Source organism: Actinoplanes sp. NBRC 103695 (genome assembly GCF_030269485.1).
Lineage (GTDB): Bacteria > Actinomycetota > Actinomycetes > Mycobacteriales > Micromonosporaceae > Actinoplanes.
In genome coordinates, this window is sequence record NZ_BSTL01000040.1 from 1 (window position 1) to 57,671 (window position 57,671).

General features: G+C 70.8%; 47 protein-coding genes, 1 pseudogene and 2 riboswitches (1 of these 50 running past the window's edge). Of the genes and pseudogenes, 31 read left to right on the plus strand and 17 right to left on the minus strand.

The window, feature by feature from the left end:
* Positions 1 to 256, minus strand: a 256-nt coding sequence (locus QSK31_RS42950; RefSeq protein ID WP_285690742.1) for a sigma factor, incomplete at its 3' end; no start/stop codon positions are given.
* 254 nt (positions 257 to 510) lie between these two features.
* Positions 511 to 1,086, minus strand: coding sequence for a copper resistance CopC family protein (locus tag QSK31_RS42955; RefSeq protein ID WP_285690743.1), 576 nt, complete (start codon positions 1,084 to 1,086; stop codon positions 511 to 513).
* Between the two features lie 126 nt (positions 1,087 to 1,212).
* On the opposite strand from QSK31_RS42955, the gene nhaA reads away from it, so the two are divergent.
* The 6 genes from nhaA (at position 1,213) to QSK31_RS42985 (ending at position 9,002) form a co-directional block, all read left to right on the plus strand.
* Complete coding sequence (gene nhaA, locus QSK31_RS42960) at positions 1,213 to 2,436, plus strand: Na+/H+ antiporter NhaA (RefSeq protein WP_285690744.1); 1,224 nt, start codon at positions 1,213 to 1,215, stop codon at positions 2,434 to 2,436.
* A 9-nt stretch (positions 2,437 to 2,445) separates the two neighbouring features.
* Positions 2,446 to 3,507 carry an aldo/keto reductase gene (locus QSK31_RS42965; RefSeq protein WP_285690745.1) on the plus strand — a complete coding sequence of 354 codons (1,062 nt, stop codon included), beginning with the start codon at positions 2,446 to 2,448 and terminating at the stop codon, positions 3,505 to 3,507.
* 24 nt (positions 3,508 to 3,531) lie between these two features.
* Entirely contained in the window at positions 3,532 to 4,716 is a 1,185-nt protein-coding gene (locus QSK31_RS42970; RefSeq protein ID WP_285690747.1) for a glycoside hydrolase family 3 N-terminal domain-containing protein, read from the plus strand.
* Positions 4,717 to 4,724: 8 nt separating this feature from the next.
* Positions 4,725 to 5,597 carry an alpha/beta fold hydrolase gene (locus tag QSK31_RS42975; protein ID WP_285690748.1) on the plus strand — a complete coding sequence of 291 codons (873 nt, stop codon included), beginning with the start codon at positions 4,725 to 4,727 and terminating at the stop codon, positions 5,595 to 5,597.
* On the plus strand, positions 5,594 to 5,722 hold the full coding sequence (locus QSK31_RS42980; protein ID WP_285690749.1) for a hypothetical protein: 129 nt from the start codon (positions 5,594 to 5,596) through the stop codon (positions 5,720 to 5,722). Before QSK31_RS42975 ends, QSK31_RS42980 begins: the two co-directional genes overlap by 4 nt.
* 223 nt (positions 5,723 to 5,945) lie before the next feature.
* Entirely contained in the window at positions 5,946 to 9,002 is a 3,057-nt protein-coding gene (locus tag QSK31_RS42985; RefSeq protein ID WP_285690750.1) for a discoidin domain-containing protein, read from the plus strand.
* A 1,134-nt stretch (positions 9,003 to 10,136) separates the two neighbouring features.
* On the opposite strand, the pseudogene QSK31_RS42990 reads toward QSK31_RS42985, so the two are convergent.
* A pseudogene (locus QSK31_RS42990) lies at positions 10,137 to 10,256 on the minus strand (ErmE/ErmH/ErmO/ErmR family 23S rRNA (adenine(2058)-N(6))-methyltransferase); the annotation flags it as partial.
* Between the two features lie 19 nt (positions 10,257 to 10,275).
* Positions 10,276 to 11,751, minus strand: coding sequence for a cation:proton antiporter (locus QSK31_RS42995; protein WP_285690751.1), 1,476 nt, complete (start codon positions 11,749 to 11,751; stop codon positions 10,276 to 10,278).
* A 31-nt stretch (positions 11,752 to 11,782) separates the two neighbouring features.
* Positions 11,783 to 11,873, plus strand: a riboswitch (ZMP/ZTP riboswitch).
* 20 nt (positions 11,874 to 11,893) lie between these two features.
* On the opposite strand from QSK31_RS42995, the gene QSK31_RS43000 reads away from it, so the two are divergent.
* Positions 11,894 to 13,309, plus strand: coding sequence for a glycine hydroxymethyltransferase (locus tag QSK31_RS43000; protein ID WP_285690752.1), 1,416 nt, complete (start codon positions 11,894 to 11,896; stop codon positions 13,307 to 13,309).
* 158 nt (positions 13,310 to 13,467) lie between these two features.
* Here QSK31_RS43000 and QSK31_RS43005 read toward each other — a convergent pair whose 3' ends face one another.
* The 3 genes from QSK31_RS43005 to QSK31_RS43015 are packed head-to-tail and all read right to left on the minus strand — an operon-like array spanning position 13,468 to position 15,309.
* Complete coding sequence (locus QSK31_RS43005; protein ID WP_285690753.1) at positions 13,468 to 13,770, minus strand: hypothetical protein; 303 nt, start codon at positions 13,768 to 13,770, stop codon at positions 13,468 to 13,470.
* A gap of 43 nt (positions 13,771 to 13,813) precedes the next feature.
* Entirely contained in the window at positions 13,814 to 14,296 is a 483-nt protein-coding gene (locus QSK31_RS43010; protein ID WP_285690754.1) for a metallophosphoesterase family protein, read from the minus strand.
* 20 nt (positions 14,297 to 14,316) lie between these two features.
* Complete coding sequence (locus QSK31_RS43015; protein ID WP_285690755.1) at positions 14,317 to 15,309, minus strand: LacI family DNA-binding transcriptional regulator; 993 nt, start codon at positions 15,307 to 15,309, stop codon at positions 14,317 to 14,319.
* A 132-nt stretch (positions 15,310 to 15,441) separates the two neighbouring features.
* On the opposite strand from QSK31_RS43015, the gene QSK31_RS43020 reads away from it, so the two are divergent.
* The 7 genes from QSK31_RS43020 to QSK31_RS43050 all read left to right on the plus strand — a co-directional run bounded on the left by QSK31_RS43020 (position 15,442) and on the right by QSK31_RS43050 (position 24,446).
* Positions 15,442 to 16,488: a substrate-binding domain-containing protein gene (locus QSK31_RS43020; RefSeq protein WP_285690756.1), complete on the plus strand. Its 1,047-nt coding sequence runs from the start codon at positions 15,442 to 15,444 to the stop codon at positions 16,486 to 16,488.
* A gap of 2 nt (positions 16,489 to 16,490) precedes the next feature.
* The gene (locus QSK31_RS43025) at positions 16,491 to 17,513 is read left to right on the plus strand and encodes an ABC transporter permease (RefSeq protein WP_285690757.1); all 1,023 of its coding nucleotides are present in this window, start codon (positions 16,491 to 16,493) and stop codon (positions 17,511 to 17,513) included.
* 119 nt (positions 17,514 to 17,632) lie between these two features.
* The gene (locus QSK31_RS43030; protein ID WP_285690758.1) at positions 17,633 to 18,406 is read left to right on the plus strand and encodes an ATP-binding cassette domain-containing protein; all 774 of its coding nucleotides are present in this window, start codon (positions 17,633 to 17,635) and stop codon (positions 18,404 to 18,406) included.
* A 256-nt stretch (positions 18,407 to 18,662) separates the two neighbouring features.
* Positions 18,663 to 21,524: an FxSxx-COOH system tetratricopeptide repeat protein gene (gene fxsT, locus QSK31_RS43035; protein ID WP_285690760.1), complete on the plus strand. Its 2,862-nt coding sequence runs from the start codon at positions 18,663 to 18,665 to the stop codon at positions 21,522 to 21,524.
* A gap of 152 nt (positions 21,525 to 21,676) precedes the next feature.
* Positions 21,677 to 21,865: an FxSxx-COOH-like cyclophane-containing RiPP peptide gene (locus QSK31_RS43040; protein WP_285690761.1), complete on the plus strand. Its 189-nt coding sequence runs from the start codon at positions 21,677 to 21,679 to the stop codon at positions 21,863 to 21,865.
* Positions 21,862 to 23,130, plus strand: a complete 1,269-nt coding sequence (locus tag QSK31_RS43045) for an FxsB family cyclophane-forming radical SAM/SPASM peptide maturase (RefSeq protein WP_285690762.1) — start codon at positions 21,862 to 21,864, stop codon at positions 23,128 to 23,130. Before QSK31_RS43040 ends, QSK31_RS43045 begins: the two co-directional genes overlap by 4 nt.
* Positions 23,127 to 24,446, plus strand: coding sequence for an HEXXH motif domain-containing protein (locus QSK31_RS43050; protein ID WP_285690763.1), 1,320 nt, complete (start codon positions 23,127 to 23,129; stop codon positions 24,444 to 24,446). Before QSK31_RS43045 ends, QSK31_RS43050 begins: the two co-directional genes overlap by 4 nt.
* 1,018 nt (positions 24,447 to 25,464) lie before the next feature.
* Here QSK31_RS43050 and fxsT (QSK31_RS43055) read toward each other — a convergent pair.
* Positions 25,465 to 28,317 (minus strand): FxSxx-COOH system tetratricopeptide repeat protein, encoded by a 2,853-nt coding sequence (gene fxsT / locus QSK31_RS43055; RefSeq protein ID WP_285690764.1) that lies wholly within the window; start codon positions 28,315 to 28,317, stop codon positions 25,465 to 25,467.
* Positions 28,318 to 28,583: 266 nt separating this feature from the next.
* On the opposite strand from fxsT (QSK31_RS43055), the gene QSK31_RS43060 reads away from it, so the two are divergent.
* Genes QSK31_RS43060 through QSK31_RS43070 form a run of 3 tightly spaced genes read left to right on the plus strand, consistent with a single transcriptional unit; the run spans position 28,584 to position 31,694 of the window.
* Entirely contained in the window at positions 28,584 to 29,216 is a 633-nt protein-coding gene (locus tag QSK31_RS43060) for a helix-turn-helix domain-containing protein (protein WP_285690765.1), read from the plus strand.
* Positions 29,213 to 30,106: an ABC transporter ATP-binding protein gene (locus tag QSK31_RS43065; RefSeq protein WP_285690767.1), complete on the plus strand. Its 894-nt coding sequence runs from the start codon at positions 29,213 to 29,215 to the stop codon at positions 30,104 to 30,106. The genes QSK31_RS43060 and QSK31_RS43065 overlap by 4 nt, the downstream gene beginning before the upstream one ends.
* Before the next feature lies 1 nt (position 30,107).
* Positions 30,108 to 31,694: an ABC transporter permease gene (locus tag QSK31_RS43070; protein ID WP_285690768.1), complete on the plus strand. Its 1,587-nt coding sequence runs from the start codon at positions 30,108 to 30,110 to the stop codon at positions 31,692 to 31,694.
* 68 nt (positions 31,695 to 31,762) lie between these two features.
* Here QSK31_RS43070 and QSK31_RS43075 read toward each other — a convergent pair whose 3' ends face one another.
* Both QSK31_RS43075 and QSK31_RS43080 read right to left on the minus strand, forming a co-directional pair.
* Complete coding sequence (locus tag QSK31_RS43075; protein ID WP_285690769.1) at positions 31,763 to 32,182, minus strand: YciI family protein; 420 nt, start codon at positions 32,180 to 32,182, stop codon at positions 31,763 to 31,765.
* 103 nt (positions 32,183 to 32,285) lie between these two features.
* On the minus strand, positions 32,286 to 33,938 hold the full coding sequence (locus tag QSK31_RS43080; protein ID WP_285690770.1) for a Na+/H+ antiporter: 1,653 nt from the start codon (positions 33,936 to 33,938) through the stop codon (positions 32,286 to 32,288).
* Positions 33,939 to 34,004: 66 nt separating this feature from the next.
* On the opposite strand from QSK31_RS43080, the gene QSK31_RS43085 reads away from it, so the two are divergent.
* Together QSK31_RS43085 and QSK31_RS43090 are read left to right on the plus strand one after the other, a co-directional pair.
* Positions 34,005 to 34,490, plus strand: a complete 486-nt coding sequence (locus tag QSK31_RS43085) for a MarR family winged helix-turn-helix transcriptional regulator (protein ID WP_352244556.1) — start codon at positions 34,005 to 34,007, stop codon at positions 34,488 to 34,490.
* Positions 34,490 to 35,245 carry an alpha/beta fold hydrolase gene (locus QSK31_RS43090; protein ID WP_285690772.1) on the plus strand — a complete coding sequence of 252 codons (756 nt, stop codon included), beginning with the start codon at positions 34,490 to 34,492 and terminating at the stop codon, positions 35,243 to 35,245. The genes QSK31_RS43085 and QSK31_RS43090 overlap by 1 nt, the downstream gene beginning before the upstream one ends.
* Here the strand turns inward: QSK31_RS43090 and ahcY are convergent.
* Both ahcY and QSK31_RS43100 read right to left on the minus strand, forming a co-directional pair.
* A complete protein-coding gene (gene ahcY, locus QSK31_RS43095) occupies positions 35,233 to 36,690 on the minus strand; it encodes an adenosylhomocysteinase (protein ID WP_285690774.1) in 1,458 nt (485 codons plus the stop codon). The two genes, QSK31_RS43090 and ahcY, sit on opposite strands and share 13 nt — an antisense overlap.
* Before the next feature lie 18 nt (positions 36,691 to 36,708).
* Positions 36,709 to 36,787: riboswitch (S-adenosyl-L-homocysteine riboswitch) on the minus strand.
* Between the two features lie 226 nt (positions 36,788 to 37,013).
* Positions 37,014 to 38,129 (minus strand): phytanoyl-CoA dioxygenase family protein, encoded by a 1,116-nt coding sequence (locus QSK31_RS43100; protein WP_285690775.1) that lies wholly within the window; start codon positions 38,127 to 38,129, stop codon positions 37,014 to 37,016.
* Positions 38,130 to 38,202: 73 nt separating this feature from the next.
* On the opposite strand from QSK31_RS43100, the gene QSK31_RS43105 reads away from it, so the two are divergent.
* The 4 genes from QSK31_RS43105 (at position 38,203) to QSK31_RS43120 (ending at position 41,322) form a co-directional block, all read left to right on the plus strand.
* A complete protein-coding gene (locus QSK31_RS43105) occupies positions 38,203 to 39,234 on the plus strand; it encodes a LacI family DNA-binding transcriptional regulator (protein WP_285690776.1) in 1,032 nt (343 codons plus the stop codon).
* Between the two features lie 73 nt (positions 39,235 to 39,307).
* Entirely contained in the window at positions 39,308 to 39,643 is a 336-nt protein-coding gene (locus QSK31_RS43110; protein ID WP_285690778.1) for a YciI family protein, read from the plus strand.
* On the plus strand, positions 39,643 to 40,818 hold the full coding sequence (locus QSK31_RS43115; protein WP_285690779.1) for an RNA polymerase sigma factor: 1,176 nt from the start codon (positions 39,643 to 39,645) through the stop codon (positions 40,816 to 40,818). Before QSK31_RS43110 ends, QSK31_RS43115 begins: the two co-directional genes overlap by 1 nt.
* A 9-nt stretch (positions 40,819 to 40,827) precedes the next feature.
* Positions 40,828 to 41,322 (plus strand): pyridoxamine 5'-phosphate oxidase family protein, encoded by a 495-nt coding sequence (locus tag QSK31_RS43120; protein ID WP_285690781.1) that lies wholly within the window; start codon positions 40,828 to 40,830, stop codon positions 41,320 to 41,322.
* On the opposite strand, the gene QSK31_RS43125 is transcribed toward QSK31_RS43120, so the two are convergent.
* The gene (locus QSK31_RS43125) at positions 41,310 to 42,143 is read right to left on the minus strand and encodes a TIM barrel protein (protein ID WP_285690782.1); all 834 of its coding nucleotides are present in this window, start codon (positions 42,141 to 42,143) and stop codon (positions 41,310 to 41,312) included. The genes QSK31_RS43120 and QSK31_RS43125 overlap by 13 nt on opposite strands.
* 210 nt (positions 42,144 to 42,353) lie before the next feature.
* A complete protein-coding gene (locus QSK31_RS43130) occupies positions 42,354 to 42,569 on the minus strand; it encodes a hypothetical protein (protein WP_285690783.1) in 216 nt (71 codons plus the stop codon).
* 102 nt (positions 42,570 to 42,671) lie between these two features.
* On the opposite strand from QSK31_RS43130, the gene QSK31_RS43135 reads away from it, so the two are divergent.
* From QSK31_RS43135 to QSK31_RS43145, 3 genes are read left to right on the plus strand one after another with little or no spacing between them, the layout of a single operon-like run.
* Positions 42,672 to 44,174: a serine/threonine-protein kinase gene (locus tag QSK31_RS43135; RefSeq protein WP_285690784.1), complete on the plus strand. Its 1,503-nt coding sequence runs from the start codon at positions 42,672 to 42,674 to the stop codon at positions 44,172 to 44,174.
* Between the two features lie 30 nt (positions 44,175 to 44,204).
* Positions 44,205 to 44,441 (plus strand): CGNR zinc finger domain-containing protein, encoded by a 237-nt coding sequence (locus tag QSK31_RS43140; protein WP_285690811.1) that lies wholly within the window; start codon positions 44,205 to 44,207, stop codon positions 44,439 to 44,441.
* Between the two features lie 33 nt (positions 44,442 to 44,474).
* Complete coding sequence (locus QSK31_RS43145; RefSeq protein ID WP_285690785.1) at positions 44,475 to 46,484, plus strand: DUF8189 domain-containing protein; 2,010 nt, start codon at positions 44,475 to 44,477, stop codon at positions 46,482 to 46,484.
* A gap of 86 nt (positions 46,485 to 46,570) precedes the next feature.
* Here the strand turns inward: QSK31_RS43145 and QSK31_RS43150 are convergent, their stop codons facing one another.
* A complete protein-coding gene (locus QSK31_RS43150) occupies positions 46,571 to 47,761 on the minus strand; it encodes an MFS transporter (RefSeq protein WP_285690787.1) in 1,191 nt (396 codons plus the stop codon).
* 57 nt (positions 47,762 to 47,818) lie between these two features.
* Positions 47,819 to 49,006 (minus strand): EAL and HDOD domain-containing protein, encoded by a 1,188-nt coding sequence (locus QSK31_RS43155; RefSeq protein WP_285690788.1) that lies wholly within the window; start codon positions 49,004 to 49,006, stop codon positions 47,819 to 47,821.
* A gap of 80 nt (positions 49,007 to 49,086) precedes the next feature.
* Between QSK31_RS43155 and QSK31_RS43160 the strand changes: the two genes are divergently transcribed.
* The 4 genes from QSK31_RS43160 (at position 49,087) to QSK31_RS43175 (ending at position 55,040) form a co-directional block, all read left to right on the plus strand.
* On the plus strand, positions 49,087 to 49,857 hold the full coding sequence (locus tag QSK31_RS43160; protein ID WP_285690790.1) for a SigB/SigF/SigG family RNA polymerase sigma factor: 771 nt from the start codon (positions 49,087 to 49,089) through the stop codon (positions 49,855 to 49,857).
* Between the two features lie 74 nt (positions 49,858 to 49,931).
* A complete protein-coding gene (locus QSK31_RS43165) occupies positions 49,932 to 51,887 on the plus strand; it encodes a glycosyl hydrolase family 28-related protein (protein WP_285690792.1) in 1,956 nt (651 codons plus the stop codon).
* Positions 51,888 to 51,935: 48 nt separating this feature from the next.
* Positions 51,936 to 53,096 carry a Gfo/Idh/MocA family protein gene (locus QSK31_RS43170; RefSeq protein ID WP_285690793.1) on the plus strand — a complete coding sequence of 387 codons (1,161 nt, stop codon included), beginning with the start codon at positions 51,936 to 51,938 and terminating at the stop codon, positions 53,094 to 53,096.
* 12 nt (positions 53,097 to 53,108) lie between these two features.
* Positions 53,109 to 55,040: a zinc metalloprotease gene (locus QSK31_RS43175; protein WP_285690795.1), complete on the plus strand. Its 1,932-nt coding sequence runs from the start codon at positions 53,109 to 53,111 to the stop codon at positions 55,038 to 55,040.
* A 152-nt stretch (positions 55,041 to 55,192) separates the two neighbouring features.
* On the opposite strand, the gene QSK31_RS43180 is transcribed toward QSK31_RS43175, so the two are convergent.
* Positions 55,193 to 57,061 (minus strand): ABC transporter ATP-binding protein, encoded by a 1,869-nt coding sequence (locus QSK31_RS43180; protein ID WP_285690796.1) that lies wholly within the window; start codon positions 57,059 to 57,061, stop codon positions 55,193 to 55,195.
* 140 nt (positions 57,062 to 57,201) lie between these two features.
* Here QSK31_RS43180 and QSK31_RS43185 point away from each other — a divergent pair, with 140 nt between their 5' ends.
* On the plus strand, positions 57,202 to 57,671 hold the start of the coding sequence (locus tag QSK31_RS43185; RefSeq protein ID WP_285690798.1) for a uroporphyrinogen-III synthase. 649 nt of this gene lie beyond the right edge of the window; 470 of the gene's 1,119 nt are visible here — the first part of the coding sequence; the start codon lies at positions 57,202 to 57,204; its stop codon lies beyond the right edge, outside the window.

Genomic DNA, 57,671 nt, shown 5'->3' on the forward strand with positions numbered 1-57,671 from the left:
CGGGGTCGAACTTGTCGACCGCTTTGATCAGGCCGACGTTCGCGGTCTGGATCAGGTCGTCGGTGGGCTCGCCGCGGCCGGAGTAGCGGTGGGCGAGGTGACGGGCCAGAGGCAACCACGCCTCGATGGCCCGGTCGCGCAGCGCGGCCCGTGACGGGTGCCCGGCCGGCATGGCGGCCATGGCGTTGAGCAGGTCGGCAGCGCTCTCCGCGGGGGCGAGCGTCACATCTTCACTGGTCTGCGTCGTGACGGTCATGCTGGTTTCCTCCCTGTCACCTGTCCGGAGAGCCCGGCCTCCGGCGAATCGCCGGGGCCCGGTAGGCCAGGTTTTCTTCTTCAGCTTTGGGGCATGCATCTACCCGTTCAGTGGTGATGACCCTAGCCGAGAGGGCTAGCCGTGACTAGCCGAAAGTATGAGTGACTTTGAGTAGCTGAGCGATCACAGTGGAGGATTGCCCTGCTCGGGCGCTCGGGACTCGGCCATTGCGGTTGGTTTGCCCGAGACGCGTACTATTCGGTTGTTTTGCGGCGACGAGCGACAAAGATGGCGCCCGCCGCAATCACCGCGACCGCCGCGACGATCGCGATGATCAAGCCCGCGCCGGGGCCGTCGTCGTCGGACGTGCCGGCGGCAGCGACGGTCTCGGGCGACGCGGCAGGCGCGGCCGGAGTCTCGAGCGTGGGAGTCGCCGACGGCGGGGCGGACGGCGCGGCCGGAGAGTCCACAGTGAACTTGTACGAGCCCTTGACCGGGTGCCCGTCCTCCGACACGACGCTGTACGCCACCGAGTAGGTCCCGTTGGCCAGCGTGCCGGTCAGCGTCAGCACACCCTTCTTGCCATCCGCCTCGGGCCTGTCCGACGGCACCTTCTGCCCCTGCGCGTCGGTGACCTCGATGGTCAGCTTGGTCGCGTCGACCTTCTGCAGGAACGACAGCTCGACCTTCGCCGGTGACTCGGCGACCGTCGCGTTCTTGGCCGGCACCGCCTTGGTCAGCGAGTTGTGGGCGAGCGCGGGGCTGCCGGTGCTGATCACGGCGACGGCCGCCGCGACGACGGCGGCGGTGACGAGACGGGCGATGCGCATGTGAAATGTCCCTTATCTGGTCGGCGGCTCTGCCGATCCAACCATCCACCAGCCGGTAGGGTCGACGTCAGGTGTGCCGGGAAGTCTGGTCGGCGATGTCACAGCCGTGCCCTTAAGGAGCTTCCCGTGTCAGGACCGAGTCTCTTCAGCCGCGGCACCTGGCCCGAGGCGCGCCGGATCGCCGAGGTGCTGCGTGCCGAGACGGTCGGCGGCCTGCTGCTCGTCGGCGCCGCGGCCATCGCGCTGATCTGGGCGAACTCTCCCTGGGCCGACGGCTACCGCGTGCTCTCGGAGACCAGGCTCGGGCCGTTGACCCTGGCGGCGTGGGCGGCGGACGGGCTGCTGGCGATCTTCTTCTTCGTGGCGGGGCTGGAGCTCAAACGCGAGTTCGTGGCCGGTGACCTGCGGGATCCGCGGCGGGCGGCCCTGCCGGTGGTCGCGGCGGTGGGTGGCATGGCCGTACCCGCGCTGGTCTTCGTCCTGATCAATGCCGGCACCCCGCACCTGCGCGGGTGGGCGATCCCCACCGCGACCGACATCGCGTTCGCGGTGGCCGTGCTCGGGCTGATCAGCACGCATCTGCCCGCCCCGATGCGCATCTTCCTGCTCACCCTGGCGGTGGTCGACGACCTGCTGGCCATCGCGATCATCGCGATCTTCTACACGTCGTCGCTGCATCTGCTGCCGCTCCTGGCCGTGCTGCCGTGCGTGGCGCTCTTCGGACTCGCGTGGCGATTCCGGAGAACGAGACTGCTGCTCCCCCCGCTGGCCCTCCTGACCTGGTATCTGATGCACGAGTCGGGGGTGCATCCGACCGTCGCCGGCGTGCTGCTGGCGTTCACCGTGCCGGTACGCACGGGGGAGACCCTCGAACATCACCTGCGGCCGCTGTCGGCCGGGCTGGCCGTACCCGTCTTCGCGTTCTTCTCGGCCGGGGTGGCGATCGCCGGCGCCGGGCTCAGCACCATCACGGTCGGCGTGGCGGCCGGGCTGGTCGCCGGCAAGGCGATCGGCATCACCGGTGCGACCTGGCTGGTGCAGCGGTTCACCCGGGCCCGGCTCGCCGACGAGCTGAGCTGGTGGGACGTGCTCGGGCTGGGCCTGCTCGGCGGGATCGGCTTCACCGTGTCGCTACTCATCGGCGAGCTCGCCTTCGGGACGGGCACCGCACGCGACGACCAGGCCAAGATCGGCGTGCTGGCCGGGTCGCTGGTCGCCGCGCTGCTGGCCGCGGTGCTGCTGCGCATCCGGAACAGGCACTACCGGCGGATCGCCGAACAGGAGAGCGTCGACGCGGACGCCGACGGGATCCCGGACGTCTACCAGGAGAACCGGCAAGATCCGGCATAGGTTCGAGGCATGGAATATCGCAGCCTCGGACGTACCGGAATGCACGTCAGTCCGCTCTGCCTCGGCGCCATGATGTTCGGCGCCTGGGGCGAGCCCGACCATGACGAGTCCGTCAGGATCATCCACGCCGCGCTGGACGCCGGGATCAACTTCATCGACACCGCGGACGTCTACTCGCAGGGCGAGTCGGAGGTGATCGTCGGCAAGGCGCTCGCCAACGGCAAGCGCGACGACGTCATCCTGGCCACCAAGGTGCACGGCCAGATGGGCGTGCCGGTGGACGCGCAGGTCGGGACCAAAGGTGACCCCAACCGGCAGGGCAACTCGCGCCGCTGGATCGTCCGCGGCGTCGAGGACAGCCTGCGCCGCCTGAACACCGACTACATCGACCTCTACCAGATCCACCGGCCGGACGAGGACACCGACGACGAGGAGACCCTGTCCGCGCTGACCGACCTGCAGCGGCAGGGCAAGATCCGCGCGTTCGGCTCGTCCACCTATCCGGCGTACCGGGTGGTGGAGGCCCAGTGGACGGCCGAGCGGCGCGGGCTGGGCCGGTTCCGCACCGAGCAGCCGCCGTACTCGATGCTGGTCCGCGGCATCGAGGCCGACCTGCTGCCGGTCGCGCAGAAGTACGGGATGGGCGTGCTCCCGTGGAGCCCGCTCGCCGGTGGCTGGCTGAGCGGCCGCTACCGCAAGGGCGCCGACGAGCCGCAGACCAACCGGGCCAAGCGGATCCCGGCACGGTACGACCTGTCCCGGCCGGAGAACCAGCGCAAGCTGGAGGCGGCCGACGCCCTGGGCGAGCTCGCCGACGAGGCCGGGGAGTCGCTGGTCCACGTCGCGATCGCGTTCGTCATCCGGCACCCGGCGGTGACCTCGGCGATCATCGGGCCGCGCACGATGGACCAGCTCACGTCCCAGCTCGGCGCCGCCGACCTGACGCTCGGGCAGAAGCTGCTCGACCGGATCGACGAGATCGTCCCGCCGGGCACCAACGTGAGCGCGGGCGACGCCGGTTATGTGGCGCCGGCCATCGCCGACCCGAACCTGCGCCGCCGGTACGCCTGACCGGGTTCCGGTAGCGTTGGGCCGATGACCGCGACCGCCTCGACCGCCCGCCGTCGCCTGTGGTGGGTGCTCGCGGCGGTCGCGCTGACCGCCGCGTGCGGCGATCCGCCCCCGCCGCCGGCCGCCGTTCCCACTCCCGTTGTTCCGGACATTTCGCCGAGCGCGACGCCAAGCCCGGCCGACTGCGTGGAGACCGCCGTCAGCCGGCTCAGCCTGGAGCAAAAAGCAGGTCAACTGCTGATGATCGGTACGCCGGTGGACGAGCCCCGCGGCCTCACCGGCGAGATCGAGCGCCACCACCTGGGCGGCGTCTTCCTGGCCGGCCGCAGCACCCGCGAGGCGTCCGCGCTGCGGGCCGACATCCGGGCGCTGCAGGCCGAGGCGACCACCCCGCTGCTGGTCGCCCTCGACCAGGAGGGCGGCAGCGTCCAGACGCTCAAGGGCAAGGACTTCCCCCTGATCCCCTCGGCTGAGCGGCTCGGTCGCGGTTCACAGACCAAACTTCGTGATGAGGTACGCGGCAGCGCCACGCGACTCGCCGCCATCGGGGTGACGATCAACCTGGCCCCGGTCGCCGACACCGTGCCGACCGAGGTCGGCGAGGACAATCCGCCGATCGGCAACTTCCACCGCCAGTACGGCTCCGACCCGGCCGCGGTCGCCGTGGACATCGAGCAGGCGGTGGCGGCCTCCCAGGACAGCGGCGTGCTGACCGTCCTCAAGCACTTCCCGGGGCTGGGCCGCACCCGCGCCAACACCGACACGTCGACCGAGGCGGTGGACACCACGGCCACGGTGGACGATCCGTACCTGAAGCCGTTCGCCGCGGGCATCAAGGCGGGTTCGGCGTCGGTGATGATCTCCTCGGCGTCGTATCCGAAGCTGGACGACAAGACCATCGCCACCTTCTCCCAGCCGATCATCACCGGCCTGCTGCGGGAGAAGATGGGCTTCGACGGCGTGGTGATGTCCGACGACCTGGGCGCCGCGAAGGCCGCCGCCGCCATCCCGCCGGGTGACCGTGCCGTCCGTTTCGTGGCCGCCGGCGGCGATGTGGCGCTGAGCATCCGCCCGGAGGACGCCGAGCCGATGTCCGAGGCGCTGGTCGCCCGGGCGCGCAAGGACCCGGCCTTCGCCGACCGCGTCACCGACGCCGCCGAGCACGTGCTGCGCGCCAAGGTCAAGGCGAAACAGATCCCCTGCGGTTAAATGCGCACATGACCTATGTGACGTCGGGCGAGCTGCGGTTGTGGACGACGAGGGACGGCGATCCGGCCGACCCGCCGGTCCTGCTCATCATGGGCGCCGAGGCTCAGGCGGTCCACTGGCCGGCCGCCTTCGTCGAGCGCCTGGTGGCCGGCGGCCTCCAGGTGATCCGCTACGACCACCGCGACACCGGCCGATCCGACCTGGTCGACTTCGACGCGTCGCCGTACGGCGCGGCCGACCTGGTCGCCGACGCCGCGGCGGTCCTCGACGGCCTGTCCCTGGACTCCGCGCATGTGGTGGGCACGTCGATGGGCGGCGCCATCGCCCAGTGGCTGGCGGGTTCGTCGCCCGGCCGGGTCCGCACGCTGACCCTGATGAACACCACCCCGATCACCGGCGACCACCCCGGCCTGCCGCCGGCCGACCCGACCTTCATGGCAGCGGTCGCCGCGCTCGCCGACCTGCCCCAGACCACGCCCGCCCAGCGCATCGACGTGGCGGTCCGCGCCTACGAGCTCTTCACCGCGAGCCCGGGTTTCGACCGTCCCGCGGCCCGCCGCATGGCGGTGGAGGCCGTCTCGCGGGCCCGCGACTGGACGTCCGGCGCCAACCACTACCGAGGCGCCGAGGGCACCCCGCCGCCCCTCTCGGCGATCATCGCGCCGACCCTGGTGATCGCCGCCGAGGCCGACCCGATGTTCCCGCCGCCGCACACCGAGGCCCTGGCTTCACAGATCGCCGGCGCCCGCCTGGAACGCGTCCCCGGCCTGGGCCACATGATGCTGGCCCACGGCCAGCCGGAGCGCCTCGCCGACCTGATCGTGTCCCACACGCGCGAATTCTCAACTCCGGCCGGTGACAGCCGACCTAAGCGGCCATGACCGAGACGCTGCTGGCCGTGGCCCAGGAGTTCAGCGATGGCCTCTCCGCCATGCCCTGGTGGGCGCTCGTCGCGTGGCTGGCGTTCCTCTTCGCCGCGGCGACCCTGCCCAGCCTCATCGACTAGCGGCGCGGTCGGCGGCGCGTGTCGATGGAGAGCATCCCGGCGTTGGCGATCAGGCCGTGTGGGGGTCGCACCGCCGAGGAGGTGACCAGGGGTGAGTTGATCTTGAGTTGGTCTCGGATTGGTGTTCGTCTTTATAACGAAGAAGTTTCCGATTTGTCGGAGCGTGGCTCGGCGGGATATTCATAGGCACGTCTACCGCGACGTGGAGGTCTGATTGGTGCCGATGTCCCGCCGTCGCTTCCTCGCCTTCAGCGGGGTGCTCGGTGCGGCCGTGACGCTGCCGCCGCGGTCGAGCGTTGCGGTTCCCGATCCGCTGCAGAGTCCGCCCAAAGCGGACCCTGTGGCCGACGCCTATCACCGTGTGCTGCACCTGCACACACGCTGGGTGGAGAAGCAGTGGGACCAGGCGAGCGGGGCCTACAGTGCGGCCGACTTCCGGTTCGCCTCGGTGCTGGGTAACGCCGTGCTGCTCACCGATCGGCGTTACGACGCCGCGCTGGCCGGTGTGGGGCGGGACACGTTGCGGGCGCACACGGTTGCCACGATCAAGCGGTTCGCGGGTACCAATCGGCTGGCCGGCGGGGACGGGTGGGGGCGGCAGCTGTTCTGGGACTCCACGTTCGAGCTGTACTTCCTGCTGGCCGCCCGGCTGCTCTGGCGTGACCTGGACGTTCGCACGCGGACGCGGGTCGCGGCCATCGGGTCGGGGCAGGCCGCCTACGCGTTCGGGCTGGCGTACGGCAACGATCCGCTGAGCGCCGGCTCGAGCCCGAACGGCGCCGCGGGTGGCTGGGAGGGCGACAGCAAGCTCGCCGAGATGGGCGTCTACGCGCAGGCCATCGCGCCGGGGCTGGCCTGGGGCAAGGACGACGCGGCGCTGCGGGAACGCTTCAGCTACTGGGCGTCCAACGCGAGCGGGCTGCCGGCGGCGGACCGCGCCAACCTGGCACGGCTGGACGGGCTGCTGGTCAAGGAGCGCAACCGGGCCCAGAACCTGCACGACACCTTCGTCGTCGAACATGACGACGCGGTCGACCCGCATCACCAGGCCGAGCTGTGGCGGACCGCGGGCCGGGCGGCGATCCACTTCCTGGCGGCCGGCAAACCGGTGCCCGAGGTGCTGCTGCACCAGCCCAACGGCGAGCAGTTGTGGCGCACGCTCCGGCTGCTGGGCAGCGACGCGGGCGAGCCGGTCATGCCGATGGTGACGAGCCGCTACCACCTGTACGGGCGGGACGTGCTGCCGCTGGCCTACCTCGCCCAGGTGCTCGGCGACCGGGACGCCGCCCGCGCCGAAGCCGACCTGGCCGTGCGGCTCGAGCCCTACCTGCGGCACGACCCGGAGTTCCGCCTCGCGAAGTTCGGCGGCGAGGACGCCTCCGAGCCGGAAGCCCGCGCCGAGCTCGCCATCGCCTACCTCTTCCACCGCAGCCGCGCCCACCCCACCGTGCCGGTGACCAGCGCCGAGTTCTTCGCCCGCGCGAGCGGCACCCGCGACTTCGGCGCCGACGTCGGGCTGACCGTGCAGCAGACGCCGGCCGCGTTCGCCGCCGCGGCGACCAAGACCGGCTTCGTCAACCTGCACTGGCAGCCACGGCACGACAACTGGCTGGTCGACATGCGCGCCGCGGCCTTCCTCCCGGCGTCCACACGCAACCCGGGCGAGACCTGGACGCGGGCGTGGGACAGGCTCCGCGACGGGGTCGACGCCACCGCCACGGTGCTCACCTTCGGTGACAACTACGCCGGCTACGCCACGTTGCCGACCGGCACGGTGGTGTACGCGAGCACCGGCATCGGCACCGACGAGGGGCCGCTGGCACTGTTCAACCTGGACATGCCCGGCGTGCCGGGGCTGACCGGCAGGCGCACCTTCACCAGTAGCACCGGCACCCTCACGCTGGACGGCAGCGGCGGTGGCGGCGGCAACGGCGACGTGGACGAGCTGCGGTTCGAGCCGCGCACCGCCCGCTACGTCCGGATGCGGGGCGACGCGGCCGCCAACCAGTACGGCTACTCGCTGTGGACCTTCAGCGTCCTCGACGACGCCGGCGCCGACCTCGCCCAGGGCGCGCTGCCCGCCGCCTCGTCGTCCGATGTGTCCTTTCCGGCCTCCAACGCCACCGACGGCAACCCCGAGACCCGCTGGACGGTCGACCGGGAGGAATACGGACGGCAGGACGCCTGGTTCGCGGTCGATCTGGGTTCGCCGGTCACGGTCGCGGGGGTCAGGCTTTTCTGGGAGTCCGCGTACGGGACCAAGTACGTGATCCAGACCTCGGTGGACGCCGTCGGCTGGTCCGACGCGGCAGCCGTACCGTCGGCGCATGAGCTGTCCGGCGGCTGGGTCGACATCGACGGCCGCGCCGCCCTGGTCACACACGGCACCGACCGCACGATCACGGTCACCGCGACCGGGGTCATCGCGGCCACCGGCCCCGCGTCACCGGTCCTCATCGAGGGCTACGCGCACACCGGCCTGGACCTGCCGGCCCTGGCCCGCCGCCGCATCCCGCGCACCCCGCCCGGCCTGCGCGCCTCCGACGCCGACGGCTACCTGAGCCTGTTCAACCTCTCCGCCGACCCGGTCCGCGGCGCGACCGTCACCATCCCGTCCACCCGCCTGCTCTACCTCGGCTCGCAGGTGGTCCGCCGGGACGGCCTGGCCTGGCCGGTGACCCAGCCGGCGGCGACCGGCCGGGTCGAGCCGCCCCGCTTCAAGGTGACCGGCAAGCCACCCATCGGCACCCGCTTCGACGTGACAAACTCGCACCGGGTCACGGTCACCGCCCCGCACTCCGAGCCGGTCGCGGTGACGCTCACCTCCGGCACCTGGTCGGCCCCGGTGCGGCTGGCGGCCGGCCGGTCACGCACGCTGGTCGTGCCCGGCGGCCCGATCACCCCGGCGGCCGACCTGGCCCGCGGCCGCACCACCTTCCCGACCTCGCCGCTGCCGGTGGGCATGACCTCTCCCGCGTACGCCGTCGACGCCAAGCAGCAGACGTCGTGGCGCCCCGGCCCGACCGGCCGCATGGTGGTCGACCTGGGCACCGTGGAGACGGTGTCGGCGATCCGCCTGAACTGGACGCGGGGCCCCCGCCCGCCGATCCGCATCGAACGCTCCACCGACGGCGTCTCCTATCCCACGGTCGCCCGGGTCAGGAAGCCCGCACGGCACACCGAGATCCCGCTCGCCACGTCGGCCCGCTACCTGGCGCTGGTCGTCGACGGCTGGCGGCCGGGCGACGCCGAATTGGTGGAGTTCGCCGCCTACGGCTGAGCAGACGTCAACGTCATAGCGGTCCTGAATTCTCACGGCCAGGGTCAGTGCGCCGCAGTGGCGATCGGGCGGGGCCGCTTCTCTCGGCACGGTCCCGCCCGACGTGGTCCGAGTCGCCGTTCCTGACTCTCGCGAGGAAGTCCCGCTCGTCGTTGCCGGGCAGCCCAGGTGTCTGCTTGCGCTGATCGCCGCGGCGTCTGCCGGGTGCGGGGTTGCTGCGGGTATGCCAGGCGCCCGAGTGCCCGCTCGCCGTCGCTGCCGCCACTCACGGCGCTGCCCAGGCGCGGTCAGTGGTAGGCCCAGGCGTGGGTGGTGGGTCCGGGCGTGGGTGGTGGGTCCGGGCGTGGGTGGTGGGTCCGGGCGTGGGTGGTGGGTCCGGGCGTGGGTGGTGGGTCCGGGCGTGGGTGGTGGGTCCGGGCGTGGGTGGTGGGTCCGGGCGTGGGTGGTAGGTCCGGGCGCGAGTGGTAGGACCAGGCACGAGTGGTGGGCCAAACCCACCGAGTGGTGGGTCCGGGCGCGAGTGGTGGGACCAGGCACGCAGTGGTGGGCCAGGGCGGTATCCGGCGCCGAATACCGCTCTCAGCCACCACCGTCCGCGCGAGTGGTAGGCAGGAGTGGTGTGCCCGCCGCAGATGCCGCCCCTGGCTACCACTTGGCGCGTCCGGCTACGAGCGTGAGCGGCCGCAGTGACGGCGAGCGGGCACCCGGGCGCCTGGCAGACCCGCCGCAACCCCGCACTCCGCGACCGTGGCGGCAACCACCGCGAGCAGGCACCCCGTCCGCCTGGCACCCCGCCTGACCGTAGCGGCAGCGGCAGCAGCGGCAGCAGCGGCGGCAGCAGCGGCAGCGGTGGCGGCAGCGGCAGCGGTGGCGGCGGCAGCAGCGGCGGCGGCAGCGGTGGCGGCGGCAGCAGCGGCGGCGGCAGCGGTGGCGGCGGCAGCGGTGGCGGCGGCAGCGGTGGCGGCGGTGGTGGCGGCAGCGGTGGAGGCAAGGGCGGCGGCGGCAGGGGTAGCGGTGGCGGCAGCGGCAGGGGTGGCGGCAAGGGCGGTGGCGGCAGCGGCGGCGGCCCGGACAAGGCCGCCACCCCCGAAAGATGCCAAGGACGAGCCGAGCCCCCGCCCAGAGCACGCAGGCCTATCCACCGAGAAGGCGGAAGAGGGTGAGCCACTGTTCCGGCCAGACAACACCGACCGGCGTGTCCGGGCGCAGCCGAACCGCCCGGCACGCCCCCGAGGCCCGGCGGCCGTAGCGACGCGTACGCAAGAAAACCGAATTAACCGGCGGCCGCCTGACGCCGATCGATGTCGGCGATCAGCTCGCGGGCGGTCGCCTCGTCGAGCCGGCGGTCGACGACGGCCTGGCCCAGGGCGTTCCGCTGCGCCTCGAAGCCGGAGACCTCGGCCATGATCGACGAACCCATCTGCCGCATCGAAGCCTCCTGCGACTGCTCGGCTGCCAGGTCGATGCGCAGGCGCCGGGCCAGCGCACGCAGCGTGGTCCCCTGGATCAGCAAGGTGCCGAGCGTGACGACCAGTGCGATCACCTGGATCGCGTCGCGCCCTTCGACGTCGGCGGGGACCGCCGCGGCCGCCGCCAGCGTGAGGATGCCGCGCATGCCGGTCCACGAGACCAGCAGGATCTCCTTGGACGGCAGCGGCTCGAACGGCTGGCCTCGGCGTTTCTGTACGTTCTGTTCGAAGCGGAGCTTGAAGTCGGGGTCGCGTTCCATCTTCAGCCGCATCATCTTCCACTGCAGCGACCAGCGGCCGAACAGCACGAACACCGCGGCCAGGCGGATCACGACGGCCGCCACCAGCAGGACGCCGGCAGCGATCAGGGTCCGGCCCAGCCCGAATTCGAGATCTTCCAGGACAAACCGCAACTGCAGGCCGATATACGCGAAGACGAACGTCTCCAGCAGGAAGTCGAGCACCGGCCAGACCGCGTCCTCCTGGAGCCGGGTCAGGTGGCCGCCGGGGTACTGGTGCTGCGGGTCGAAGGTCAGGTTGGTGGTGACGGCGAACGAGGCCAGCACGACGGCGAGGATCCCGGACGCGTGGATCTCCTCGGCGGCCAGGAACGCGGTGAACGGCAGCAGCAGGACCAGCGCCGTCTCCAGCGTCGCGTTGTGCAGCCGTTTGCGCAGCCAGAGGGTGCCGACGCCGAAGATCAGGCCGATCAGCAGCCCGGCGACCGCGGTGTAGAGGAACCGCCCGATCCCGCCCGCCCAGGTGGCCTCGTCGCCGCTGACCGCCGCGACCGCGATGGTGAACAGGGTCAGCGCGGTGGCGTCGTTGAGCAGGCTTTCCCCGGTGAGGATCGAGGTGACCCGTTTCGGCAGGCCGAGTTCGCCGCCGTGCGAGACGGTGGTGATCGTGTCCGGTGGGGCGAGCACCGCGCCCAGCACGAATGCGGTGGCCAGGCCCATCGTCGGCAGCAGCCAGGAGGTGATCACGCCGAGGGCGGCGGTGGTCAGCACGACCAGGGCGACGCCGAGCGTGATGATCGGCCGCAGGTTGGCGCCGAGGCTGGTGAACGCGGCGCCGCGGGCGGCCGAGTAGAGCAGCGGCGGCACCACGATCGCCAGGATGAGCTCGCTCTCCAGCTCCAGCCGGGGCAGGCCGGGGATGAAGGACACGGCCGCGGCCAACACCACGATGATCAGGCCGGGCTGCACGCCGCGGCGTTTTGCCAGGGCCGACACCGCGATGCCCAAACCGATGATCAACAGGATCTCGACACCGTTCACGTTGATCACCGTAAGGGCACCGGTATGCTTTGGCGCGGGCCGTGACTGGCGTGTTCGGATGGGTCAACCATCGTGGAGCGGTCCCGTCTCGACGACGACTGCCGCGCGCCTGGGCTCTCTCCGACATGCTAGAGAGGTCCGAATGAACGCCGAATCCTCCGCTTTCCGCTCCGCTCTCGAGGTCGTCCGCACCATCGAGCCGCGCATCGCCGACGCGATCGCCAAGGAACTCACCGATCAGCGCGAGTCGCTCAAGCTGATCGCCAGTGAGAATTACGCCTCGCCGGCCGTCCTGCTGGCCATGGGCAACTGGCTCTCCGACAAGTACGCCGAGGGCACCATCGGCCGCCGCTTCTACGCCGGCTGTCAGAACGTGGACACCGTCGAGTCGGTCGCCACCGAGCATGCCCGCGAGCTGTTCGGCGCGCAGTACGCGTACGTCCAGCCGCACTCCGGCATCGACGCCAACCTGGTCGCCTACTGGGCGATCCTCGCCGACCGCGTCGAGGTCCCGTACCTCAAGAAGTTCGAGAAGCGCCAGGTCAACGACCTGAACGACGCCGAGTGGGCGGAGTTGCGGGCGGCGTTCGGCAACCAGCGCATGCTCGGCATGTCCCTGGACGCCGGCGGTCACCTGACGCACGGGTTCCGGCCGAACATCAGCGGCAAGATGTTCGACCAGCGCAGCTACGGCGTGGACCCGGCCACCGGCCAGATCGACTACGACGCGTTGCGCGCCACGGCGAAGGAGTTCAAGCCGCTGGTCATCGTCGGCGGCTACTCGGCGTACCCCCGCAAGGTGAATTTCCGCACCATGCGGGAGATCGCGGACGAGGTCGGCGCCACCTTCATGGTTGACATGGCCCACTTCGCCGGACTTGTCGCCGGTAAGGTCTTCACCGGCGACTTCGACCCGATCCCGCACGCGCACATCGTCACCACCACCACCCACAAGAGTCTGCGCGGCCCCCGCGGCGGCGCCGTCCTGTGCGGCCCCGAGCTCTCCGACCAGGTCGACCGCGGCTGCCCGATGGTGCTCGGCGGCCCGCTCGCCCACGTGATGGCGGCCAAGGCGATCGCGTTCGCCGAGGCCCGGCAGCCGTCCTTCGCCACGTACGCCCAGCAGATCGTCGCCAACTCCCAGGCGCTCGCCGAGGGCCTGGCCCGGCGCGGCGTGCAGCTGGTCTCCGGCGGCACCGACAACCACCTGGTCCTGATCGACGTGCACCCGTTCGGCCTCACCGGCCGCCAGGCGGAGCAGGCGCTGCTCGACTCCGGCATCGTCACCAACCGCAACGCGATCCCGCAGGACCCGAACGGCGCCTGGTACACCTCAGGCATCCGCGTCGGCACGCCCGCACTCACCAGCCGGGGCCTCGGCACGACCGAGATGGATCAGATCGCCGAGCTCATCCACACGGTCCTCGCCCAGACCACGCCGGCCGAGGGCTCCAAGGCCAAGTACACCCTCGACCCGGCCCTGTCCGACCGCGTCAGCAAGCAGGCGACCGAGCTGCTCGCGGACTACCCGCTCTACCCGTCCGTCGACCTGGGCTGAAATCCCTCGGTCGGCCGGGCCGAAATTCAAGATCAGAAGACAGATGTCGTGCCTCGGTGGGTGGTTGCAGACCGCAGCTCCCGCCGAGGCCGGGCACGTCCGGCCTGGCCGCTGCGCGTCCATAACGGCCGGCCGCGCCCTTCATTCTGCGTGGGTGGTCACCCTCTCGAAACCCGCGGGCGGTACCTGACGAGCGCGAACACCCCGACCGCGAAGCCGAGCAGCACGAGCAGGCCGCGCACGAGCCCGTCGAAGAGGCCGGCCTCCACGCCGAGGTAGCCGACGACCTGAAGCAGGAAGAACGCCCCGAAGCAGAGCGCGTACCTGCCGACCCGCCCCGGCTCGTCCACGGGCGTGACCCATCGCGGTACCGTCCCGCCGGCGAGGATCCGAACGCCGAGGCCGACCACGGTGAGCCCGATGATCGCCATGAGCACGTTGACCCACGCCATGAAATCCATGCACCAGGTATACCCACCGACAGCCAACTGTCCACATTGACCGTCAGGTGATCGGGTGGAGAACGACGTCACTGAGGGCCCCGTCGTCGGCGGTCGCGGTCATATAGGTGGCGTGCGGCTGACGCCGGCGATCGGTCGGCGACCCAGGGTTGAGCAGCCGCAGCCCGTTCGGCGCGGTCGTGTCCCACGGGATGTGCGAGTGCCCGAAGACCAGCACATCGACATCCGGGTAGGCGGCAGCGCAGCGTTTCTCGCGCCCGTCCTTGCCCCCGGTCTCGTGCACGACGGCGAAGCGCACCCCGCCGAGCTCGCCCCGGGCAACCAGCGGCAGCCGAGCCCGCAGCCCCGCCCCGTCATTGTTCCCGTAGACCCCGATGACCCGCCGAGCCCGCCCGGCCAGCGAGTCGAGCACCGCCTCATCCACCCAGTCCCCGGCATGAACGACCACATCAGCGTCATCCACCGCCTGCCAGACCACCCCCGGCAACGCACGGCTATGCGTATCCGAAATCAACAGCAAGCGCATACCCCCACGCTACGACGCCGTCAGGCGGGGATCTCGCCGGAGCCGCGGGGGATGAGCCGGGTCGGGATCCAGAACTCGCGCGGCGGCATCTCGCGTGCCGCCCCCTCAGCGCCGTAGATCCGGTCGAAGAGGGCCCGCGCCGCGGTTCGGCCCATCCGCGCCGGGTCCTGCGCGACCACCGTGACGGCCGGGTCGAGCAGGTCGGCCAGGAGGAAGTCGTCGAAGCCGACCAGCGCCACCCGCCGCTGCAGCCCGAGCCGGCGCAGGGCGCGCACCGCGCCGATCGTGATCAGGTTCTGGCTGGTGAACAGCGCGGTCGGCGGCGCGCCCCGGTCGAACAACGCCAGCGTCGCGCTCTCCGCGTAGGACGGATGGCGCAGCCGCCGCGCCGCGTGGGGGACAAGACCGGCCGCGCCGAGTGCGGCGAGATATCCGCGGTGCCGCTCGCGCGCCGTCGCCACCCGATCATGATCCCCGAGGTACGCGATGCGCCGGTGCCCGTGGGAGACGAGGTGGCGGACGGCGTCGCGGGAGCCGGAGACGTTGGTGGCGAGCACCGTGTCGGCCGCGAAGCCGGTGCCCGGGCGGTCGACCAGCACCACCGGGATGTCCGGGAATGATCGGAGGTAGCTCTGGTCGGGTCCGCTCGGCGCGATGATCAGACCGTCGGCGTGGCGCTCCGTGAAGGCGGCGGCCAGGTCGCGTTCCCGCTGGGGGTCCTCGTCGACGCTGGCCGTCAGCACCTGCACGCCTCGCGGGCGGGACTCGTCCTCGATGGCCCGGTGCAGTGCTGCCGAGAACGGGTTGCCGACATCCTCCAGCAGCACGCCGATCGTCCTGGTCCGACGGTCGTTGCGGCGCAGCATGCTGGCGCCGATGTGTGGCCGGTAGTTCAGCGAATCGACGGCGGCGTGCACCCTCGCGGCCAGGTCCGGCGCGACTGTGGTCTCGCCGTTGACCACCCGGGAGACGGTTTTCAGGCTCACTCCGGCGGCGCGCGCGACGTCGTTCATGGTGGGACGCGATTCCGCGGTCACAGATAGCAACATATCCGAAACTCATTGTTGACAGTCGATCCTCCGAGTCGTCTAGTGGGGACAACGTTGTCTCGTGATCTCGATCGCTCACTCGATGTGGAGGACAACATGCGACATCCGCTGCGGTCCACGTTGGCCGCATCCGCCGCCATGACGCTCCTCTTCGGCGCCGCCGCGTGCGGTGGCGATGACGGCGGTGGCGGCGACAAACCCGTTGTCGGCCTGATCACCAAGACCGACACCAACCCGTTCTTCGTCAAGATGAAGGAGGGAGCCGAGAAGGCGGCCACCGCCCAGGGCGTCGAGCTGCAGTCTTTCGCCGGTAAGCAGGACGGCGACAACGAGGCCCAGGTGCAGGCGATCGAGAACCTGATCTCGGCCGGCGCCAAGGGTTTCCTGATCACCCCGAGCGACTCGAAGGCGATCGTCCCGTCGATCGACAAGGCCAAGCAGGCCGGCCTTCTGGTCATCGCGCTGGACACGCCGACCGACCCGGCCGACGCCGCGGACGCCACGTTCGCCACCGACAACCGGCAGGCGGGCAGGCTGATCGGGCAGTGGGCGAAGGCCAAGTTCGACAAGGACGGCAAGCAGGCGAAGATCGCCATGCTCGACCTGAACCCGAATGGCGTCTCGGTGGACGTACAGCGGGATCAGGGTTTTCTGGAAGGGTTCGGCATCCCGGTCGGTGACAACAACCGGATCGGTGACGAGAACGACCCGCGGATCGCCGGGCACGACGTCACGGACGGCGCCGAGGACGGCGGGCGTACGGCGATGGAGAACCTGCTCCAGAAGGACCCGTCGATCAACCTGGTCTACACGATCAACGAACCGGCGGCGGCGGGGGCCTACCAGGCGTTGAAGGCGGCCGGCAAGGACAAGGCCGTCACCATCGTGTCGATCGACGGCGGCTGCCCGGGCGTGGACAACGTCAAGGCCGGCGTCATCGGCGCCACCTCGATGCAGTTCCCGCTGAAGATGGCCGAGGACGGCATCGCCGCGATCGCCGCGTTCGCCAAGGACGGCACCAAGCCGACGGCGTCCGCCGGCAAGGACTTCGTGGACACCGGCGCCACTCTGATCACCGATCAGCCGCAGACCGGAGTCGAGGCCAAGGACTCCGCCTGGGGCAAACAGAACTGCTGGGGCTGACCATGACCGCAGCCGTCAAGGAAACCGAGGGGTTCGAAACCCAGCGGAACGAGTCCCTGACCACGAAGATCCAGCATGTGCTGCACGCCAATCCGGTGTTCGGTCCGCTGGCCGTGCTGATCGTGGCGATCATCGCGTTCTCGATCGTCAATCCGCGGTTCTTCTCCGCGCCCAACCTGTCGCTGGTGCTCGCGCAGGTCACCGTGATCGCGGTGCTGGCCCTGGGGCAGACCCTGATCATTCTGACCGCCGGCATCGACCTGGCGACCGGCGCCATCGCGGTCTTCTCGTCGATCCTGATGGCCAACTTCTGCGTGAAGCTCGGCGTACCCGGAATCCTGGCTTTGATCTTGGGGTTGATCTGCGGCACCGTCATGGGCGCGCTGAACGGCTTCCTGGTCACCCGGATCAAGCTGCCGCCGTTCATCGTCACCCTCGGCACGCTGACGATCTTCTTCTCGCTGAACTCGGTGGTCAGCAAGAGTGAGACGGTCCGCGGCTCGGACATGCCGGACATCATGTCGTGGACCGGCACCACGATCCCGATCGGCGGCTTCCGGCTGACGTACGGGTCGATCATCATGTTGGTGCTCTTCGCGTTCTTCTTCTACGCGCTGGGGCGCACGGCGTGGGGCAAGCATGTGTACGCCACCGGCGACGACATCGAGGCGGCGCGGCTGGCCGGCATCCGGACCAACCGCGTGCTGTTCTCGGCGTACACGGTGGCGGGCCTGCTCTACGCGGTCGGCGGCTGGATCCTGATCGGCCGGTTGGCCTCGGCCAGCCCGAACGTCGGCACCGAGTACAACCTCGACTCGATCACCGCGGTCGTACTCGGCGGCACCAGCCTCTTCGGCGGCCGGGGCGGCGTGCTCGGCACCCTGATCGGCGCGCTGATCGTCGGCGTCTTCCGCAACGGCCTCCAGCTGGGCGGCGTCGAAGTGGTCTGGCAGGGCTTCGCGATCGGCCTCCTGGTCCTCGTGGCGGTGTCACTCGACCAGTGGATTCGGAAGGTGAAGTCATGACCGAGCGAAGCGAGCGTCATGATCTTCGATTTGGCCTGTGGGTCGGGAGGTGGAGTCATGACCGAGCGAAGCGAGCGTCATGATCTTCGATCTTGGCCTTGTGGGTCGGGAGGCGCTGCATGACTACTCCGGTTCTTCAAGCAAAAGGCATCACCAAACGGTACGGGCGGGTCACCGCGATCGAGTCCGGCGATCTCGAGCTCTACCCGGGCGAGATCCTGGCCGTGATCGGTGACAACGGCGCCGGCAAGTCCAGCCTGATCAAGGCGCTGTCCGGGGCGCTGATCCCGGACAGCGGCGAGATCTACCTGGACGGGCAGCGGGTCGTCTTCCGGAACCCGATGGAGGCACGCGAGGCGGGCATCGAGACCGTCTACCAGACCCTGGCCGTGGCGCCGGGGCTGGACATCGCCGACAACCTCTTCCTGGGCCGTGAGCAGCGCAAACCTGGCGTCCTGGGTTCGGTGTTCCGGATGCTGGACCGGTCCGGGATGCGCTCCGAGGCGCAGCGCCACATGTCCGAGCTGGGCATCGGCACGCTGCAGAACATCGGCCAGGCCGTGGAGTCGCTCTCCGGCGGCCAGCGGCAGGCGGTGGCGGTGGCCCGGTCGGCGGCCTTCGGCAGCAAGGTGGTCATCCTGGACGAGCCGACCGCCGCGCTGGGCGTCAAGGAGAGCAACCGGGTGCTGCAACTCATCCGGGACGTCCGTGACCGCGGCCTGCCGGTGATCCTGATCAGTCACAACATGCCGCACGTCTTCGAGGTGGCCGACCGGATCCACATCCAGCGGCTGGGTCGCCGGGCGACCGTGATCACCCCGAAGTCGCACTCCATGTCCGAGGCGGTGGCGATCATGACCGGCGCCGCGGCGGCACCACCCCCGGTGGCCTGAACAATCACGACACGCTCCGCACGCGTATCCACTGGGGATCGCGTGCGGAGCGTTTCTCGTACAATTCTGCTCGGTGATTCACCGAATCAGCCGGTTGTTCGCCGGTCGAGCCGCATGCGATCCTGAGTGGCCTGACAAAACTTGACGCAATTAGGCCGTGTTTCAGAACCCGGCCAGGGCGCGGTTCGGAGCGTGCTGCGTGGCCATCCCCCTCCCGGATCGGGACCGATTACCACCGGGTCCGAGACGTGACTTCGTGGAGGCTCTGCACCTTCTCTACGATGCGGCGGGCCAGCCGGCCGCCCGGCAGATCAGCCGGGCGATCTTCAAAACCACCGAGCTCGAGTCGGTGTCGCACGAGACGGTCAGCTCGACCCTCAAGGGCGCCTCCCTGCCGACCTGGCTCAAGGTGCACGCGATCGTCACCGTGCTGAGCCTGCAGGCCATCCCGGCGCGGGACAGCGCGCTGATGCTGCGTGACTTCCATGCACTGTGGATCAGGGCGCGCCGCGGTCCGTCCGACGCGGCGCCCGAGCCCGCCGAGCCCACTGAGCCAGCTGAGCCGACCGAGGCGACCCCGGTCCCGGCCGTTCCGCCGCCGCTGGAGCCGATCGCCGCCGCGACCGACGGCGAGCCCGCGCCGCGCGGTGACCGGCTGGTCAGCGGGATGCCCGAGCGCAGCGCCGCCTTCACCGGCCGCGGGCGCCTCCTCGACGCGATGCGCGCCACGCACGTGGCACACCCCGAGGCGCCGCTGGTCCTCTACGGCCTCGGCGGCGTCGGCAAGACCCAGCTCGCACTGGAGTACGTGACCCGCTTCGAAGGGGCGTACGACCTGGTCTGGTGGGTGCCCGCCGACCGCGCCGAACGTGCCCGCGCCGCCCTGATCGGCCTGGCCGACCGGCTCGGTGTGCCACCGCGCGCGAACGCCGAACAGACCGTCACCGCGGTGCTGAACCGCCTGGAGAGCCGCGAGCTGAGCTTCCTGCTCGTCTACGACGGCGTCGAGCACGACGACATCCGCGGCCTGATCCCGGCGATCGGCGGCCACGTGATCGTCACCGGCCGCGACCCCGGCCTGGCCCGGGACAGCACGACCAAGGCGCTCGAGGTGCCCGACTTCGAGGAGGACGAGGCCGTCGAGTTCCTGAGCAGGCGGCACCCGGACATCGACGAGGAGCTCGCGCGCAACCTGACGCTGCGGCTCGGCCGGCTGCCGCTGGCCCTGGAGCAGGTCTCGGCCCTGCGGCACGCCACCAAGATGGCCTGGGCCGACCTGGTCAGCCGGCTGGACGAGCCGGACGCCGGGCTGTTCGCCGGCGGCGCCGAGCCCGCGTACTACCCGCACACCGTGCCGGCGTTGCTCCGGCTCGGGCTGGAACAACTGCGGGCTGCCAGCCCGTACGCGGCGCAGGTCTTCGAACTGTTCGCCTGGTTCGGCGCCGAGCCGGTGGCCCGGGCGCTGCTCCGGCAGGGCGGCAACGGCGACGTCACCCGGCCGCTCAAACGGGTGCTCCAGCAGCCGATCGAGCTGGCCAAGGCGGTCGCGACGATCAGCCGGTACGGCCTGGCCCGGCTGCACACCGCCGACCAGCGCATCGAGGTGCAGCCGCTGATGCGTCTCGCCCTGCGCGACCTGCTCGGCGAGGAGGGCCGGGAGCGAGCCCTGCGCAACGTCCAGGCGATCCTCACCGAGGCCGGGCGGGGCTGGCCGGACGGGCAGGGCCACTGGGACCTGCACCGGGCGGTGGCGGCGCACGTGCTGCCCGCCCGGCTGATCAACTCCACCCACCTGGCGACCGTGCGCGTCGTACACAACCAGATCCGCTACCGCTACCTGATGAAGGACCTCGACGACGCGCGGCGGCTGGGCGAGGCGGCGGTCACCGCGTGGCGGGAACGGCCGGACCTCGGACCCGATCACGAGCTCGTCCTGCTGGCCAGCCGGGAGTGGGCCAACGCGCTGCGGGCGCTGGGCCGGTACGAACAGGCCCGGGAGATCACCGCGGACGCCATGCGCCGGATGCGGGACGACCACCCGTTCGCCCGGGAGATCGCCCGGAGCCACGCCGCCGACCTGCGCATCGCCGGGGAGTACGGCGCCGCGCTGGCCCTCGATCGGGGGACCTACGAGAGCTATAAAGAGGAGTTCACCGACGAGCACGACCGGACCGTCGGTGGCCGCCACAACCTGGCCGTCTGCCTGCGCCTGCTGGGCGAGTTCCGGGAGGCCGAGGAGATCGACCGGTTCGAGGTGGCGTACCAGCGCGAGCGGGACGGCGACGCGCACCGGCGGACCCTGCGCACGCTGCTGGCGGTGAACGGGCTGGCCGAGGACCTGTTCGGGCTGGGCCGGTTCGCCGAGGCCCTCGAGGCGCAGCGGGAGGCGTTCGAGGCGAGCCGGTCGGCGCTCGGGCGGGGCGACGAGAGCGTGCTGCTGGCCCGCCGGATGGTGGCGCTCTGCCACCGCCGGCTGGGCGACGCCGGAGCTGCCGCCGCGGAGTTGGAGGCCACCTATCGCGTCTGCGCCGGGTTCTGGGGCGCCGACCACGAGATCACCCTGGCCGCGGCGATGAGCTGTGCGAACGCGCTGCTTGCCGACCACCGGGAGGGTGAGGCGTACGCGCTGGCGGTCGACGCGGTCGGCGCGTACGAGCGGGTCTTCGGGCAGGGCAACCCGCTCACCCGGGCGGCCCAGCTCAACCTGGCGGTGATCCTGCGCGCCGTCGGCGACCGCGGCGGTGCCCGGCGGCTGGACACGGCCGCGCTGGACGGCCTGCGGGCCACGGTGGGGGAGAGGCACCCGTTCGCCGTGGTGGCGATGACCAACCTGGCCTCAGACCTGGCCCACGACGGCGACCACCCGGGCGCGTACACGCTGTCGTTGCAGGCCTGGCGCACCGCCACCGAGATCCGCGGCGCCGAACACCTGGACACCCTGGTGGCCGCCGCCAACCTGGTCCTCGATCGGGAGGCCACGGGCAAGGTGGACGAGGGACCGGACCACGAGGCGGTGCTCGCCGCCCTCCGGCGGACGGCCGGCCCGGACCACCCGCTGGTCGCCGCGGCAGCCGATCACGAGCGCCTGAACAGCGACGTGGAGCCTCCGTCAACCTAGGCCTTGATCGCTGTCAAGCTTTGTCAAGAAAAAGGGGCAACTGAACCCGTCGAGGCCCGTCCTCGTTCTACCCGGCGATACTCTTCTGCCGAATGTCTTCCGAAAGTCTTCCCCCGGCCACGGGGTCCACACGCCCGCTCTGGAGGCCGACCATGGATACCAAGCCCGTTCGCCGTGACCCGGGCTTCGTCCCCGTGATCGACGTCTCCCGGTTGTCGCTGGCCCAGCTGACACGGAGCAACCGTCCGGAGATGAGCCGTTCCCTCCGGCAGGTGATCAACACCCTCGACGATCCGAACGGTGTGATCTCCGCGTTCCAGTCGTTCGCCTCGGAAAGATGACCATGGCCGGCGCCGCCGGCCCGGTCGACGCGGTACGCGAGGCCCACCGCGCGGCGGCCCGCTGGCCGTACGCGGAACTCGACCCGGCCGCCCTGCGCGCCACCGGCTGGACACCCACGCCGTTCCGCGAGTTCGTCCTCAAGGTCCACCAGCGGTGCAACCTGGCCTGCGACTACTGCTACGTCTACGAGCAGGCCGACCAGAGCTGGCGGGACCGCCCCCGCGCGATGTCCGAGGAGATCCGCCGGGCCGCCGCCGCCGCGATCGGCCGGCACGCCGAGGAGCACGGCCTCACCCGGGTCCGGGTCATCCTGCACGGCGGCGAGCCCCTGCTCTACGGACCGCGCCGGCTCGGTGAGCTGGCCGCCGAGCTACGCGCCGCGGTGCCGGACGGGTGCGTGGTGGAGATCGGCATGCAGACCAATGGGGTACGCCTGACCGAGGCCACCGTGGCGGTGCTGCGCGAACACGACGTCAAATGCGGCGTCAGCGTGGACGGGACGCAGCGCGACCACGACCGGCACCGCAAATTCCGCAACGGAGAGGGCAGCTTCACGGCCGTACGCAATGGCCTGGAACTGCTTTTGAGGCCGGAGAACCGGACGTTGTACGCGGGGCTGCTGTGCACGGTCTCGCCGGACATCGACCCGGTGGAGACGTTCGAGCAGCTGGCCAAGTTCGAGCCGCCGGTCATCGACTTCCTGCTGCCGCACGCCAACCACGAGTCCCGGCCCTGGCTGCCGCCCGGCGCCTCGCCCACCGCGTACGGTGAATGGCTCGTCAAAGCCTTTGACCATTGGTATTTCGGCAAGCCGAGGCAGGACGCCCCGCGCGTGCGGCTGTTCGAGGACGTGATGCGCCTGGTGCTGAAGGGGCGCAGCGGCAGCGAACAGATCGGTCTGAGCCCGTCGGCGCTGCTCGTGATCGAGACGGACGGCGCGATCGAGCAGGTGGACGCGCTGAAATCGGCGTACCAGGGTGCGGCCTTCACCGGGCTGGACGTGACCCGGGACGCCTTCGACGCGGCGTTCGACGATCCCGGTGTCGCAGCCCGGCAGATCGGCCTGCGCGCCCTCTCCGACACGTGCCTGAGCTGCCGGTTCCACCCGGTCTGCGGTGGCGGCCACTACGCACACCGGTACGCGCCGGGCGCCGGATTCAAGAACCCCTCGGTCTACTGCGAGGACCTCCGACTGCTGATCGAGCACATCCACCGCCGGCTGGAGGCAGACATTCAGCGGCTGTTGGCCATGGGAGAGCCGTGACGACGACCTATCACTCCGTCAGTCCGACGCTGTTCGCCGCGATCGCCACCGGGCGCGGCGGCCCCGAGGCAATCGAAGCGTTGCACGCCGCGCAGGTCAGCAAGCACCTGATGCTGATCGCGCACCTGCTGGACAGCTGGCCCGACGCGGCCGCAGCGGCGGCCGCCACCGACCTGCTCGAGCGGTCCCGGGCTGCCGCGCCGGAGGCGTTCCGGGCGATCGTCGGCGCGCCCCTGGTCGGCGCCTGGTCTGGGATCGCGGTCCGGGCGCTGGAACGAGGCGCCGCCCAGCGCGCCGACTTCCTGCACGTCAACACGCTGGTCGTGCGCGCTGTGGCGGCTGCGGGCCTCTCCGCGTCTCTGCCGGTGCCGGTCAACGAGGGATACGTGGTGTTGCCGGGCTGGGGCGCGGCCGCTGCTGACGGTGCCGCTGTGTTTGACGGCGCGGCTGTGTTTGACGGCGCGGCTGTTTTTGACGGCGCGGCTGTTTCTGACGGTCCGCGTGAGGCGATCGCGGTGGTCGAGGGCGGGCGTGTCCGGATCGACGGCGTGGACGTGGAGACACGCGGCTGGCTGCCGGTGCGCCACCTGACCGGCGACGGGATCGACCTGGAACTGGACGACCTGCACCCGTACCGGCACGGACACCACGTGCCACCAGCCAACCGGCTGAGCGACGAGGCGGTCGCCGCCTGGCAGGCCGGATTCGCCGCCGCGTGGCGACTGCTCACCTCACGTGCGCCGGAACGCGCCGCCGAACTGCGGGCCGGGCTGCGCACCCTGGTCCCGTTGCAGCAGACCGACCGGGCCGCGCGCAGCGCCACCATCCGGCACGCGTTCGGCGTCTTCGGGCTGACGCTGCCACCCGCCCCCGACGAGTTCGCGGTCACTCTGGTCCACGAGTTCCAGCATTCCAAGCTGAGCGCGCTGCTCGACGTCGTCCCGCTGACCGACCCGGACGACGACGGCCGCTACTTCGCACCCTGGCGAACCGACCCGCGCCCGCTGCCCGGCCTGGTCCAGGGCGTCTACGCCTTCGCCGGCGTGGCCGACACATGGCGGGCGCTGCGCGGCGACGACGAAGCCGGTTCCTATGCCGAGCGCCAGTTCGCCGAGGCCCGCATCCAGGTCGACTGTGGACTGATCGCGATCGAGCGATCCGGCGCGCTCACGGCCGACGGCGAGGTGTTGGTCGCCCATCTGCGGCGCACGGTCGACGAGATGCTGGCCGAGGAGATTCCACTTTCGACGGTACGCGCGGCCGAAAGCACCCTGGACCAGACACTTTCGGCGTGGCGCGCCCGTAACGGCCTCTGACCCGCCTGATCGGCCGAGTAGTGCCTTGCCCGGCTCCACTTGGCGCGAGGACCGGGGTCTCGCGCGTCCGTTTGGGCGCGGGTGTCGCGCGTCCGTTTGGGCGCGGGTGTCGCACGTCCGTTTGGGCGCGGGTGTCGCGCGTCCGTTTGGGCGTGGGTGTCGCGCGTCCGTTTGGGCGCGGGGTCTCGCACGTCCGTTTGGGCGCGAGGGCAAAGGACTTTCGCGCATCTGCTTGGGTGAGGGGAAAGGGCGTCTCGCGCATCTGTTTGAGCGCGGGGCATTGGGGTCTCGCGAGGCCGTCGCCGCGGATTTGGTCGAAGGGCTCGCGGGAGTGGTAGCTCAAGGCGGTTGGCTCGTTCGGACCTACTTCTTCGCTGAGGCAGTGGTAGTTCCGGGCGCTGTCCGAGGTGGTGCGACCGCATCTGACTACCACTCGCGGCGGCGGTGGTAGAGCAAGGCGGTATCTGAGGCCTGGACCCGCCTGGTCCTACCGTTCGCGACAGGGTCTACCACTCGCGCCGCGCTTTACCACTCGCGCCGCGCTTTACCACTCGCGCCGCGCTTTACCACTCGTGCCGCGTTCTACCACTCGTGCCGCGTTCTACCACTCGTGCCGCGTTCTACCACTCGCGCCGCGCTCTACCACCGAGTGCCCAAGCCGCGGCAGCGAGTGGCGGCAGCGAGGGTGAGTGGGCACCTCGGGCGCCTGGCAGCCCGGCCCGACCCACGCCCGGCGCAAGCGGCGCAAGCGGCGCAAGCGGCGCAAGCGGCGAGTGGCCGAGCGTCGTGAGTGGCCGAGCGTCGTGAGTGGCCGAGCGTCGTGAGTGGCCGAGGCGGCGTGAGTGCCGCAAGGGCAAAGGCCAGCACCGACGAGACCTTCCCGGGAGGGCCGCGTGCCGGAGTCGTGTGGCGGAGTCGTGTGCTGGAGTCGTGTGGCGGAGTCGCGAGCCGGCACCCCGTGCCAGCAACGCGTGCCGGAACTGCAAGCCGGACCGGAACCGCAGACCGGAACGCGCCTCTAGGTCGGCGGGGACTCGATGTCGGCCTCGATCCGCCGCCCAACCTGCGCCGCCACCACCTCGGGCTGGTCCAGCCCCAGGGCTCGCTGCAACTGCTCCAGTGACCGCTGGTAGATGCGGTCGGCAGCTGCCGTCTCGCCGGCCGTTCGCAGGTCGTAGGAGTAGTTGATGCCGCAGATCGAGCGGTACGGGTGTTCGGCGTTGTTGCGGGCGTCGTGGCCGGCCCCGAACGCGGTCAGGCTGCCTTCGTAGAGGACCGCCGACAGGGCCTGCGCCTGGTCGAGGTCGCCGGCCGCCGCGTGGTCGGAGGCGAGCGAGACCCCGGCCGAGATGGTGAACGGGTGGTCGGGGCCGAGCCGAGCGGTCAGGCTGTCGTACGAGGCCTGGTCGATGGCCCGCGCCGCCGCGACGTCGCCGAGGGTGCGCAGGTTGATCGCGGCGTTGACCTGTGACGCCAGGGTCAGCGGGTGTTCGGTGCCGAAGTTGCTCCGGTAGCGGCGGGTCGACTCCTCGAACAGGGCGGCCGCCCGTTCCGGATTTCCGGACTCGCGCAGGGCGTTGGCGAAGCTGACCGCCGCCGCCAGGGTGAACTCGTGGTCGGCGGTGAACCGGGCGCGCACCTGGCCGTGGTTCTCCTCGATCACCTCGAGCGCCCGGGGCAACCGGCCGAGTTTGCGCAGCGTGATCGCGTAGGTCCGGCCGGCGAGCAGGCGCTGCGAGTTCTCCGGGCGGGTGATCTGGCGCAGCGTCGGCAGCCAGCGTTCGATCAGGGCCACCGCCCGCGCGTACGCGCCCATGCTGTAGTAGCTGCGGGCCTGGTTCAGGTAGGCGTACAGCAGCGGCGCCTCGACGCCACCGACGTTCTCCCACTGGACGGCGATCTCCCGGTCCAGTGTCAGCGCCTCGGTGTAGCGGCCGGTCAGCCGGTAGTCGACGGCCAGGTTGGCCTTGGCGCGCAGCACGTACGTCTCGCCGGGGTCGAACACCGAGAGGTGGTTGCGCAGGTTTCTGGTGTCGAAGTCCAGCGCCTCCTGGTACCGCCCGGCGATGCGCAGGTCGAGTCCGATCTGGTTGCCGTTGATCAGGGTGAATTCGTGGGTCGGGCCGAGTGTCGGGCTGCTCCGGAAGCCCTCCCAGGTCTCCTGCATGATCGTCGCGGCCTCCCGGCTGAAGCCCAGGGTGCGCAGTGCGTTGGCCTGTTGCGCGCGGGCCAGCAGAGTGAGCTCGCCGGTTTCCCCGAGCCGTGGGCTCCAGGTCTCCCGCGACCAGGTTTCGGCGGCGCTGGTGGCCAGGTAGCGGGAGTTCTCGTAGTCGCCGATCAGCCACAGGTAGCGCGCGTGGTCGAGCACCACCTGGCGGCCGCGCAGCGTTTCCGAGGCGATCATCCGGGCGGGTTCGATGTGCGGGCCGATCTCCAGCTGACGCTCGTAGCCGCCGTGCTCGTCCGGGTCGCCGGGGTTGGCGGCGATCAGCACGTTGCGGACGTTGCGCAGCGTCTCCTCCTGCTGCTCGGGGGCCAGCGTGTCGCGGAGCACCCGCTGGACCAGCCGGTGCACCTGGACGCGCTGGGTCGGGTCCACCTTGGCCAGCCCGTACCGGCCGAGGGTGCGGACCGCCCGGCCCACCTCGATGCGGGAGTTGAGCACGTCGCGGAGCGGCTCGCTGGTCTCGGAGCCGCCGCCGCGGCGCAGCAGGGAGATCGGCACCGGCTCGCCGCCGAGATAGGCGAACAGCGAGAAGAGCTGGGCGACGCCGTCCTGGTCGCCGCGGAAGGTGTCCAGGGCCAGGCCGACGAACGCCGCCACGGACAGCGGGTAGTCCGGCGGCTTGCCCTCGCCGAGCAGTTCGCGGGTGTGGCTGTCCAGCAGCTCGATGTACTCCCGTACCGGCATGGCCGTCGCGAGGTACCACGCGGCGGCCTGCTCCAGCGCCAGCGGCAGGTCGCCCAGGCGGTCGGCTAGCTGGTCGGCGTCGTCGCCGGCGATCCGGGCGTCGCCGCGCTCGGCGGTGCGCCGGCTGAGCATCTCCACGCTTTCGCCGCGCTCGAAGACGTCCACCTCGAGCGACGGGCCGGCCGCGCTCCACGCCTGGTTGCGGGTGGTCACGATGACGTGCCCGCCGGTCGACGGGATGAGCGGTTCGAGCGGCGCCGGGTCGTCGGCGTTGTCGTAGACCAGCAGCCAGTCGCGGTCGCTGCCGGCCAGCTCGGTGAGCACGGCGCGGGCGGTCTCCTGCAAGTTTTCGGTCACCGGCAGGTTGAGCTGGTCGGCCAGGTCGCGCAGCGCGGTCAGCACGGTCGCGGTCTGTTCCGCCGGGATCCACCAGATCAGGTCGTACTCGTCCTGGTGGCGGTAGACGTACTCGGTGACCAACTGGGTCTTGCCGACACCGCCGATGCCTTGCAGGGCGTGTGGCAGCACGGCCGTGGTCGAGCCGCGTTTCAGCTGCTCGACCAGTCTGTCCAGCAGCGACACCCGGCCGGTGAAGTGCTGGTTGCGGCCCGGCACGTTGCCCCAGACCATGCCGGTGCGGGTCATCCGGTGGGCCGGCAGCGACACGCCCGGCCGCTCGGCCTCCTCGACGAGGGCGGCGGCGTCGTCGGTGGCCGAGCTGGGGTGGTCGCGGCGCAGCATGCGGGTCAGCGTCTGGACGCCGCCCGGCTGGGCCACGCAGGCGTCCACGATCGCGGCCAGGTCGGCGCGGACGTCGTCGGAGCGCCGGGGGTCGAACGGCTGCGGCAGCGCGCTCGTCAGCTCGGTGACGACCGCGTCGCGCGTCTCCCGCTCGGTCAGCGCCGGCACCCGAAGCAGAATGCCCAGCAAACGGTCGCCATCGAATTGCACGTCTGACACGGGATCTCTTTTCCGCCGCACCATGGTTCCTGGTCGAAAAGACTATCGGAATGCACGGTCGCGAGGAATCGCCGGATTTGCTGGATGGCGTGCCCAAATTCAAGATCAAGAACCGGAAGATCCGGATCAGGTCGTAGCCGGGTGGGTGGTGCTGACCGCTGCTCTCGCCGAGGGTCGCTTCGCTCCGCGTGCGTAATGGGTCACTCTGCGGCGCTCCGCGCCGGAAGAGCATTGACGGCTACACGGGCGTGTAGTTCACTACACGGGTGAGTAGTGCTAACGGGGATCTGACGGCGCGGGCACGGATCCGCGACGCGGCCATCGAGCTTTTCGCCGAGCGGGGCATCGCCCCCGCGACCATTCGCGACATCGCGGAGCGTGCCGGGGTGTCGTCCGGGCTGCTCCGGCATCACTTCGGCTCCAAGGACGGCCTGCGCGAGGCCTGCGACGAGTACGCGATGTCCAAGATGACCGAGATCCGCGAGCGCATGCTCGGGCCCAACGCGATGGCGGACCCGGCCATCCTCGCCGCAGTGCACCCGGCCGCGATGCTGCTGCAGTCCTACCTGGTGCGCTCCATGATGGAGGCCAGCTCGACGTCGCTGTTCGACGCCGCCATGGAGTCCGGGCGAGTCTGGCTCCAGCACGCCGACCACCACCCCGGCGACCCGGACGCCTATCTCGCCGTGCTGATCGCGATGAAGATCAGCATGTTCCTGATGCGCGACCAGATCTCCCAAGTGCTCGGCCAGGACATGACGACGCCGGCCGGGCACCGCCGGATGCTGCGCGCGTCGATCGAGATCTTCACCCTGCCGATGCTCACCACCGAGCAAGGCGAGCAGGCACTCAAGGCGTTGGATTCCCTCATCGGATCCACAGAGCGGGAGCAGTCATGACCGAGGCCATCGATGCCGACGGACTGATCAAGCGGTTCGGGCGCGCCACCGCGCTGAACGGGCTGGATCTGCGGGTGCGTACCGGGGAGGTGCACGGCTTCCTGGGCCCGAACGGCGCCGGCAAGACCACCACCATCCGTGTCCTGCTGGGACTGATGCGCCCCGACGGCGGCGCCGCCACCCTGCTCGGCGGTGATCCGTGGCGTGACGCCACGGCGTTGCACCGGCGGCTGGCGTACGTGCCGGGCGACGTCACCCTCTGGCCCACGCTCAGCGGCGGCGAGGTGATCGACCTGCTCGGGCGGCTGCGCGGCGGCATCGACGTCAAGCGCCGCGACGCCCTGCTGGAGCGCTTCGAGCTCGACCCGCGCAAGAAGGGGCGGGCGTACTCGAAAGGCAACCGGCAGAAGGTCGCGCTGGTCGCGGCCCTCTCGTCCGATGTGGAGATGCTCATCCTGGACGAGCCCACCTCGGGCCTGGACCCGCTGATGGAGGAGGTCTTCCGCGAGGTGATCCGGGAGGAGAAGCAGCGCGGCGACCGCACGGTGCTGCTGTCCAGCCACATCCTCTCCGAGGTCGAGGCGCTCTGCGACCGGGTGACCATCATCCGCGAGGGGCGCGCGGTGGAGACCGGCACGCTCGACGAGATGCGGCATCTGACCCGCACGTCGATCAGGGCGGAGCTGGCCGGCCCGCCGAACGGCCTGGGGTCGCTGACCGGCGTGCACAACCTCAGCGTCGACGGCGACCGGGTGACCTTCGAGGTGGAGACCGACGCGCTCGACCAGGCGCTGCGGGCTCTGGTTCAGGTCGGCGTCCGCAACCTGGTCAGCCGGCCGCCCACCCTGGAGGAGTTGTTCCTGCGGCAGTACCAGAAGGCGAGCGTCTGACATGACGGGAACGGCGAGACTGATCCGGCTGATCCTGCGCCGGGACCGGTTCATCATGCCGATCTGGGTGTTCGTGCTCGGCATCCTGCCGGCCGCGTACGTGACCACCATCGAGGGCCTGTTCAGCACCGACGCCGAGCGTCTCGACTACGCCCTGATCAGCCGGACCAACGCCGGGTTCGTGGCGCTCTACGGCCAGTTGCGGGGCGACAGCGTGGCCGAGATGGCCATCTGGCGGGCCGGCTTCGTGCCGGTGATGCTCGGCGTGGCCGTGGCGCTGACCGTCATCCGGCACACCCGCGCGGACGAGGAGGCCGGCCGGACCGAGCTGATCGGCGCCGGCGTGGTCGGCCGGCGCGCGCCCCTCGCCGCCGCGCTGATCACCACGATGGCGGCGTGCCTGGTGCTGGGCGTCATCGCCACGCTCGGCCTGGTCGGTCAGGGCCTGCCGGTCGCCGGCTCACTCTGGTCCGGCGTGGAACTGACCGTCTCCGGCTGGGCGTTCACCGGGTTCGCGGCGATCGCCGCGCAGCTCACCGGCAGTGCCCGCGGCGCACGCTCGATCGCGGTCCTCGCGGTGGGTCTCGCGTACGTGCTGCGGCTCGGCGGCGATCTCTCGGCGATGAGCGACGGGCCGTTGTCCTGGCTGTCGTGGGTGTCGCCGATCGGCTGGGTGCAGCACATCTACCCGTACGGCGCGGCCGACTGGTGGCCGGCGGAACTGACCGTGGTGTTCGCGGCCGCTGCCACGGCGGCCGGGGTGGTCCTGCTCGGGCATCGGGACCTCGGCGCGGGGCTGTTCCCCGGTCGTCCCGGTCCGGCCACGGCGGCGCGCTCCCTGCGTACCCCCCTCGCTCTTGCCTGGCGCTTGCACCGCGGTCTGCTGATCGGGTGGGCAGCGGCCTTCGCCGCGCTGGGTCTGGTCTTCGGTGCGGTCGGCCAGAGCGTGGCGGACCTGGGCTCGGACACCGCGATGGGCGACATCTTCGCCCGGATGGGCGGCAGCGAGGTGATGGTGAACAGCTACTTCGCGTCGATCGCGGGCATGGTCGGCATCCTCGCGGCCTGCTACGCCGTGCAGGCCACGCTGCGGATGCGTGACGAGGAGACGGCCGGGCACGCCGAGATGATCCTGACCGCCGCGGCCACCCGGCGCGGCTGGGCGGCCGGCCACCTGTTCTTCTCGCTGCTCGGCCCGGCGGTGCTGCTGCTGGTGGAGGGCCTGGTCTCGGGCGCGGCCTACGGCGCGATCACCGGCGACAACGTGCTCGGTGACGTGCTGGCCGGCGCGGTGACCCAGCTGCCCGCGGTGTGGACGCTGGCCGGGGTGGCGGCACTGCTCACCGGCCTGCTGCCGCGCTGGTCAGCTCTCGCCTGGGGCGCCGTGTCGATCTGCCTGCTGGTCCTGCTGGTCGGCACCACCCTCCAGCTCGACCAGTGGCTCCTCGACATCAGCCCGTTCACCCACGTCCCGCACCTGCCCGTCGGCGACCTCTCCTGGACACCGCTGGTGGCGCTGACGGTCGTGGCGGCGGCCCTGGTCGCGACGGCCCTGGTCACGCTGCGTCGCCGCGACATCCCGGCCTGACGGCGCCACCCCCTCGGCCGGCCACCCCGCCGCCGCGGGGGTGGCCGGCATCCGGCGCGGCGGCCGCGTCAGAGCTGGCCGGTCCGCTCGCGCCACGCCCGCTCGTGGACGACCCACTCGTTGTCCTGCGGGAACTCGTCGATGGTCGGCACCCGGCGGACCTCGCATCGGGAGCCGTCCATCAGCGGGATCCGCTTGGCCCACTCGACGGCCTCCTCCTGCGAGGGGACGTCGATCAGGAAGAAACCGCCGAACAGCTCCCTGGTCTCGCCGTACGGGCCGTCGGTCACCACCGGCTTCTCCGCGGTGAAGTCGACCACGACGCCCTTCGACGGATCCTCCAGTCCCTCGTGGGCGAGCAGCACGCCGGCGTCGACCAGTTCCTTGCTGAACCTGCCCATGCTCTCGAGCACCTCGTCGAACGGTGTCTCGGCCACCCTCGCCCGCGACTCGTCGGTGGCCCGCATGATCAGCATGTACTTCGCCACGGTGGTTCCCCTCGTTCGGCGGGCCGGCTCTCCGACCCTCTCATCCCCACGGTCGAACGGGACGGGCGCGGATCGACAACCGCGCAAGAAAAATCCCGGCCGGCTACTTGCGTTGGGGAAGGGAGTGTTCCTCGTGGTCGAGTTCGCGTTCCAGGGTGCGCAGGCCGTCGTCGTTGAGGCGGCCGGCGTCGCGCCAGCGCAGCAGTTCCTCGCGCTGGGCGTCGATCACGGCGCGGCGGACCATCAGCGCCGCCTCGTACTGCGGTGACTCCGGGACCTGGTCGGATTCCGCCTTCTCCAGCAGGTCCAGGCGTCGCCGGTAGCGCTGGAGGCGGGTCTCCAGCTGCTGCCGCATGACCGTGATGGCGTGCTCCTCGACGTGGTCGTGCTGCTGGAGCTGGATCTCGTCGAGCCGGGCCACCGCCGCCTCCACCGAGGCCGCGCGGGCGGTGTTGCGTTCGCGGGCCTCGTCGTTGCGGTTGGCGCGCAGGCCGAGACGGCGGACCAGCGGGCCGAACGTCAGACCCTGGCCGATCAGCGTCACCAGCACCACCACGAACGCGCAGAAGTGCAGCAGCTCCCGGTCGGGGAAGCCGACCGGCAGGATGAAGATCGCCGCCAGCGTGATCACGCCGCGGGTGCCGGCCCAGCTCATCGCGGTCGACTCCTTGGCGCCCAAGGCCTGGCCGCGCCGCTGGGCGCGGTCCTGTTCCGTCTCGTCGCCGGACGGCACCAGGTCCTCACCGCCGAGCCGGGCGTGCATCGAGCGGGGCAGCAGCTGGGTGGCCACCAGCCACAGCGGGCGCAGCAGCAGGACCACGCCGAGGGTGATGGCGAGCGCGATGACGATGGTGGAGGTCTTGTACTTGGGCAGCTCGTCGAGCACACCCGGCAGCTGGATGCCGATGAGCAGGAAGACCACGCCCTCCAGCAGGAAGTCGATGAGCCGCCACACCGCGCCGGTCTGCAGGCGGCTGGCGCCGGTGGCGTACCGCGGGGCGTCGTGGCCGATGATCAGGCCCGCCACGACGACCGCGAGGACACCGGAGACGTGCACGCGCTCGGCCAGCAGGTACGCGGCGAACGGCGTGGCCAGCGACAGCGCGTTGGCGGTCAGCGGGTCGGTGCGCAGCGGGCGGAGCAGCCGGACCACCCGGGCGACCAGGTAGCCGGCCACCACACCGCCGGCCGCGGCGAGCACGAACTGGCCGACCGCGTTGGTGAACGTGAAGTTCTCCCCGCCGGCGGCGCCGATCGCCACGGTCAGGATGGTCAGGGCGGTGGCGTCGTTGAGCAGGCCCTCGCCCTGGATCAGGGTGACCAGGTTGCTCGGCAGGCCGGCCTTGCGGCCCACGGCCAGCGCGGCGACCGGGTCGGGCGGGGCCACCGCCGCGCCCAGGGCCACCCCGGCGGCCAGGGTCGCGCCCGTGACCCACAGCGAGAAGCCAAGCCCGACCAGCAGCGACGTCGCGATGACCAGGCCGACGGAGAGGCTGATCACGGTGCGCATGTTGCGCCGGATGTCGACGAGCGAGGAGTCCAGCGCCGCGTTGTAGAGCAGCGGCGGCAGCAGGAACGTGAGGATCACCTCGGGGTTGATCTCGATATTCGGGCCCGGCAGGTACGCGTAGGCGATGCCGACGAGGGTCAGCAGCGCGGCGGCGGGCAGGCCGCTGCGTTCGCTGAGCCATCGCACGGTGATCACCACCGCGATCGCGGCGAGCACGAACAGCAGGAACTCCTCAGCGTGATGCACTCGGTCATTCTTCCGGATCTAGATGACGAACCCAATACTTGACACTCTCGGTGTCATGATGACACCGTGAGTGTCATGAAGAGTGGCGCGGAAGGGCTCTACGAGGTGCTGCGGCACGTGCGGCCACTGCACCAGTGGTCCGCCAAGGCGGTCGCCGACGCGCTGGCCGAGCACGACGTGAGCATGCCGATGCGGGCGGTCCTGGAGCGGCTGATGGACGGCGCGCAGACGGTGCCCCAGGTGGCCCGGTCACTGTGGCTGCCCCGCCAGGTGGTGCAGCGGCTGGCCGACGCGGCCGTCGCACTGGGCTACCTGCGGTTCGTGGTCAACCCGGCGCACCGGCGGTCCCGGCTGGCCGAGCTGACACCGGCCGGGCGGCGGGTGTTCGGCGAGATCCACGACCGGGAGCTGGGCGAGCTGGGGGAGTTGGCCGACCGGCTCGACCCGCGGGACATCGCTGCTGCCGTACGCGTCATCTCCGCCTTGACCGCACACACACGCGAGGTGGCGCTGCGCGCGGGGGACGGGCCGCTTTCCGGAGAGGAGATGTGATGATCCACTACGAGGAGGCCGGCCGCGGACCGGTCGTGGTCTTCCTGCACGGCGGTGCGCTCGACCTGCGGGAGTGGGACGAGCAGATGGTGCTGGCCGGCCGGTTCCGGGTGATCCGGGTGGACGCTCGCGGGCACGGGCGGTCGGAGACGCCGATGACGCCGTTCCGGCAGTGCGACGACGTCGCGGAGCTGCTCGGGCGGCTCGGCGTCGAGAGGGCCGCGCTGGTCGGGCTGTCGATGGGCGCCGGGGCGGCGACCGACACCGCACTCGAATATCCGCACCTGGTGTCGCACCTGATCGTGTGTGGCGCCGGGACCAATGAGCCGACGTTCACCGATCCTTGGATGCTGGAAATCCAACGACAGATGGCCGAGGCGCAGGCTCGCCTCGATGCACCGGCCTGGATCGAGTTGTCGCTCAAGCAGGGCGTGATCGGGCCTTACCGCGAAAGAGCCGACCGATCAGTGGAAGACCGCTGCCGCGAGATGATCACCGACACCGTCAACAATCACGTGAAGCCGGGCATGGTCGCACCCCACCACGTCATCGGCTCGTGGGAGCGGCTGGGAGAGATCAGCGTCCCGGCGCTCGGCGTCATCGGGTCGCTTGACGCGCCCGACCACCACGCCATGGTCGACCGGTTCGTGCGAGATGTTCCGGGCGCCCGCAAGGCGGAAATCGGCGGGGCGGCCCACGTCGTCAACATGGACCGCCCCGCCGAGTTCAACGAACTACTGACTCAGTACCTGTAGTGATCCGGCTTGAACGGGCCCTCGATCGCCACGCCCAGGTACTCGGCCTGCTTCTTGGTCAGCGTGGTCAGCCGCACACCGAGCGCGTCCAGGTGCAGGCGCGCCACCTTCTCGTCCAGGTGCTTCGGCAGCACGTAGACCTGCTTGGAGTACTCGTCGGGCTTGGTCCACAGCTCGATCTGAGCCATCACCTGGTTGGTGAACGAGTTCGACATCACGAAGCTCGGGTGCCCGGTGGCGTTGCCCAGGTTCATCAGGCGGCCCTCGGACAGCACGATCACCGAGTGGCCGTCCGGGAAGCGCCACTCGTGCACCTGCGGCTTGATCTCGACCTTCTCGATGCCCGGGACCTTGGCCAGCCCCGCCATGTCGATCTCGTCGTCGAAGTGGCCGACGTTGCCGACGATCGCGTTGTGCTTCATCTTGCTCAGGTCGTCGGCGGTGATGATGTCGGTGCCGCCGGTCGTGGTGATGAAGATGTCGGCCTGGGACACGACGTCCTCGAGGCGAACCACCTGCATGCCGTCCATGGCCGCCTGCAGCGCGCAGATCGGGTCGACCTCGGTGACGACGACGCGGGCGCCCTGGCCACGCAGCGTCTCCGCGGAGCCCTTGCCGACATCGCCGTAACCGCAGACCACGGCCAGCTTGCCGCCCAGCATCACGTCGGTGGCCCGGTTCAGGCCGTCGACCAGCGAGTGCCGGATGCCGTACTTGTTGTCGAACTTGCTCTTGGTGACCGCGTCGTTGACGTTGATCGCCGGGAAGAGCAGCCCGCCCTCCTTGGCCAGCTTGTACAGCCGAGCCACGCCGGTGGTGGTCTCCTCGGTGACGCCGCGGATGCCGGCCGCGATCCGGGTGAACAGCTGCGCGTCCTTGGCCAGCGTGCCGCGCAGGGTCTCCAGGATGATCCGGTACTCGTGGTTGTCGTCCTCGGTGGCCTGCGGCACCGCGCCGGCCTGCTCGAACTCGACACCCTTGTGCACCAGCAGCGTGGCGTCACCGCCGTCGTCCAGGATCATGTTCGGGCCCTGGCCGTCGGCGAAGTCGAACAGCTGCTCGGTGCACCACCAGTACTCCTCCAGCGACTCGCCCTTCCAGGCGAACACCGGGGTACCGGTCGGAGCGTCCACGGTGCCGGAGCCGACGACGATCGCGGCGGCGGCCTCGTCCTGCGTCGAGAAGATGTTGCAGGACACCCAGCGCACGTCGGCGCCGAGGTCGACCAGCGTCTCGATCAGCACGGCGGTCTGCACGGTCATGTGCAGCGACCCGGCGATGCGGGCACCGCGCAGCGGCTTGGTGTCGGCGTACTCCGCCCGGATCGACATCAGGCCGGGCATCTCGTGCTCGGCGAGCCGGATCTGGTGCCGGCCGGCCTCGGCCAGCGCGAGATCCGCGACCGCGAACCGCAGGCCGTTGACGTTCTGAAGCTTGTCGGACATGAAGAAGGGCACCCCCTTGTACAGGAGGCGCCCTTGGTGTCGTCGGCTCGGTCGAGCGTGGCGGAGGGGGTCCTCCGTCGCAGCGCCTCTCGACCGGCTCTGCCACGATAACCCGCAATTCAAAACCGTTCAAAGGTACGCGGGACACAAAGCCCAGGCCTCCCGCACCATCGGGCCGTCCTCTGCCAAACGGCCGTCTTACAGCGGCTACGCGCCGCACTGCGCCCCCTGGGAGTGGCCTCTCCAACCGGTTGGAGAGTGGCGTACGTCACGGCAGGATTTCGTCCTTCGAGGGCCGCGGTCCCCGGCTTGCCCCCGGCGGCTCAGGCAGCGCTGCGGCGGTTGGCCTGGTCGTGGAGGGCCTTGGTGAACGTGGCCGGATCCCAGCGCTCCGCCAAGGCCTGCCTCATCAGCTCGGCCTGGGTCTGTGGGGCCAGGCCGCCGATCGGCTGGTCGCGGTCGAGGTTGGTGGGGAACGCGTAGCCCTCGGCCGAGGCGGCGACCACGGTGGCGGTGCTGCCCTCGTACGCGAGAAGGGTGGGGTAGAGGGCCTCGCACATGGCCGTGCGGTCGACGGTCTCCATCGCGCGGCCGAAAGCCGAGCTGATCTGCAGCAGGTTGGCCATCCGGCGGACGTCGGCGGAACGGTTGGTGCCGGCGCCGTGGAACAGGGCGGGATTGAAGAACGCGGCGTCACCCTTGGACAGCGGGAGCTGCTCATGGTGGGCGTTGAAGTACTCGGTGAAGGAAGGCTGGTGGAAGGCGAGGTAGCCGGGCGCGTACTTCTGCGAGTGCGGCAGGTAGAGGGTGGGGCCGGTCTCGACCGGCATGTCCACGTGCGCGACGGCGCCCTGCAACGTCAGCACGGGCGAGAGCTGGTGGACGTGCGCGGGGAAACGGGACGACTGGTCGGCGGACATGAAGCCGAGGTGGTAGTCGCGGTGGGCGACCTGGGCCTGGCCGCCGGGGTTGACGACGTTGACCTGCGAGGTCACCTGGTATCCGGCGCCCAGCCAGGCCGCCGAGATCAGGGCCAGGGTGTCGTTGTCGTAGTAGGTGGCGAACGCGGCGGGGTCGCGCAGGGCGAACTTGTCGAGGGCGCCCCAGACGCGGTCGTTGGCGCCGGGCTTGGCGAAGTGGTCGCCGCCCACGGCGCCGGCCGCCTTCTGGTCGGCGATCAGGCCGGCGAAGACGTCGGTGGCGCGGTCGACCACGTCGGTGGCGAAGGCGCCCCGGAACACCACGATGCCGGGGCCGTCCATCAGCGCGCGGGCGAGCTCGGCGCGGACCTCGGTGGTGTCGGGGAGGTCGCCGGAGTAGACGAGGACGTTCTGGACAACGTCGGTGGCGTGCGGGAACGCGGACTTGTCGGTCTGCTGCTCGACCACGGTCCGGAAGTCCTCCAGGTGGCAGTCGGCGGACGTGAACCAGGTTGTCATGCGATCACGCTAGGCCCGGAAACAACATCAACGGCCATTGAGAACACCTCAAAAAACCATCATTGTGTACGGCGTGAAGCACCCTTACCGGATCCGCGAGATCGCCGTCCAGGCCGGCCTGAGCCCGGCCACCGTCGACCGGGTGCTGCACGAGCGCGGCGGGGTGCGGGAGAGCACCGTCCGGGAGGTACGCCAGGCCATCGCCGACCTGGACCGGCAGCAGTCGCAGGTGCGTCTGGGCGGGCGGACGGTGATGCTGGACGTGGTCGTGCAGGCGCCGCCCCGGTTCACCGGAGCGGTCCGTGCCGCCCTGGAGGCCGAGTTGCCGTCGCTGCGCCCGGCCACCTTCCGGTCCCGTTTCCACCTGCTCGACTCGCCGGGGGTGACCGACCTGGTCGCGGTGCTCGACAAGGTGTCGCGGACCAAGTCGGACGGGGTGATCCTCAAGGCGCCGGACGCGCCCGAGATCGTCGCCGCGGTGGCGAGGCTGCCGGTGCCGGTGGTCACGTTCGTCACCGACCTGCCGGGCAGCAGCCGGGTGGCGTACGTGGGCATCGACAACCGCGCGGCCGGCGCGACCGCGGCGTACCTGGTGGAGCAGTGGCTGGCGGATCGCGCGGGGGACGTGCTGGTGGTACGCGGGCACGGGTCGTTCCGTGGCGAGGACGAACGGGAGATGGGCTTCCGGGCGGAGATGCGCCTGCGGTCCCCGGGCCGGCGGATCGTCGAGGTGGTGGACGAGGAGGACCGGGCGGACGCCGTGCACCACAACATCCGCGAGCTGCTGGCGACCAGTCCGTCGGTGCGGGCCGTGTACTCGCTGTACGCGGGGGCGGGCGGCAACGCGGCGGTGGTGGAGGCGTTCGCCGCGGAGGGCCGCCGGTACGACGTGTTCGTGGCGCACGACCTGGACGGCGAGAACACCGCGCTGCTGCGGGACCGCCGGCTCTCCGCGGTGCTGCATCATGACCTGCGGCAGGACATGCGTCAGGCCTGTCTGGCGGTGTTGCACGCGAGCGGCGTACTCAAGGGCAGGCCGCACCCCGCACCGAGCGCGATCCAGGTGATCACGCCGCACAACACGCCCCCGGCAAGATTTTCTTAGCGACCCTGTCCGGTTCGGCGCGGGCCGTTCGTCACCCTGGTGAGAACAAAGATCGACGAGAGGCGTACGCGAGATGAAGTTCATGATGTTCGTCTGCACCGACACCCAGCCGGAGACCGACGAGGCGGCCGTGCCGTCGATCGAGCAGTGGGTGGCCGACACCCACGACAAGGGCCGCGCCATCATGGGCGAGCGGCTCGCGGATGCCACCACGGCCACCACGGTCCGGGTGCGCGGCGGTGAGCTGCTGCTGACCGACGGCCCGTTCGCGGAGACCACCGAGGTGATCTGCGGGTTCGACATCCTGGAGGTCGCCGACCTGGACGAGGCCATCGAGATCGCCCGCAACCACCCGATGGCGTACGCCGGGCGGATCGAGCTGCGCGCGTTCGACCCGCTCGACCTCTGATGGACGCCTTGGCCAACGCGGCGAAGGAGTCGTACGGCCGGATCGTCGCCACGCTGATCCGGGTGACCGGCGACTGGGACCTGGCCGAGGACTGCGCGCAGGAGGCCCTCGCCATCGCCGCCGAGAGGTGGCCCGGCGAGGGCATCCCGGCCAATCCGGGCGGCTGGCTGATGACGGTGGCCCGCAACCGCGCGATCGACGTGCTCCGGCGGGCCACCGTGGAGCAGCGCAAACTCCGCGAGGTGGCGCAGCCGGCCGACTTCACTGTCAGGGAGGCGGATGAGGTGGAGGACGACCGCCTGCGGCTGATCTTCACCTGCTGTCACCCGGCGTTGTCGCTGGAGGCTCGGGTGGCACTGACCCTGCGTACGGTCTGCGGTGTGCCGACCGAGGAGATCGCCCGCGTCTTCCTGGTCGCCGAGGCCACCATGACGCGGCGGCTGACCAGGGCGAAGACCAAGATCGCCACGGCGAACATCCCGTATCGGGTGCCGGCCGGGCCGGCCCTGGGCGAACGGCTACCGGGGGTGCTCGGCGTCATCTACCTGCTCTTCACGCGGGGTTACGGCAACGACGGCGAGCCGGCCTTCGCGGAGGAGGCGATCCGGCTGGGCCGGCTGCTGCGGCAGCTGATGCCGGAACAGCCGGAGGTCATCGGGCTGCTGGCGTTGTGCCTGCTCCAGCACTCGCGGCGCGACGCCCGCCGGGACGCGGACGGCAACCTGCTCACGCTCGACCAGCAGGATCGTGGCCGGTGGGACCGCGCGGCCATCGCCGAGGGGCGTGCGCTGGCCGCCGTCGCCGGCGAGGGCGCGTACGCGACCCAGGCCCGGATCGCGGTCGAGCACACCCGGGACGAGACCGACTGGTCCGTCGTCGCCGGCTGGTACGACCGCCTGGCGATGCTGCAACCCACCCCGGTGGTGCGGCTCAACCGGGCGGTCGCGCACGGCTTCGCGTACGGGCCGGAAGCCGGACTCGATCTCCTGGCCGAGGCCCGGACGGGCGGGGCGCTCGACGGTTACGCCGCGGCCACCGCGGCCGAGGCCGAACTGACCGCCCGGCTGGGTGACCGCCTCCGGGCCGAGTTGCTCTTCCGGGAGGCCGCCGACCTGACCACATCACCGGCCGAGCGGCGGGCGCTGCTGGGCCGTGCTACTTCGATGTCTTCCTGAGGAGGACCCGTGACCACACCGACCACCGAGTTCGACGGCCGTTTCAGCGAGCCCCACGCGACCGCGGTGCCCTGGGCTGAAGTCGACAAGATCCTGTTCGAGTCGGAGATGTTCTGGCTCTCCACCGTGCGTGGGGACGGCCGGCCGCACGTCACCCCGCTGCCGATGATCTGGGACGGCGGGGCGCTGCACTTCACGGTCGGGCTCGGCGAGCAGAAGATGGTCAACCTGACCGCCAACCCGCGGGTCGCGATCACCACCGGCACCCCGGACATGCGCTCGGGCATCGACGTGGTGACCGAGGGCACGGCGGCCCGGATCACCGACCGCGCCCGGCTGGTCGAGCTCGCCGGGCTGTGGAGGTCGCAGCTCGACTGGGACTACGAGGTCGACGGCGACGCCTACCACCACGAGGGTGGGACCGCGCACGTCTTCGGCGTCAGCCCGGTCAAGGTGCTGGCGTTCGGCAAGTCGCCGTATTCGCAGACGCGCTACCGGTTCTGAAGCCGTCGCAGGGCGTCGACGCTGCGGCGTACATCGGCCAGAGGTCCTTCTCCCGCGGGCTCCCCGGTCAGGATGGTGTCCTGCTCCAGCACCCACCAGCCGTCGTAGCCGGCGCGGCCCAGCGCATCGGCGACCGCGGCGAAATCCACGTCGCCGTGGCCGATCGGGCGGTACATATTCGCGCGCACCGCGTCGGTGTAGCTGAGCTCGCCGGCCTGCACCCGCTTGGCCAGGCCGTGGTCGACGTCCTTGGCGTGCACGTGCGCGATCCGGTCGGCGGCGTGCACGGCCAGCGTCGCCGGGTCGGTGCCGCCGACCAGCACGTGGCCGGTGTCCAGGCAGAGCGGGATGCGCGAGCCCTCGAGCACACGCTCGATCTCCGGGCCGGTCTCGATCATCGTGCCGACGTGCGGGTGCAGGACGGCCCTGATGCCCTTCTCCGCCGCCTGGTCGTGGAAGCGGTCGAGGGTCTTCAGGAGGCGTCGCCAGCCGGCCGCGTCGAGGGCGGGGCGCTCGTCGTAGCCGTCGTGTCCGGTGGCGGCGGCGAGGACGAGAACGTCGCCGTCGAAGTCCGGGAACTCCGGCTCGTCGTGCAGGACGACCGGAACGAATCCGCCCAGGGCGGTCAACTCGTATCGGTTGAGGATCGGCTCGGGGTCCGCGGGGAGGAAGCCGTCCGGGCCGTACTCGGTCGCGGTCAGGCCAACCTCGTGCATCTCGCGCAGCACACGCTCGGGGGACAGCTGGTATCCCCAGCCCGGGACCTCGCAGACGCCCCAGGAAATGGGGGCTCCGGCGATTTTTGGCCGGCTCAGCTTCACTGTGCTCTCACCTCGTCGATCCGCACCGGACGGTGCTCGTGCAGGGATGTCGTGCAGGCCTCGGCGATCCGGCCGGCCTCGACCGCGTCGGCCACCGTGCACGGCGACTCGCGCTCGCCCCTGACGAGCTCGGTGAACGCGGCCAGTTCGTGGCGGCGGCGACGATCCGGCCCAGCCCGATCAGTCCCAGCCCGATCAGTCCCAGTCGCATCAGTCCATACCTCCGAAGACGTTCTGGTCCCAGCCGATGTCCAGGCCGTTGATCCGGATCCGGTCGAAGCGTTGCGCGGCGAAGGCCTCGCCCACGTCGGCACGGCGGCCGGTGACCACGGCCCGCGCGCCCTCGCGTACGGCGGCCGTCGCGATGCCGACGCCGAGGCCCTGCGTGCCGCTGACCAGTACGACCTTGTCCTCCAGGAGTCCCACGCCCCGAGAATGCGGCCCGTAACCAGGTCGTAACAAGTGGGCGTACACATCAAAAAGACCTCAGCGTTTGGCCACCCTGCCCGGCGGGCATCGAGATACGTCGTGGTGGGCAGACTGGCGAACCGCTACCGACTGCTCGACCGGCTCGGCGCCGGTGGGATGTCGGTGGTGTGGCGCGCCCACGACGAGGTGCTCGACCGCGAGGTTGCCATCAAGGTCCTCTCCCCCGACCAGGCCATCTCCGATCGGATCCTCGTCGAGGCGCGCGCCGCCGCCCGTCTGCGCCACCCCCACGTCATCGAGGTGTACGACTTCGGCCGCGACCCGTCGTTCGTGGTCATGGAGCTGGTCGACGGCCGGTCCCTGGCCGACGTCCTGTCCCGCGGCCCGCTGCCCTGGCGCGCGGCGGTGACGATCGGCGCGCAGGTGGCTGCCGCCCTGGCCGCGGCACATGGCCGGGGCATCGTGCACCGCGACGTGAAACCGGCCAACGTCATGGTCACCTCCGCCGGGGTCAAGCTCGTCGACTTCGGCATCTCCGCCTCCACCGGCGAGGCCGACCTGATCGGCGGCCAGATCTTCGGCACACCGGCATACCTGGCCCCCGAACGCATCGACGGCGGCCCGGTCCGCCCCGCCACGGACGTCTACGCCCTGGGCCTGCTCCTGCACCTGATGCTCGCCGGGCGCCTGCCGTGGGACGCGTCGACCACCACCCAGATGTTGCGCGCCCATCGCTACCGCACCCCGCAGCCGCTGCCACCGGTCGCCGGCCTGCCCGACGAGGTGGCCACGCTGATCCGGCGCTGCCTGGCCAAGGAGCCGGCCGCCCGCCCCGACGCGGCGACGGCGGCCCGCGTCCTGTCCGACGCGGCCGGCCTGATCACGCCGCCGCCGCTGCTGGCCGCGCTGGACGCCCCCACCGAGATCATCGACGTCCCCGCGACCCACCGCCATCCGCTCCGTCGCCGCCTGGTCGCGGCCGGCGCCTCGACCGCCGCGGTCGTTGTCGCGGTGGCCGGGGTCGTCTGGTTCGCCGGACGGGACGAGTCGCTGCCGTCCGTGCGGGCGGCCGGGGCGGTCCCGCCTTTGACCTGCCAGGTCGGTTACGCGATCAAGAGCGCACTCAATGGCACCCTCTCCACCGCGGTGACCGTCCGGAACACCGGCCGGGCCGCGGCGTCCGATTGGAAGCTGACCTTCGAGCTCCCGTCGGGCCAGAAACTGGTGCGCGGCTGGAGCAGCGGCTGGGCCCAGGACGGCCAGGCCCTGCTGCTGACCGGCCGGAACCTGGCGGCCGGGGGCAAGGTGTCGACCGGGTTCGACGCCAGCTATCGCGAGTCGGCGGGGCTGCCCGGCGAATTCAAGCTCAACGACACCGTCTGCACGCCGCAGCTCTCCGTGGCCGGCCAGACCACTCGTCCGCCCGCGACCTCTCCGGCCGCGACCTTTCCGCCCGCGACCCCTGCGACCTCGACCACGACGCCGGCCACCGCGAAGAAGCCGGCCGCACCGCCGGCGCCGCCCAAGCCGGAGAAGAAGGACAACAGCGGCCACGGCAAAGGCGGCGGCGAGGACAACAGCGGCCCCGGCAAGGGACCCTAGACGCCCGCTGTGACCGGCGCACGCCTGTCGGTGGCCCTTCTGAATCTCGACGCCGGCGGCGAGCGCCTCGGCCTGTGCGCCCATCGGCCGTGCCGCCGGGTCTTCGCCGACACCACCCGCGGCGGCCGCCAGTCCTGCTGCTCCCCGCGTTGCGCGAACACCGAGGCGGTTCGCCGCCACCGCAACCGTCACATGATCCGGCCAACAATCGTTGCCAATCGATGTTCGCTCCGTATACGGTCCCGCACGGAGCGTCGCGACATCTGATGGCGCTTGTCCAGCTTCGGGGGGAGTTCCAGGATGGACGGACAGCGAGGTCGGCGACTTCTCGCCACCGTGTTCGCCGTGGTCGTGACGACGGCGCCGGTGGTGGTGGCCGGCAGCACCGCGGCTCAGGCGGCAGACACGTTCACGTGCCCGGGACCGGGATCTATCTTCGTGCACGGCACGGACGGACTTCAGTACCGTTACCCGCTCAACAATCCGGGCCGGGCGACTGTCGCGCATGGAACCCGCGGCGCGTCGACCGGGCGCAGCTGGACCACGTACCCGAAAGTGGTCGGTGGTGCGAACGGCCGGATCTACGGCATCAACGGCGACGGGCTCTGGCAGTACCGGTGGAACGGCAGCAGCTATGAGACGAACCCCGCGACCCTCGAGCAGCGCTGGCGGGTCAGCCCGAGTTTCACCCTGTACGCGTCCAACGCCGCCTACCGCAACCGGATCACGGTGGACGAGATCGGCGACATCTACCTCATCGACGGCAACGGCGCGCTGCGCTGGTACCGGTACGACGAGGCCGGCGGGGTCTTCACCATCAACCGCACCATCGACACGGGCTGGCTCCAGTACGACCTGCTCGTCGCGGCGGGGCCTGGCGTCCTCTACAGCCGCACCCCGTCCGGCGCGCTCTACCGCAGCCGGTTCGAGCCGACCAGCCAGCGCTGGATCATCAAGGAGCAGCGGATCGCGGACGGCTCCTGGAACGGCTTCACCAAGGGCATCACGTCCAACGGTGGCGACACCCTCAACGGCATCCAGGAGGATGGCGACATCTTCCACTACCGGTGGGTCGAGGACGAGAACCGGTGGGCGGTGCACGCGGTCGACTTCGGCAATGCCTGGAACAGCTTCCCCAACGTCTACCCGCTCACCGATACGTGCAAGCTGACCGACCGGAAGACGCCGGCCCGGCCGGACACCCCGATCCAGCAGAACAGTCCGACGGTGGCGATCCAGCGTCCTACGACCGGTCAGGGCTCCGGTGCCATCGAGTACGTCTACACGAGCAACGTCGGGCTGCTGTTGCACGGATACCAGGCCGACCCGGACGAGTTCGGGGGTGTGGTGTGGAGGGCGCTTCCGGCCGACAACGTCTACAGCGGACGTCCGTCGCTGGTGGTGGACCCGGACGACAACACGCGCCTGTTCGCACAGAAGACGGACAGTGACGCCTGGTCGTTCACCCGCCAGGCCGCCAGCACGTCCTTCGGGCCCGCGTTCAACCTCGGCGGCGCGCTGAAGTCACGTCCCGCGGCGGCTCGGTTGTCCGACAAGGCGACGGTCGCGTTCGGGCTGGACGCGAGCGGTGCTCTGTGGGGACGGCACTACGACACCACGTCGAAGGACCTGCTGGTCTGGCGCAAGCTCGGCGGCGGTGGTCTGACCGGTGAGCTGACCCTGGTTGCGGGGAGCGACCGCAAGGTGACGATCTTCGCGCTCGACGCGGACGGCACCCCAGTGACCGCGACCTACCAGGACGGCACCCTATCGGCGTGGACGGAGCTCGGGGGCAGCGGATTCACCGCCAGTCCGGCCGTGATCAAGCTGCCCGGCCAGATCCTGCAGGTGTTCGCCCGGAGCGCCGACGGCCGGGTCCTGACCCAGAAGCAGACGTTGGCCAACACCTTCCCCGGCACGTGGACGCCGGTGGGCGACTTCATCAGCGCCGGTCCGCCGGTCGCGGTGCTCGACCCGCCGACTGGTCGGCTCGTCGTCGTCGCCCGTGGCGAGGGCAATGAGATCTACCGGGTGGTCGAGACCGCCATCGGATCGGAAACGTGGGGCGACTGGCTGGATCTCAGCCCTGATGACGCCGACCCGGCCATTTCCGAACCGACGCTGACGGAGTACGAGGGCGCCGGCGGCGAGTCGTATCTGATCGCCTTCCGCGGCCCCAACGAAGTCCACCGGGTCTACACGCGCGACCTTGGGTCGTCGCCGGCGGCGCGGAAGAAGGCGGCGCGGAAGAAGGCGGCGAAGGCGGAGCCGAAGTTCACGGCCCACCAGCTGCCCACGCCCGCCCGCTGAGCACGCGGACGGCGGGACCCGGCCGGTCCCGCCGTCCGCCTCGGCGAATGTCCCATGAGGATGCGAATCACCGGGGCCGGCGCAGGTCAGGGTCGCGACGCGATGGCGTGGTGCGCCGGCTCGGGTGAGCGGCGGCGGTCCAGGATGGTTGTTGCCGCGGTGGTGATGATCAAGGCCGCCGCGAGGAGCAGGAGGGTGCGGGGGCCGAGGGCCATCGCGGCGCCGGCGAGGGCCGCGCCTGCTGACATGCCCGCCACCTTCAGGGCGGCCATGGAGATGAAGACCTGGGCTCGGGCCTCCGGCGGCGAATAGTGGGAACGGGCCGCCAGGGTGGCTGTGAAGAGCGGAGCGTTGAGGACGCCGATCAGGGCGAACGCCGCCACGGCAAAGCCGAAACCGGGAGCCAGCGAGCTCAGGCCGTACGCGACGCCGATCAGGGCGGCCGCCTTGGTGACGATGCGTTCGGGCTCGCCGAGCAGGGGGCGGGCGGTCATCGCCAGGGATCCGGTCAGGTTGCCGAGCCCGAAGGCCGCGGCCAGCAGGCCTGCGGTGCCGGGGTCGACGTGCAGGACTGGGCCGAGGGCCACGGCGATGACCGCGATCGTGCCGCCCGCCAGCGCGGTGACCACCGTCGTGTACATCACCCGGCGTAGCGGGCCACTGGACACGATCAGATGCAACGCCTGGCGTACCGACGGGACCTGGTTGGGTGGCACCTGGTCGCCGCTCCTTGGAAGGGTGCGGATCAGGACGGCGGCCACCAGCGCGGCGGCTGCCAGGAGCAGCATCGCCGTCCGGGCGCCGGTCAGTGCGGCCAAGCCGGCGACCGTGGCCGGGCCGGCGGTGCCGCCGACGCCGTAGGTCACCGAGTCCATGCCCTGGGACCGGCGCTGGGCGCGCTCCGACGGCGGTGCCAGGGCCGACAGCCGGCTGCTCAAGCCTCCGGTGAGTAGCGGGCCGCACACGCCGGCCCCGGCGGCGGCCAGCGCGACGAGCACGATCGGCACCCGGCCCAGCCCGGTGGCCGCCGCGGCGATCAGCAGGCCGTAGGCCACGCAGGCCCCGGCGAGCAGCAGCCGGCTGTCGCGGGCCCGGTCCAGCCGCCGGGCCACCAGCGGGCCGAGCAGATGCGGCGCGGTCAGGCAGGTGACCAGCGCCGCGCCGACCAGGGACGGTCGCGCGAGGTGCGGCGTGGTGGCGGCGAGCAGGACGAAACCGACCGCGGCCCCGGCGTCCGCGCCACGCGCCAGGATCGCGGCGCAGAGATAGCGCAGCACCCGCCCGAAGGTACGCGGCGGTGATGCGTATGGGTAAGCAGAGCAAAGGGACGTGGGTCAGCCGGGTGTGGCGGTGGCACGGGCGGACCAGCGGATCGCTTCCATGTAGGCGTTCGCCAGCTCTTCGCCGCCGGTGTCGCCGGCGTCGTACGCGTCGACCACGCGGAGCACCTCGCCCAGTTCGCCGCTGCCGTCGACCAGGGCGTCGGCGACCTCCGCCGACAGGGGCAGCTGTTCGGCCAGGTGCGCGGACGAGGTGCCGAGCAGTTCGGCGACGCCGCTGACCAGGCCGGCCATGAAGGCGGCGTCAGCGGAGGCGCCGACCGAGCGGGCCACGTTCTCGGTGAGGCGCGCCCTGGTGAGGGCGGTGACCATCTGATCCTCGGTGGCCTCGGCGACATCGTCGATGACCATCAGCGTCGCCCACTGGCGGATGTGGGCGAGGCCGATCATCACGACCGCCTGGCGGACCGACGAGACCTTGCTGGAGCCGCCGGCCGCGGCCGAGTTGGAGGCGCGCAGGACGCGCAGGGACAGGGCGGGATCGGCGGCGATGATCGAGACGATCGTGCCGAGGCTGGCCTCGGGGGCGTTCAGGGCGGCGAGCAGTTCGAGGCGCCGCAGCCGGGACGGGGAGAGGCTCGCCGCGGTGAGCACCTGGGGGCGGCTGAGCGCGTACCCCTGTCTCAGCTCGCAGCCGTAGCGGTCGGCCAGCGCGAGCTGGTCGGGGCCTTCGAGCCGTTCGGCGACGATCTGGATGTGCGGGAAGCGGCGCAGGGAGGCGATCAAGCCGTCCAGGTCGCTGAGGTCGCCGTCGAGGAGATCGAGTTTCACGTACGAGGCGAGGTGCAGCAGTTTCTCGTGGCCGGAGCCGGCGACGTAGTCGTCCAGGGCGATCCGGTAGCCGGCGTCGACCAGCGCGGTGATCCCGGCGATCACGTCGTCGTCGACGGTGACGGTCTCGAGCACTTCGAGGACGACCTGCTCGGGCCCGAACGGGAGGGTCAGTTCACCGGTGAGGAACTCGGTGGTCAGGTTGATGAAGCAGGTCTTGTCGCCGGCCACCTCGAGCAGCCCGAACTCGGTGAACGCGTTCACGATGACGTGGCTGGTCGCGTAGGTGTCCTGCCGGCCCGCCTCGATCGCCTCCACGCTGCCGCGGAAGAGCAGCTCGTAGGCGACGTGCCTGCCACCGGCGTCGAAGATCGGCTGCCGGCCGACGTGCACGAGGTGGGCGGGGGTCACGCCGTGACCATCGGCACTCGGAGGTCGGACTTTACCGTCCACGGGTTGCGTCGTTTGCTGCGTCGCTTTACGGTCGACGCATGAGAACTTCGACTGAGCAGGCGCGCGCCGGTGCCGACGAACTGATCAAGGCGATGGCGGCCCTGCCGGTCGATGACCCGCGCCGGGACCGGCTCCGGGCCGAGGCGATCGAGGCGTGGGTTCCGCTGGCGCGGCACCTGGCCGCCCGCTATCACGGCCGCGGTGAGCCGGCCGACGACCTGCTGCAGACCGCGACGGTCGGGCTGATCAAGGCGGTCGACCGATTCGACCCGACGCGCGGGATCGAGTTCGCCGGTTTCGCGATCCCGACCGTGCTCGGCGAGATCAAGCGGCACTTCCGGGACCGCACGTGGTCGGTGCGGGTGCCGAGGCGTACGCAGGAGCTGCGGATGGCGATCTCCAACGCCAACAACGCGCTGCTCGCCACGCTGGGCCGGTCGCCGACCGTGGCCGACGTCGCGAAGCACCTCGGGATCACCGAGGAGGAAGTGCTGGAGGGGCTGGAGGGCGCACGGGCGTACTCGGCGAGCAGCCTCGACGCTCCGGTGACCGGCGGGGACGGCACGGTGGCGCTGGGCGACACCATCGGCGAGGCCGACCACGAGTTCGAGCTGGCCGAGCTCCGGATGACCCTGGGCCGGGTGATGGCCTCGCTGACCGAGCGCGAGCAACGCATCCTGTCGCTGCGCTTCTACGGAAACATGACCCAGGCGGAGATCGCCGCGCGGATCGGCCTGTCGCAGATGCACGTGTCCCGGCTGATCGCCCGGGCGCTGGAGAAGCTGCGGGCAGACTTGCGCAAAGACTGAAAGAACTCGGCAACTTCGCGGAAATCATAGACAGTCCCTTGTGAAGCAGATCACAGGCCATCTATGGTTCGGCGATGCTCCTCTCCGCACTGGTCACGCTGCTGACCGCGGCCCTCGCCGCGGTCCCGGCGTCGCATCCGAACCCGGTGATCACCCGGGCGGCTCTCGACCCGGCCCTGGTCGCCGGCCGCGGCGCCGACGTCCCGTTCCTCGAGCAGGAAGCCGAGAACGCGCGCACCACCGGCGCCGTGATCGGCCCCGACCGCACGCCGTACACGCCGGCCGCCGAGGCGTCCGGCCGGACGGCGGTGAAGCTCCTGCCCGGACAGTGGGTGGAGTTCACGCTGCCCCGGGCCGCGAACGCGATCACCGTCCGATACAGCATCCCCGACGCACCCACCGGCGGCGGGATCCGTGCTCCCCTGGACGTCACGGTCGGCGGCCACGACCGCAGGACCATGACCCTGACTTCCGAGTACGGGTATCTCTACAACCAGTATCCGTTCACCAACGACCCCGGCGCCGGCCTGCTGCACCCGGACTGGTGGATCACCGAATGCTCGTGCGTGCCCGCCGCGACCACACCGGCCCCGGTCATCACCAAGCCGTTCCGGCCGATGAAGTTCTACGACGAGCAGCGCCTCGAGCTGGCCCGCACATACCGGGCCGGCGACAAGGTGCGGCTGACCGCGACAGCCGGCGCTGCCTGGACCATCGTCGACCTGCTCGACTCCGAGCAGATCGCCCCGCCGCGCGTCGTCAAGAAGGCGGTGTGGCTCACCGCCGACCCGACCGGCCGGCGGGATGCCGCGCCCGCCTTCGACCGGGCCATCGCCCTGGCCCGCAAGCTGCGGCTGCCGGTGTACGTGCCGCCCGGCACCTTCCAGGTCAACCGGCACATCGTCGTCGACGACGTCACCATCGAGGGCGCCGGTAACTGGCACACGATCATCAAGGGCCGCCAGGTCACGCTGCCCGAGCCCGCGCCGGACGGTTCGACGCACACCGGCGTCGGGTTCTACGGCAAACCGGCCGATCAGGGCGGCAGCCGCAACGTACATCTGCGTGGTTTCGCCATTGAGGGTGACGTGCGGGAGCGCATCGACACTGACCAGGTGAACGGCGTCGGCGGCGCGCTCAGCGACTCGACCGTGAGCGGCCTGCACATCCGGCACACCAAGGTGGGCCTCTGGTTCGACGGGCCGATGCGCAACCTCACGGTCAGCGACACCATGGTGGTCGACCAGATCGCCGACGCGCTCAACTTCCACACCGGGGTGACCGGGTCGGCCGTCCGCAACAGCTTCATCCGCAACACCGGCGACGACGGCCTGGCCATGTGGGCGGAGAAGACCGCGAACGTGGGCAACGTCTTCGAGCGCAACACCGTGCAGACGCCGACGCTGGCCAACGGCATCGCGATCTACGGCGGGCGGGACATCACGGTGCGCGGCAACCTGGTCGCCGACCCGCTGCGGGAGGGGAGCGGCCTGCATGCGGGGTCGCGCTTCGGCGCCGAGCCGTTCGCCGGTCGGCTGACCTTCCGCGACAACACCACGGTGCGGGCCGGCACGCTCGACCTCAACTGGACCATCGGGCTCGGCGCGATCTGGTTCTACGCCCTCGATCGCAGCATCGACGCGGACGTCTCGGTCACCGGCGACCACTACCTCGACAGCACCTACAACGCGATCATGCTGGTCAGCGAGTTCGGCGTGAAAGACCTTTACAAGATCAACAACGTCAGGTTCAAGGACGTGAGGATCGACGGTACGGGTACGAGCGTCGTCTCCGCGCGTACCGAAGGATCGGCGTCCTTTGCGAACGTCGACGCGCGCAACGTCGGGGCGCAGGGAGTCAACAACTGCGGCTCGTTCCACTTCACACCGGCCGGGTCCGAGTTCGGGCTGACCGACCTCGGCGGGAACGACGGCGGATGGCTCCAGCCCTACCTGCCCAACGTGATCAGCTGCGCGGACCGGCCGGCCGTCGTCCCGCCACCCGCACCCTCGCCGTGGAGGGTTTTTTGATGGATTTCCCGCACCGCCGGGGATCTCCGCGCTGACATAGTCGAGCGTATGGAGACCCTCGGCGTGGCGGTGGCCGGCTTCGGCTGGATGGGACGGGTGCACACCCAGGCTTACCTGCGGGTGCCGCACCACTATCCGGCGCTGGGCCTGCGCCCGGTCCTCGTCGCGGTCGCCGACGAGGTGCCGGGCCGGGCCGCCGAGGCAGCCGCCCGGTACGGCTTCGCCTCGTCGACCGAGGACTGGCGCACCTTTGTTTCCAGGACGGACGTGCAGGCGGTCAGCATCACGGCACCCAACTTCCTGCACCGGGAGATGGGCGTCGAGCTCGCCCGGGCCGGCAAGCACATCTGGATCGAGAAGCCGGTCGGCCTCACCTCCGACGACGCGCTCGCGGTGTCCGCCGCCGCGCGGGAGGCCGGCGTGCACGGCGCGGTCGGCTTCAACTACCGCAACGCCCCCGCCGTCGAGGCCGCCCGCGACCTGATCGAATCCGGCGAGCTCGGCACCGTCACGCACGCCCGGTGCCGGTTCTTCAGCGACTACGCCGCCCACCCCGAGGGCGCGCTGAGCTGGCGCTTCGAACGGGCCCGCGGCGGCAGCGGGGTGCTCGGCGACCTGGCCGCCCACGCCGCCGACCTGGTCCGCTTCCTGCTCGGCGAGATCACGTCACTGGTCGCGGACACGGCCGTCTTCGTGCCGGCGCGGGCCCGGCCGACCGGCGCCACGTCCGGGCACACCCGCGCGTCCGGCGGCGAGATGGGCGCGGTCGAGAACGAGGACTACGTGTCGGCGCAGCTGCGCCTGGCCTCCGGCGCGCGGGCGATCCTCGAAGCCAGCCGGGTCGCGGTGGGCGAGCAGAACGCGTACGGCTTCGAGGTGCACGGCACCAAGGGCGCGGTGTTCTGGGACTACCGCCGGATGGGCGAGCTCGGCGTGAGCACCGGGACGGCGTACCAGGACCAGGCGGTCAGCACCATCCAGATCGGACCGGCGCACGGCGAGTACGCCGCGTTCCAGCCCGGGTCGGCCAACGGCATGGGTCTGGACGACCTCAAGGTGATCGAGGCGCACCGTTTCCTGCGCTCCATCTTTGAGGGGAAATCGCACGGAACGACCCTGGATGATGCCGTGGCGAGCGCCCGCATCCTCGACGCGCTGTCCGAATCAGTTGCCCGCCGTTCATGGGTTGACCTAGATATTCGCATGTAGCAACGTGTCCGCATGACACGGAAAGCTGCGCTCATCACAGCGCTGATCGCCGCAGTGGTGGGGGCGTCGGCAACGCCGGCGAACGCCGCGGCACCCGCCCCGACCTTTGCTCACCTGACACCCGGCGGCCAGCCCAAGCTGACCGAGACGGTGCCGGTGAACATCGTCTTCCTGGGGTACGACAAGAACGACGTCAACCAGGCCGAGTTCGAGTCCGGCCTGGCCAAGACATATGAGCCCGAGGTCCGCTCCCGGCAGTGGTACGGCGAGCAGGAGAAGCTCGGCATCAAGTACACCTATGACTACAACGTCAAGTACGCCGACCAGGCGTACCAGGACAAGTTCTTCAAGCGGCTCAAGCAGCTCGCCACCAAGGCGCCGCTGACCGTGTACCAGGAGGAGTACAACGCCCAGGAGAACAACGTCCTGGACGTCACCGAGAACAACTACATCGACGCGCCCACCGTCGAGAAATACCTGGCGTACAACCCGCCGCGCGGGGTGGACACGCAGCGCAACACGATCTTCCTGATCAACTGGTACGGCCGCGCCGACTTCAAGTTCCACCTGTACCGCAAGGCCGGCGAGCCCGACCCGGACACCGGCTACGACTTCGGCGCCAACCGGGACAGCCGCAAGATGATGGCCTGGGGCGGCACCACCCGGGACGACGAGGAGACCGGGCTGGGCAGCACCCGCCGCGTCTGGTTCGCCGACCTGTCCGCCGGCCCCGAGGCGAACATGGCCAACTACATCGTCGACGAACTCGACGTGGACGGCGACGGCGAGCCCGACTACCGGATGCCGACCGCCTGGGAGTACGCGGCGAACGGCTTCCGCTCGCCCGCCGCGCTCTCCGGTGACCTGGCCAAGCTGACCCGCTACGTGGCCCTCGACCTGCTGATGACCACGTCACCGCTGTACCCGGTCGAGCTGCCGTCGAGCACCGGCCTGCCCAAGAGCATCAACCTGGACAGCAACACGTACGAGGACTGGCCGGGCGTGGACGCCTCCGCGTCGTACATCAAGCCGGATCTGCTCGTCGACGAGGTCTCCGAGCTGCGTTGGCGCAACCGCGTCGACTTCGACAACCAGGACTTTTCGGTCGACGACAAGAACCGCGCCTGCTTCGAGGGCCAGTACGCCACCGGCGAGACCTGCTACGACGACCAGGAACTGCCGCCGGACGCCAACCTGTTCCTCTACAACGACGAGAACATCGCCCGCACCAAGGATGACGACGGCCGCGTCGACTACGAGCTGCCGCTGATCAACTACGCCACCGGCGAGGACTACCCGACGCCGCTCGGCTACGCCGACGACAACTGGGTCGACGGCACGCAGAGCTACGTCTTCTCGTTCATCTCGCCCGGCATCGTCGAGGCCGGCTACGGCCTGACCACCACCCAGATCCACGAGGGCGGCCACCACCTGGGCCTCAGCCACCCGCACGACGGCTGGGACAGCGAGTCGGGGACCGACGTCGGTCCGTCCGGCGACTTCTTCTACGCCTGGGTCGGCGACGAGAACAACTCGATGATGTCCTACATCGACGTCAACTGGGACTTCAGCCAGTTCGACCGGGACAACAGCGACCGCTTCCTGACCGCCGCGTACTTCGAGGCCGCGAACCGCCTGGCCGCCGACGTGCTCGCCGACCCGGACGCCCGCAAGGTGACCGCCAACCTGCGCGCCGCGGACGTCGTCCTCGGCCTGGCCAAGAAGGCGTTCGCCAAGCACGACTACCGCGGCGCCTACACCCTGGCGGAGAAGGCCTACAACATCGTGGCCCGCGCCGCCGCCAACGTCGGCGCCGACCCGGCCGCCGCGGCCAAGGCCCTGCACGCCGAGGCCGAGGCCGCCCGCGTCTCCGGCAAGGTGCACGACCCGCACGAGTTCATCGACACCCTGCAGCCGGGTCACGGCCCGCGCTCGCTCCCGTAACCGACCAACTCACCGCGAAGCGCGGCCAGGCCATCCGGCTTGGCCGCGTTTTTCGTTTTCGCGGGCGGCCCCCGCCGCCACCCCCACCCCTGTGGGTGGGCAGGAATGTAGCGCGGACTTGTGACATTCCCGCGCGTTGTCCACAGGCCGCGTCAGGCGGCGACCGGCTGGTCGAACTGGGTGCGGTAGAGCTCGGCGTACCGGCCGTTCGCGGCCAGCAGGTCCGGGTGTTTGCCGCGCTCGACGATGCGGCCGCCCTCCAGGACCAGGATCTGGTCGGCGTTGCGGATCGTGGACAGGCGGTGGGCGATCACCACGCTGGTGCGGCCGGCCAGCGCCTCGCCCAGCGCCGCCTGCACCGCGGCCTCGGAGGTCGAGTCGAGGTGGGCGGTCGCCTCGTCCAGGATGACCACACGCGGGCGGGCCAGCAGCAGGCGGGCGATGGTCAGCCGTTGCCGTTCGCCGCCGGAGAGGCGGTAGCCCCGTTCGCCGACCATCGTGTCCAGGCCGTCGGGCAGCGAGGCGATCAGGTCCGCGATGCGGCCGCGGCGCAGCGCGTCCCAGAGTTCGTCCTCAGTCGCGTCGGGGCGGGCGAAGAGCAGGTTGTTGCGGATCGTGTCGTGCAGCAGGTGGCCGTCCTGGGTGACCACGCCCAGCGCGTCGCGGATCGAGTCGGCGGTCAGGTCGCGGACATCCTGGCCGGCGAGCCGGATCGCGCCCTCGCCCACGTCGTAGAGCCGGGGGAGAAGCTGGGCGATCGTCGACTTGCCGGCGCCGGACGAGCCGACCAGCGCCACCAGCTGCCCGGGCTCGGCCCGGAACGAGACCTCGTGCAGCACCGTCTCGCCGCCGCGGCTGTCCAGCTTCGCCACGTCCTCCAGTGACGCCAGCGACACCTCGTCGGCGGCCGGGTAGCCGAACGTCACGTCCGTCACCTCGACGGCGACCGGGCCGTCGGGCAGCGGCCGGGCGTCCGGTTTGTCGACGATCATCGGCTTCAGGTCGAGGATCTCGAAGACCCGGTCGAAGCTGACCAGCGCGCTCATGATCTCGACGCGGGCGCTGGCCAGCGAGGTGAGCGGGGCGTACAGCCGGGACAGCAGCAGCGCGAGCGCGACCACGGCGCCGGCGTCCAGCTGACCTCGGACGGCGTAGAAGCCGCCCAGCCCGTACACCAGAGCAAGAGCGAGGGAACCGACCAGGGTGAGCGCGGTGATGAAGATCCACTGCAGCATCGCGGTGCGGATGCCGATGTCGCGTACGCGGCGAGCACGCGCGGCGAACTCGGCGGACTCCTCGGCCGGCCGGCCGTAGAGCTTGACCAGCGTGGCGCCGGGCGCGGAGAACTTCTCGGTCATCCGGGTGCTCATCGCCGCGTTGTGGTCGGCGGCCTCCCGCTCCAGCCGGGCCAGCCGGGTGCCCATCCGCCGGGCGGGCAGCACGAAGATCGGCAGCAGGACCAGCGCGAGCAGGGTGATCTGCCACGAGAAGGTGAGCATCACGGCCAGCGTGAGCAGCAGGGTCACGGTGTTGGCGACAATGCCGGACAACGTGTCGCTGAACGCCTGTTGCGCCCCGACCACGTCGTTGTTGAGGCGGGAGACAAGCGCACCCGTCCGGGTACGGGTGAAGAACGCGACCGGCATCCGTTGCACATGGTCGAAGACCGACGTACGAAGGTCGACGATCAGCCCCTCGCCGATCCGCGCCGACAGATAGCGGGTGACCAGCCCCAGCCCGGCCTCGGCAACCGCGATCACGCCGATCGCCACGGCCAGCCCGATGATCAGGTCCGCCGGGCGCTTGTCGACGATGCCGTCCACCACCCGTCCGGCCAGCACCGGGGCGGCGACCGTCAGCACCGCGGACAGCACGCTGCCGGCCAGGAACCAGGCGAGCAGCCCGCGGTGCGGGCGGGCGAACCGGAAGATTCGTTTCAGCGTCTTCTTGGAGAACGGCCGCTGGTCGCGCTGGTTCATCGCGTGGTGCAGGGACATCCAGGCGGTGACTTCCATGCTCATTCAGGGAGGTTAGAACCTGTAGCAAGCTTGAGGTCAAGCCGCTTGATCACGATCGGGGCGGCGCCGATGAGATCTCGCCTTGACAGCGCGGAAACATGCCCGCCGCAGCGGCGTCACCAAGAGCACACAGCATGGTTCCGGTGACGGTGGGATCGGTAGACGAGGTCGGCGCGCTCGCCGGGTTCACCGTCGCGGTGACCGCCGAACGGCGCCGCGACGAGATGGCGGCCCTGCTCGCCCGTCGTGGCGCCCGGGTGATCACCGCCTCCACGATCACGATCGGCCCGCTCGCCGACGACGACGCGTTGCGCGCCGCCACCGCCGCCTGCATCGACCTCGCCCCCGACCTGGTCGTGGCCACCACCGGCTTCGGCTTCCGCGGCTGGCTGGAGACGGCCGAGGGCTGGGGGATGGGCGACGACCTGCGCGCCGCGCTGGGGCGGGCGCGGATCCTGGCCCGCGGCCCGAAACCGTGCGGGGCGATCCGGGCGGCCGGGCTCACCGAGGAGTGGGCGGCCGCCACCGAGGGGTCCGAGGAGATCCTGGAACGGCTGCTCAGCCAGGGTGTGGCCGGGGCGCGGATCGCGGTGCAGGAGCACGGCGAACCGCA

Excerpts from the sequence above, each read along its gene's own strand:
- QSK31_RS42955 (WP_285690743.1), bottom strand. The coding sequence starts at position 1,086 with ATGCGCATCGCCCGTCTCGTCACCGCCGCCGTCGTCGCGGCGGCCGTC.
- QSK31_RS42965 (WP_285690745.1), top strand. The coding sequence starts at position 2,446 with ATGGAATATCGCAGCCTCGGACGTACCGGAATGCACGTCAGTCCGCTC.
- QSK31_RS42970 (WP_285690747.1), top strand. The coding sequence starts at position 3,532 with ATGACCGCGACCGCCTCGACCGCCCGCCGTCGCCTGTGGTGGGTGCTC.
- QSK31_RS42975 (WP_285690748.1), top strand. The coding sequence starts at position 4,725 with ATGACCTATGTGACGTCGGGCGAGCTGCGGTTGTGGACGACGAGGGAC.
- QSK31_RS42980 (WP_285690749.1), top strand. The coding sequence starts at position 5,594 with ATGACCGAGACGCTGCTGGCCGTGGCCCAGGAGTTCAGCGATGGCCTC.
- QSK31_RS42985 (WP_285690750.1), top strand. The coding sequence starts at position 5,946 with ATGTCCCGCCGTCGCTTCCTCGCCTTCAGCGGGGTGCTCGGTGCGGCC.
- QSK31_RS43000 (WP_285690752.1), top strand. The coding sequence starts at position 11,894 with ATGAACGCCGAATCCTCCGCTTTCCGCTCCGCTCTCGAGGTCGTCCGC.
- QSK31_RS43005 (WP_285690753.1), bottom strand. The coding sequence starts at position 13,770 with ATGGATTTCATGGCGTGGGTCAACGTGCTCATGGCGATCATCGGGCTC.
- QSK31_RS43010 (WP_285690754.1), bottom strand. The coding sequence starts at position 14,296 with ATGCGCTTGCTGTTGATTTCGGATACGCATAGCCGTGCGTTGCCGGGG.
- QSK31_RS43015 (WP_285690755.1), bottom strand. The coding sequence starts at position 15,309 with ATGAACGACGTCGCGCGCGCCGCCGGAGTGAGCCTGAAAACCGTCTCC.
- QSK31_RS43020 (WP_285690756.1), top strand. The coding sequence starts at position 15,442 with ATGCGACATCCGCTGCGGTCCACGTTGGCCGCATCCGCCGCCATGACG.
- QSK31_RS43025 (WP_285690757.1), top strand. The coding sequence starts at position 16,491 with ATGACCGCAGCCGTCAAGGAAACCGAGGGGTTCGAAACCCAGCGGAAC.
- QSK31_RS43030 (WP_285690758.1), top strand. The coding sequence starts at position 17,633 with ATGACTACTCCGGTTCTTCAAGCAAAAGGCATCACCAAACGGTACGGG.
- QSK31_RS43040 (WP_285690761.1), top strand. The coding sequence starts at position 21,677 with ATGGATACCAAGCCCGTTCGCCGTGACCCGGGCTTCGTCCCCGTGATC.
- QSK31_RS43045 (WP_285690762.1), top strand. The coding sequence starts at position 21,862 with ATGACCATGGCCGGCGCCGCCGGCCCGGTCGACGCGGTACGCGAGGCC.
- QSK31_RS43065 (WP_285690767.1), top strand. The coding sequence starts at position 29,213 with ATGACCGAGGCCATCGATGCCGACGGACTGATCAAGCGGTTCGGGCGC.
- QSK31_RS43070 (WP_285690768.1), top strand. The coding sequence starts at position 30,108 with ATGACGGGAACGGCGAGACTGATCCGGCTGATCCTGCGCCGGGACCGG.
- QSK31_RS43090 (WP_285690772.1), top strand. The coding sequence starts at position 34,490 with ATGATCCACTACGAGGAGGCCGGCCGCGGACCGGTCGTGGTCTTCCTG.
- ahcY (WP_285690774.1), bottom strand. The coding sequence starts at position 36,690 with ATGTCCGACAAGCTTCAGAACGTCAACGGCCTGCGGTTCGCGGTCGCG.
- QSK31_RS43100 (WP_285690775.1), bottom strand. The coding sequence starts at position 38,129 with ATGACAACCTGGTTCACGTCCGCCGACTGCCACCTGGAGGACTTCCGG.
- QSK31_RS43110 (WP_285690778.1), top strand. The coding sequence starts at position 39,308 with ATGAAGTTCATGATGTTCGTCTGCACCGACACCCAGCCGGAGACCGAC.
- QSK31_RS43115 (WP_285690779.1), top strand. The coding sequence starts at position 39,643 with ATGGACGCCTTGGCCAACGCGGCGAAGGAGTCGTACGGCCGGATCGTC.
- QSK31_RS43145 (WP_285690785.1), top strand. The coding sequence starts at position 44,475 with ATGGACGGACAGCGAGGTCGGCGACTTCTCGCCACCGTGTTCGCCGTG.
- QSK31_RS43160 (WP_285690790.1), top strand. The coding sequence starts at position 49,087 with ATGAGAACTTCGACTGAGCAGGCGCGCGCCGGTGCCGACGAACTGATC.
- QSK31_RS43165 (WP_285690792.1), top strand. The coding sequence starts at position 49,932 with ATGCTCCTCTCCGCACTGGTCACGCTGCTGACCGCGGCCCTCGCCGCG.
- QSK31_RS43170 (WP_285690793.1), top strand. The coding sequence starts at position 51,936 with ATGGAGACCCTCGGCGTGGCGGTGGCCGGCTTCGGCTGGATGGGACGG.
- QSK31_RS43175 (WP_285690795.1), top strand. The coding sequence starts at position 53,109 with ATGACACGGAAAGCTGCGCTCATCACAGCGCTGATCGCCGCAGTGGTG.
- QSK31_RS43180 (WP_285690796.1), bottom strand. The coding sequence starts at position 57,061 with ATGAGCATGGAAGTCACCGCCTGGATGTCCCTGCACCACGCGATGAAC.